Source organism: Streptomyces sp. CY-1 (genome assembly GCF_047218265.1).
GTDB classification, from domain to species: Bacteria; Actinomycetota; Actinomycetes; order Streptomycetales; family Streptomycetaceae; genus Streptomyces; species Streptomyces niphimycinicus.
In genome coordinates this window covers 1,030,673-1,088,343 of the sequence record NZ_CP178393.1, presented here as the reverse complement: position 1 = coordinate 1,088,343, position 57,671 = coordinate 1,030,673, and the positions used below count along the sequence as shown (strand labels likewise).

General features: G+C 71.1%; 33 protein-coding genes (2 of these 33 running past the window's edge). 18 read left to right on the top strand and 15 right to left on the bottom strand.

Annotated features, from left to right (window positions below; all coding sequences use genetic code 11):
• The 10 genes from ACK1X7_RS04635 to ACK1X7_RS04590 all read left to right on the top strand — a co-directional run.
• On the top strand, nt 1-1,277 hold the 3' end of the coding sequence (locus ACK1X7_RS04635) for a type I polyketide synthase (protein WP_413114669.1). Its footprint begins 15,136 nt before the window's first position; only the last 1,277 of its 16,413 coding nucleotides appear in the window; its start codon lies beyond the left edge, outside the window; it ends in the stop codon at nt 1,275-1,277.
• Between the two features lie 28 nt (nt 1,278-1,305).
• Nucleotides 1,306-7,929, top strand: coding sequence for a type I polyketide synthase (locus ACK1X7_RS04630; RefSeq protein WP_413114668.1), 6,624 nt, complete (start codon nt 1,306-1,308; stop codon nt 7,927-7,929).
• Between the two features lie 120 nt (nt 7,930-8,049).
• Nucleotides 8,050-13,548, top strand: a complete 5,499-nt coding sequence (locus ACK1X7_RS04625) for a type I polyketide synthase (RefSeq protein ID WP_413116844.1) — start codon at nt 8,050-8,052, stop codon at nt 13,546-13,548.
• Nucleotides 13,549-13,566: 18 nt separating this feature from the next.
• Nucleotides 13,567-20,094: an SDR family NAD(P)-dependent oxidoreductase gene (locus tag ACK1X7_RS04620; RefSeq protein WP_413114667.1), complete on the top strand. Its 6,528-nt coding sequence runs from the start codon at nt 13,567-13,569 to the stop codon at nt 20,092-20,094.
• Between the two features lie 26 nt (nt 20,095-20,120).
• Nucleotides 20,121-21,953, top strand: a complete 1,833-nt coding sequence (locus ACK1X7_RS04615) for a type I polyketide synthase (RefSeq protein WP_413114666.1) — start codon at nt 20,121-20,123, stop codon at nt 21,951-21,953.
• The gene (locus tag ACK1X7_RS04610) at nt 21,862-22,302 is read left to right on the top strand and encodes an acyltransferase domain-containing protein (protein WP_413114665.1); all 441 of its coding nucleotides are present in this window, start codon (nt 21,862-21,864) and stop codon (nt 22,300-22,302) included. Before ACK1X7_RS04615 ends, ACK1X7_RS04610 begins: the two co-directional genes overlap by 92 nt.
• Nucleotides 22,205-28,498, top strand: a complete 6,294-nt coding sequence (locus ACK1X7_RS04605) for an SDR family NAD(P)-dependent oxidoreductase (RefSeq protein ID WP_413114664.1) — start codon at nt 22,205-22,207, stop codon at nt 28,496-28,498. The genes ACK1X7_RS04610 and ACK1X7_RS04605 overlap by 98 nt, the downstream gene beginning before the upstream one ends.
• A 51-nt stretch (nt 28,499-28,549) precedes the next feature.
• The gene (locus ACK1X7_RS04600) at nt 28,550-29,305 is read left to right on the top strand and encodes an arylamine N-acetyltransferase family protein (RefSeq protein ID WP_385152143.1); all 756 of its coding nucleotides are present in this window, start codon (nt 28,550-28,552) and stop codon (nt 29,303-29,305) included.
• Between the two features lie 65 nt (nt 29,306-29,370).
• Complete coding sequence (locus ACK1X7_RS04595; protein WP_413114663.1) at nt 29,371-30,597, top strand: LLM class flavin-dependent oxidoreductase; 1,227 nt, start codon at nt 29,371-29,373, stop codon at nt 30,595-30,597.
• Between the two features lie 57 nt (nt 30,598-30,654).
• The gene (locus ACK1X7_RS04590; RefSeq protein ID WP_390795665.1) at nt 30,655-31,851 is read left to right on the top strand and encodes a cytochrome P450; all 1,197 of its coding nucleotides are present in this window, start codon (nt 30,655-30,657) and stop codon (nt 31,849-31,851) included.
• Here the strand turns inward: ACK1X7_RS04590 and ACK1X7_RS04585 are convergent.
• The 4 genes from ACK1X7_RS04585 to ACK1X7_RS04570 all read right to left on the bottom strand — a co-directional run bounded on the left by ACK1X7_RS04585 (nt 31,833) and on the right by ACK1X7_RS04570 (nt 36,767).
• A complete protein-coding gene (locus tag ACK1X7_RS04585; protein WP_385152153.1) occupies nt 31,833-32,525 on the bottom strand; it encodes an alpha-ketoglutarate-dependent dioxygenase AlkB family protein in 693 nt (230 codons plus the stop codon). The two genes, ACK1X7_RS04590 and ACK1X7_RS04585, sit on opposite strands and share 19 nt — an antisense overlap.
• A 59-nt stretch (nt 32,526-32,584) precedes the next feature.
• Nucleotides 32,585-33,313, bottom strand: a complete 729-nt coding sequence (locus ACK1X7_RS04580) for a 2OG-Fe(II) oxygenase (protein ID WP_385152156.1) — start codon at nt 33,311-33,313, stop codon at nt 32,585-32,587.
• A 121-nt stretch (nt 33,314-33,434) separates the two neighbouring features.
• Entirely contained in the window at nt 33,435-33,941 is a 507-nt protein-coding gene (locus tag ACK1X7_RS04575; protein WP_385152160.1) for a methylated-DNA--[protein]-cysteine S-methyltransferase, read from the bottom strand.
• A gap of 141 nt (nt 33,942-34,082) precedes the next feature.
• Nucleotides 34,083-36,767 (bottom strand): SpoIIE family protein phosphatase, encoded by a 2,685-nt coding sequence (locus ACK1X7_RS04570; protein ID WP_390795666.1) that lies wholly within the window; start codon nt 36,765-36,767, stop codon nt 34,083-34,085.
• 181 nt (nt 36,768-36,948) lie between these two features.
• Here ACK1X7_RS04570 and ACK1X7_RS04565 point away from each other — a divergent pair, with 181 nt between their 5' ends.
• Nucleotides 36,949-37,872: a S1 family peptidase gene (locus tag ACK1X7_RS04565; protein WP_385152167.1), complete on the top strand. Its 924-nt coding sequence runs from the start codon at nt 36,949-36,951 to the stop codon at nt 37,870-37,872.
• Between the two features lie 77 nt (nt 37,873-37,949).
• Here ACK1X7_RS04565 and ACK1X7_RS04560 read toward each other — a convergent pair whose 3' ends face one another.
• Both ACK1X7_RS04560 and ACK1X7_RS04555 read right to left on the bottom strand, forming a co-directional pair.
• Nucleotides 37,950-39,002 (bottom strand): NAD(P)/FAD-dependent oxidoreductase, encoded by a 1,053-nt coding sequence (locus tag ACK1X7_RS04560; protein ID WP_413114662.1) that lies wholly within the window; start codon nt 39,000-39,002, stop codon nt 37,950-37,952.
• 54 nt (nt 39,003-39,056) lie between these two features.
• Nucleotides 39,057-40,547, bottom strand: coding sequence for a PepSY-associated TM helix domain-containing protein (locus ACK1X7_RS04555; RefSeq protein ID WP_413114661.1), 1,491 nt, complete (start codon nt 40,545-40,547; stop codon nt 39,057-39,059).
• Between the two features lie 216 nt (nt 40,548-40,763).
• On the opposite strand from ACK1X7_RS04555, the gene ACK1X7_RS04550 reads away from it, so the two are divergent.
• Together ACK1X7_RS04550 and ACK1X7_RS04545 are read left to right on the top strand one after the other, a co-directional pair.
• A complete protein-coding gene (locus tag ACK1X7_RS04550; RefSeq protein WP_385152173.1) occupies nt 40,764-41,459 on the top strand; it encodes a hypothetical protein in 696 nt (231 codons plus the stop codon).
• 181 nt (nt 41,460-41,640) lie between these two features.
• Nucleotides 41,641-42,273, top strand: coding sequence for a sigma-70 family RNA polymerase sigma factor (locus ACK1X7_RS04545; protein ID WP_014058385.1), 633 nt, complete (start codon nt 41,641-41,643; stop codon nt 42,271-42,273).
• 414 nt (nt 42,274-42,687) lie between these two features.
• On the opposite strand, the gene ACK1X7_RS04540 is transcribed toward ACK1X7_RS04545, so the two are convergent.
• The 3 genes from ACK1X7_RS04540 to ACK1X7_RS04530 form a co-directional block, all read right to left on the bottom strand.
• Entirely contained in the window at nt 42,688-43,383 is a 696-nt protein-coding gene (locus tag ACK1X7_RS04540) for an HAD-IA family hydrolase (protein ID WP_385152177.1), read from the bottom strand.
• A 153-nt stretch (nt 43,384-43,536) separates the two neighbouring features.
• Nucleotides 43,537-44,661 (bottom strand): Gfo/Idh/MocA family protein, encoded by a 1,125-nt coding sequence (locus tag ACK1X7_RS04535; RefSeq protein WP_390795669.1) that lies wholly within the window; start codon nt 44,659-44,661, stop codon nt 43,537-43,539.
• Nucleotides 44,658-45,824 (bottom strand): DegT/DnrJ/EryC1/StrS family aminotransferase, encoded by a 1,167-nt coding sequence (locus ACK1X7_RS04530; protein WP_385156517.1) that lies wholly within the window; start codon nt 45,822-45,824, stop codon nt 44,658-44,660. Before ACK1X7_RS04530 ends, ACK1X7_RS04535 begins: the two co-directional genes overlap by 4 nt.
• 211 nt (nt 45,825-46,035) lie before the next feature.
• Between ACK1X7_RS04530 and ACK1X7_RS04525 the strand changes: the two genes are divergently transcribed.
• The gene (locus ACK1X7_RS04525; protein WP_014058381.1) at nt 46,036-46,485 is read left to right on the top strand and encodes a type II 3-dehydroquinate dehydratase; all 450 of its coding nucleotides are present in this window, start codon (nt 46,036-46,038) and stop codon (nt 46,483-46,485) included.
• Between the two features lie 37 nt (nt 46,486-46,522).
• Nucleotides 46,523-47,455, top strand: coding sequence for an ROK family protein (locus ACK1X7_RS04520; RefSeq protein WP_390795671.1), 933 nt, complete (start codon nt 46,523-46,525; stop codon nt 47,453-47,455).
• Nucleotides 47,456-47,468: 13 nt separating this feature from the next.
• On the opposite strand, the gene ACK1X7_RS04515 is transcribed toward ACK1X7_RS04520, so the two are convergent.
• Entirely contained in the window at nt 47,469-48,518 is a 1,050-nt protein-coding gene (locus ACK1X7_RS04515; protein ID WP_413114660.1) for a 3-dehydroquinate synthase family protein, read from the bottom strand.
• A gap of 111 nt (nt 48,519-48,629) precedes the next feature.
• Between ACK1X7_RS04515 and ACK1X7_RS04510 the strand changes: the two genes are divergently transcribed.
• The gene (locus tag ACK1X7_RS04510; RefSeq protein WP_385156525.1) at nt 48,630-49,454 is read left to right on the top strand and encodes a MerR family transcriptional regulator; all 825 of its coding nucleotides are present in this window, start codon (nt 48,630-48,632) and stop codon (nt 49,452-49,454) included.
• 80 nt (nt 49,455-49,534) lie between these two features.
• Here ACK1X7_RS04510 and ACK1X7_RS04505 read toward each other — a convergent pair whose 3' ends face one another.
• From ACK1X7_RS04505 to ACK1X7_RS04490, 4 genes are read right to left on the bottom strand one after another with little or no spacing between them, the layout of a single operon-like run.
• Entirely contained in the window at nt 49,535-50,950 is a 1,416-nt protein-coding gene (locus ACK1X7_RS04505; protein ID WP_385156528.1) for a hypothetical protein, read from the bottom strand.
• Nucleotides 50,951-50,996: 46 nt separating this feature from the next.
• Nucleotides 50,997-52,523, bottom strand: coding sequence for a hypothetical protein (locus ACK1X7_RS04500; RefSeq protein ID WP_390795673.1), 1,527 nt, complete (start codon nt 52,521-52,523; stop codon nt 50,997-50,999).
• Entirely contained in the window at nt 52,498-53,280 is a 783-nt protein-coding gene (locus ACK1X7_RS04495) for a hypothetical protein (RefSeq protein WP_413114659.1), read from the bottom strand. Before ACK1X7_RS04495 ends, ACK1X7_RS04500 begins: the two co-directional genes overlap by 26 nt.
• Nucleotides 53,277-53,960 (bottom strand): hypothetical protein, encoded by a 684-nt coding sequence (locus tag ACK1X7_RS04490; RefSeq protein ID WP_390795675.1) that lies wholly within the window; start codon nt 53,958-53,960, stop codon nt 53,277-53,279. Before ACK1X7_RS04490 ends, ACK1X7_RS04495 begins: the two co-directional genes overlap by 4 nt.
• A 322-nt stretch (nt 53,961-54,282) precedes the next feature.
• Here ACK1X7_RS04490 and ACK1X7_RS04485 point away from each other — a divergent pair, with 322 nt between their 5' ends.
• Complete coding sequence (locus ACK1X7_RS04485) at nt 54,283-54,990, top strand: 4Fe-4S single cluster domain-containing protein (RefSeq protein WP_385152435.1); 708 nt, start codon at nt 54,283-54,285, stop codon at nt 54,988-54,990.
• A gap of 184 nt (nt 54,991-55,174) precedes the next feature.
• Here ACK1X7_RS04485 and ACK1X7_RS04480 read toward each other — a convergent pair whose 3' ends face one another.
• Nucleotides 55,175-56,350 (bottom strand): Appr-1-p processing protein, encoded by a 1,176-nt coding sequence (locus tag ACK1X7_RS04480; RefSeq protein ID WP_390795677.1) that lies wholly within the window; start codon nt 56,348-56,350, stop codon nt 55,175-55,177.
• 222 nt (nt 56,351-56,572) lie between these two features.
• Here ACK1X7_RS04480 and ACK1X7_RS04475 point away from each other — a divergent pair, with 222 nt between their 5' ends.
• Nucleotides 56,573-57,671: the start of a protein kinase domain-containing protein gene (locus ACK1X7_RS04475; RefSeq protein ID WP_398161056.1), read on the top strand. It continues 1,541 nt past the right edge of the window; the window shows 1,099 of its 2,640 coding nt (coding positions 1-1,099); its start codon is at nt 56,573-56,575; its stop codon lies off the right edge, out of view.

Sequence of the window (57,671 nt, the reverse complement as noted above, 5' to 3'; positions counted from 1 at the left end):
TGGCCGGTGCCGGTGCCGAACACCTGGTGCTGACCGTCGGGACGGATCCGGGGGCGCCGGATCCGGAAGCGCCGGATGTGGTGGCCCTGCGGGACGAGCTGAGCGGTCAGGGCGCGAAGGTGACGGTGTGCCCGGCGGATCTCACCGACCGGGACGCGGTCGAGCGGCTGCTCACCGGCCCCGCGGCGTATCCCGAGCTCACCGGCGTCGTGCACACCGCCGACCTGGCACGGATCGCCCAGACCGATGCCACCAGCGCCGATGAACTGGCCCGGACGCTGGCGGCCAAGGTCGACGGTCTGCTCCATCTGGACACGCTCCTGGCCGATCGGGAGCTGGACCTGTTCGTGGTCTTCTCCTCGGTCGCCAGCGTCTGGGGCGGTGGCGGTCAGGGACTGATCGGCGCGGCCAACGCACAGCTCGACGCCCTGATCGAGCGTCGCCGCGCCAGGGGGTTGGCGGCCACCTCGGTGGCCTGGGGTGTGATCGACGGCTTCGGGGTGGCCGCCGACGCGACGGCCCAGGAACAGTTGCGCCGCCGTGGTGTGCTGCCCATGGCGCCCGAGGCGGCCATGGCGGCCCTGACACACGCCGCCCGCCATGACGACACGCTCGTGGCCGTGGCGGACATCGACTGGGCGGCGTTCGTCCCGGCGTTCACCTCGCTGCGGCCCAGCCCGTTGATCGGTGACCTGCCGGGCGTGCAGGAGATCGTCGACAGCCTTCGGCCGGACGAGGCCACCGACGAGTCCGCCTCGGAGTTCCTGCGCGAACTGGCCGCGGGCTCCGACGCCGAGCGGGAACGCGCGCTGATGAAGGTGGTGCGCGAGAACACGGCCATCGCGCTGGGACACAGCGGTGTCGAGGCCGTCAAACCGCAACGCGCCTTCCAGGAGATGGGGTTCGACTCCCTCGCGGCGGTGAACCTGCGCAACACCCTCGGCGCCGCTCTGGGCACCCGGCTGCCCGCCACCCTCGTCTTCGACTACCCAACGCCCACCGCGCTGGTGGAGTACCTGCGCACCGAACTCCTGGGAGATCGGGGCGACGACGAGGTCACCGAGGCCGATGAGGAGGAGATCCGCCGCGTCCTGGCCTCCGTACCGTTCAGCCGGTTCCGCGAGGCGGGAGTGCTGGCCGCGCTGCGGTCGCTGGCCAGGACGGATGCGACCGCGGGGAACGGGAGTCGGCCGTCCGCCGACGAAGAGCTCGACCTGATCGATGGAATGGATATCGCCGGACTGGTCCAACGGGCATTCGACGGAACCCAGTTGTGATCGCGCACTCGAAGCGGTGGGAGCAGCCATGAGCAGCAGCAGCCAGAGTGAACAGATCGTCGAAGCCCTGCGCGCCTCGCTGAAGGACAACGCCCGGCTGAAGCACGAGTACGACAAGGCGGTCGCGGCCACCTCCGCTCCCATCGCCATCGTCGGGATGGCCTGCCGGCTGCCGGGCGGGGTGAGCACACCGGAGGAGCTGTGGGAGCTGGTGTCCACCGGCGGTGACGGCATCTCCGGCTTTCCGGTGAACCGCGGCTGGGACCTGGACAACCTCTTCCACCCCGATCCGGACCACCCCGGCACCAGCTATGCCACGGAAGGGGGTTTCCTGCACGACGCCGGTGAGTTCGACGCGGGCTTCTTCGGCATCTCGCCCCGGGAGGCCGTGGCGATGGACCCCCAGCAGCGGATCATGCTGGAGCTGTCCTGGGAGGTGTTCGAGCGCGCCGGGATCGACCCGACCACCAAGCGGGGCGAGGACGTCGGTGTCTACTCCGGTATCGCCTTCCATGACTACGGCGCCGGTCTCGCCGAGGTCCCCGAAGGGCTGGAGGGCTTCATCCTCACCGGTGGCGCGGGAAGCGTGCTGTCCGGACGGGTCTCCTACGCACTCGGCCTCGAAGGCCCCGCCGTGACGATCGACACGGCGTGTTCGTCGTCGCTGGTGGCGTTGCACCTGGCGGCGCAGGCGCTGCGCGCGGGGGAGTGCTCGATGGCGCTGGCCGGTGGGGTCACCGTGATGGCGGCCTCCGACGCCTTCGTGGGCTTCTCCCGGCAGCGCGGACTGGCCCCCGATGGCCGGTGCAAGGCGTTCGCGGCGTCGGCGGACGGCACCGGGTTCTCCGAGGGCGCCGGTGTGCTGCTGCTGGAGCGCCTGTCCGACGCCGTCAGCGAGGGCCACCCGGTGCTGGCGGTGGTGCGCGGCTCGGCGGTGAACCAGGACGGTGCGTCCAACGGCCTCACGGCGCCCAACGGCCCGTCGCAACGGCGCGTCATCCGCCGGGCGCTGAGCAGCGCGCGGCTGTCGGCCGCCGAGGTGGACGTGGTGGAGGCACACGGCACGGGTACGGCGCTGGGCGACCCCATCGAGGCGCAGGCCCTGCTGGCCACGTACGGCCGGGACCGCGACCGCCCGCTGTGGCTGGGATCGGTGAAGTCGAACATCGGCCACACCCAGGCCGCCGCCGGGGCCGCGGGTGTGATCAAGATGGTGATGGCGATGCGGCACGGCCTGCTGCCGCGCACCCTGCATGTGGACGCTCCCACGCCGCAGGTGGACTGGTCGGCCGGCGCCGTGGAGCTGCTGACCAGCGAGCAGCCGTGGCCGGAGGCGGAACGGCCGCGCCGGGCCGCCGTATCGGGCTTCGGCATCAGCGGCACCAACGCCCATGTGATCCTCGAAGAGGCCCCGGCCGTCCAGTCCACCGAGCCCGGCTCGGCCGCCGAAAACGGTACGGCCACCGCCGCCACCGATCCGGCGCCGTCCTCGCCGACGCCACCGGTGTTCGACGATGGCCACGATGCCCCGGTCCCGCTTCTGGTGTCCGGGCGGGGCGAGTCGGGACTGCGCGCTCAGGCCCAGCGCCTGCTGTCGTTCCTGGACGAACGCCCCGCGGTGGCCCTGCCGGACCTCGGCTGGTCGCTGGCCTCCGGGCGGGCGGCCCTGGAGCAGCGTGGCGTGGTGCTGGCCGCCGACCGGGACGGTGCGCTGCGCGGCCTGACCGCACTGGCCCGGAACACCGCCGCACCCGAGGTGATCCGCGGCACCGGCCCGGCCACCGGCCATATCGCCTTCGTCTTCCCCGGCCAGGGCTCGCAGTGGCAGGGCATGGCGGCCGAACTGCTCTCCTCCTCACCGGCGTTCGCCACCCGGTTCGCCGAATGCGACGACGCGTTGGGACGCCACCTGGACTGGTCCGTCACCGATGTGATCCGGGGTGCCGACGGAGCGCCCTCCCTGGACCGGATCGAGATCCTGCAACCCGCGCTGTTCGCGGTGCATGTGTCCTTGGCGGCGGCGTGGGCGGCTGCCGGGGTCGAACCGGCGGCGGTGGTCGGCCACAGCCAAGGAGAGATCGCGGCGGCCTATGTGGCCGGGGTGCTGTCGCTGGAGGACGCGGCAAGGATCGTGGTCCTGCGCAGCGCCCTGTTCGCCGAGGAACTGGTGGGCAAGGGCGCGGTGGCCTCCGTGGCGCTGTCGGCCGACGCCGTGGAGAAGCGGCTGGCGGCCTGGGGCGAGCGGCTGGTGATCTCCGGACGCAACGGCCCCTCGGCGGTGACCGTCGCGGGCGAGGTGGCCGCGCTCGGGGAATTCGTGGCCGGCTGCAAGGCCGACGGGATCCGGGCGCAGGTCGTGGGCTCGACAGTGGCCTCGCACTGCGCCCAGGTCGACCCGTTGCGGGACCGCATCCTGGCCATGTTCGCCGACATCACCCCGCGCCGCGGACACATCCCGTTCTACTCGACGGTCACCGGCGGTGTGCTCGACACCGGCGAACTGGACGCCGAGTACTGGTTCCGCAACGCACGCCGGCCGGTGAACTTCGAGGGCGCCGTCCGCGAACTCCTCGCCGACGGATTCGGCTTCTTCGTCGAGTCCAGCGCCCATCCCGTGCTGGTGACGGCCCTCCAGCAGATGTTCGAGGACGCCGGGGCCGACGCGGTGGCCGTGGGCTCCCTGCGACGCGACGAGGGTGGTGCGCGGCGATTCCTCGCCTCCCTCGCCGAGGGCCATGTGGGCGGGCTGCCGGTGGACTGGTCGACGGTGTTCGCCGGTGCGGAGCCGCGCCGGGTCGAGCTGCCCACGTACGCCTTCCAACACCAGCACTACTGGCTGGAGTCGACCGAGACCTTCGGCGACGCGGCCGGGCTCGGCCTCGAACCGGCCCAGCACCCCCTGCTGGGCGCGGTCACCGAATTCCCCGAGTCCGGCGGTGTGCTGTTCACCTCCCGGCTGTCGCTGCGCACGCATCCATGGCTGGCCGACCACGCGGCGGCGGGCACGGTGCTGCTGCCCGGGGCGGCGTTCGTCGAGCTGGCGGTGCGCGCCGGTGACGAGGTCGGCTGTGGTGTGGTGGAAGAGCTCGTCATCGAGGCACCGCTCACCCTCGCCGAGGGCGACGGTGCCCGCCTTCAGGTGTTCGTGGGCGAGGCGGGCGACGCCGGGCGGCGCCCGCTCTCCGTACGCTCCCGCGCGGAGGGAAGTGGACCGGGGGCGGCCTGGACGCGGCACGCCACCGGTGTCCTGGCCCCGGCCGCCGCCACCACCCCGCCGGACACCGGCCTCACCCAGTGGCCACCTGCCGGGGCGGTCCCCGTGGACCCCGAACGGGTGTCGGAGGCGTACGAGGACATGGCCGCCGCCGGATACGGCTACGGACCGGCCTTCCGGGGACTGCGCGCGGTGTGGACCCGGGGCGAGGAGGTGTTCGCCGAGGTCGCACTCGCCGAGGACCAGGGGCTCTCGGCGGATGGCTTCGGCCTGCACCCGGTGCTGCTCGACTCCGCCATGCACGCCATCGCCTTCCGCGACCTCGGTGCCGAACAGGCCACGCTGGCGCTGCCGTTCGCCTACCGCGACGTCGCCCTGCACGCCGCCGGGGCGTCCGCCCTGCGCGTTCGCATCACGCCGAGCGGCCACGAGGAGGTGGCGCTTGAGCTGGCGGACACCGGCGGCGTGCCCGTTGCCGCCGTCGGATCGGTGGTGTCCCGGCCGGTGGCCACCGAACTGCTGGACACCGGCGCCTCCCCCGCCCGGGAGCGGATGTTCCGCGTCGGCTGGGACGAGCTTCCGGCGGCCGTGGCCGACACCACAGCGGACACACCGCACCCCGTACCGGTGGCGACCGCCGAGGACATCCGGGAACTGGCCGAGACCGCCGACCTGGGCGTTCCCGAGGCGCTGCTCCTGGACCTGACGCGCGAGACGCTGCTCCCGGACCTGCCGGGCGAGGCGCTGCTCCCGGACCTGGCCGGCGAGGACCAGGGGCCGAGCGCGAGTGGCGTACGGGAGGCCACCGGCCGGGTGCTGGAACTGCTTCAGACCTGGCTGGCCGCCTCCGAACTGGCGGATACCCGGCTGCTCGTGCTCACCCACGGCGCGGTGGCCGTGCACCACGACTGGGAGCTGACCGATCCCACCACCGCCGCCGTATGCGGTCTGCTGAGGTCAGCTCAGGCCGAGAACCCCGGGCGGATCACCCTGGTCGACACCGACCGGGCCCAGGCGTCCCTGGCCCTGCTGCCCAGCGTGTTCACCGTGGAAGAGCCGCAACTGGCCCTGCGCGACGGCATCCGCTACGCCCGTCGGCTGACCCGCGCGGACACCACCGGCGCGCTGGCCGTACCCGCGGGCGCGGCGGCCTGGCGGCTCGAGCCCGGCACCGACGGCACCCTCGAAGGTCTGGCCCTGCGCCCCGCGCCCGCCGCGCTGGAGCCGCTGTCAGCCGGTCAGGTCCGGATCGAGGTCCGGGCGGCGGGGCTGAACTTCCTGGACGTACTGGTCGCCCTCGACATGAACAGGGTCGATGCCACCATCGGCAACGAGGGCTCCGGAGTGGTCACCGAGATCGGCCCCGGAGTGGACGGGATCGGCGTCGGCGACCGGGTGATGGGGCTGTTCCCCGACGCCGTCGGCCCGCTGGCCGTGGCCGACCACCGCACCGTGGCCCGGATCCCGCACGGCTGGTCCTTCCAGCAGGCCGCCACCGTGCCGATGGCGTTCCTCACCGCCTACTACGGGCTCCGGGACCTCGCAGGTCTGCGAACCGGTGAGTCCGTACTGATCCACGCCGCCGCCGGCGGGGTCGGCATGGCAGCCGTACAGCTCGCCCGGCACTGGGGCGCCGAGGTGTTCACCACCGCCGCCCCCGCCAAATGGGACGCCGTACGCGCCACCGGAATCGGCGAACACCGGCTCGGCAACTCGCGCACGGTGGACTTCGAACCGCGCTTCCTGGACGCCACCCAGGGCCGGGGCGTCGATGTGGTGCTGGACAGCCTGGCCGGCGAGTTCGTGGACGCCTCGCTGCGGCTGCTGCCCCGAGGAGGCCGGTTCCTGGAGATGGGCAAGACCGACCTGCGGAGCCCCGAGGAGGTGGCAGCCACCCATCCCGGCGTCTCCTACCAGGCGTTCTCCCTCTACGAGGCGGGCAACGACCGCATCGGGGAGATGCTCCGCGAACTGGCCGAGCTGTTCGACCGGGGAGCGCTGCACCCGCTGCCGCTGAACACCTGGGACGTACGGCACGCCCCGGCCGCCTTCCGGTACATGAGCCAGGGGCGGCATATCGGCAAGAACGTGTTCACCCTGCCCCGCACCCCCGACGCCACCGGCACCGTCCTGGTCACCGGCGGCACCGGCTCCCTGGGCCGCCTGGTGGCCCGGCGCATGGTCACCGAGCACGGGATGCGCAACGTCGTCCTGGCCGGACGGCGCGGCAGGGCCGCCGAGGGGATGCCGGAGCTGGAGGAGGAACTCAACGCGCTGGGGGCCACCGTGCGCACGGTGGCCTGCGATCTCGCCGACCGGGAGGCGGTGGCCGCACTGCTCGGCTCGATCCCCGAGGACGCCCCGCTGACCGCCGTGGTGCACACCGCCGGTCTGCTAGACGACGGCGTCATCACCACCTTGACCCCGGAACGGCTGGACGCGGTGTTCCGCCCCAAGGTGGACGCGGTGCTCAACCTGCACGAACTGACCCGCGACCTCGACCTCGCCACGTTCCTCCTCTTCTCCTCCGGCGCGGGCACCTTCGACTCTCCCGGCCAGGGCAATTACTCCGCCGCCAACGCCTTCCTGGACGCACTCGCCCGTTACCGCCTCGCCAGGGGGCTGCCGGCCACCTCGCTCGCCTGGGGCCTGTGGGGGCAGGTCACCGACATGAGCGCACACCTGGACGACTCCGACCAGCGGCGCATGGCCAAGGGCGGCATGCTCGGCCTCTCCGTGCCCGAGGGCATGGAGCTGTTCGACACCGCGCTGCGCGGCCCCGACACCGTACTGGTCCCCGCCCATATGGACTTCGCCGCGCTGCGCGCCCTGGCCGGATCCGGCTCGCTGCCCGCACTGCTGCGCGCCCTCGTCCGGGCCCCGCGCCGGGCCGTCGACAACGCGGCGGCGGACACGGACGACCTGGTGAGCAGGCTGACCAGGGCAACCGCCGGCCAGCAGGAAAAGATCCTGCTCGACCTGGTCCAGCAGGAGGCCGCCGCCGTACTCGGTCACGCCTCGGCCGACCTGATCGAACCGAACCAGCCCTTCAAGGAGATCGGCTTCGACTCGCTCACCGCCGTGGAACTGCGCAACCGGCTCTCCCGCCGCGCCGGAGTACGGCTGCCCGCCACGCTCATCTTCGACCACCCCGCCCCCGCGTCACTCGCCCGCTATCTGCTGGCCGAACTGGGCCAGGAGGTCGACACCTCCGAGGTGCTGATGGCCGAGCTGGACACCGTGGCCGCGACCCTGGCCGAGGTGACCCCCGACGCCACGACCCACGCCACGGTGCTGGCCCGCCTCCAGCTCCTCGTAGAGCAGTGGGAGACCGCGGAAGGCGCCACAACCGCCGACGAGGACGAGGAGTTCGACGTGGACACCGCGACCGACGAAGCCATGTTCGAGCTCATCGACCGGGAATTCGGCACATCGTGACCGCCGTGCCCCGCGCGACCGACCACCGCACCCCGCCGACCCCCCAGCACACGCCACCGTTTCCTTCAGGAGCGAACACTCATGGCAGATGACGGGAAGCTGCGCGAATACCTCAAGCGCGTGCTGGCGGACGCCCGCCGTTCCCAGAAGCGGGTCCGCGAGCTGGAGGCCGAGAAAACGGAGCCGATCGCGATCGTCGCGATGGCCTGCCGGCTGCCGGGCGGAGTGTCCTCCCCGGAGCAGCTCTGGGACCTGGTGCTGCACGGGCGGGACGGCATCACCGGCTTCCCGGTGAACCGCGGCTGGGATCTGGCGCACCTGTTCCATCCGGACCCCGACCACCGGGGCACCAGCTACGTAAACGAGGGCGGCTTCCTGCACGACGCCGGGGAGTTCGACGCGAGCTTCTTCGGGATCTCCCCGCGCGAGGCGGTCACCATGGATCCGCAGCAGCGCATCATGCTCGAGCTCTCCTGGGAGGCGTTCGAACGGGCCGGAATCGACCCGAGCACGTGGCGCGGCAGGGACGTCGGTGTCTTCTCCGGGTTCGCGGGCAGCGACTACGGCGCCGGGCTGCCGGAGTTGCCGGAGGCCCTGGAGAGCTATCTGATGACCTCCGACGCCGGAAGTGTGCTGTCCGGCCGGATCTCCTACACCTTCGGGTTCGAGGGCCCCGCCGTCACGGTCGACACCGCGTGCTCCGCGTCCCTGGTGGCCCTCCACCTGGCGGCGCGGGCCCTGCGAGCGGGAGACTGCTCGATGGCGCTGGCCGGTGGCGTCACCGTCCTCGGCACCCCCCGGGCGTTCATCGGCTTCTCACGCCAGCGCGGACTCGCCGCCGACGCGCGCTGCAAGGCATTCGCCGCGGCGGCGGACGGCACCGGCTTCTCCGAGGGCGCCGGAGTGCTGCTGCTGGAGCGGCTGTCGGACGCGGAGCGGAACGGCCATCGGGTGCTGGCGGTGGTGCGGGGCAGTGCGGTGAACCAGGACGGCGCGTCAAATGGTCTGACGGCGCCGAACGGCCCCTCGCAGCAGCGTGTCATCCGGCAGGCGCTGGCCCATGCACGCCTCACCGCCACCGATGTGGACGCGGTGGAGGCCCATGGGACGGGCACGGCTCTGGGCGACCCGATCGAGGCACAGGCGCTGCTGGCCACATACGGCCAGGGGCGGCCGGAGGACCGTCCGCTGTGGCTCGGCTCGCTCAAGTCCAACATCGGTCATACCCAGGGAGCGGCGGGCGTGGCCGGTGTCATCAAGATGGTGATGGCCCTGCGGCATGGGGTGTTGCCGAGGACGTTGCATGTGGATGAGCCGTCGCCGCAGGTGGATTGGTCGGCGGGTGCGGTGGAGTTGTTGACCGAGGGGCGGGTGTGGCCGGAGGTGGGGCGTCCGCGTCGGGCCGGGGTGTCGGGATTCGGGGTGAGTGGGACGAACGCCCACGTGATTCTGGAGCAGGCTCCGGACGTGCCTGACCTTGCCCCCTCCGCACCACCGGAGCTGCCGGGTGGTCTGGCGCTTCTTCCGGTGTCCGCGCGGGGCGAGGGCGCGCTGCGTGCCCAGGCGCAGCGGTTGCTGTCCTTTCTGGATCAGCGGCCGGATCAGGATCTCGGTGAGTTCGCTGTTGCGTTGGGTTGTGGGCGGGCGGGGTTGTCGGATCGTGCGGTGGTGGTGGCGGGGGATCGGGGTGAGGCGTTGGCGGGGTTGGGTGCGGTGGTGCGGGGTGAGTCGGCTGTGGGGGTGGTGTCGGGTTCGGTGGTGCGTGGTCGGTTGGGGGTGTTGTTCGCTGGTCAGGGGTGTCAGCGGGTGGGGATGGGGCGTGGTCTGTACGAGGTGTTCCCGGTGTTCCGGGATGCCTTCGACGCGGTGTGTGATGCTCTGGATCGTGAGTTGGGTGTGGGTGGTGTGTCGGGTTCGGTGCGGGATGTGGTGTTCGGGGGTGGGGGGTTGTTGGGGCGGACGGTGTTTGCTCAGGCGGGGTTGTTCGCGGTGGAGGTGGGGTTGTTCCGGTTGGTGGAGTCGTGGGGTGTGGTGGTGGATGTGGTGGGTGGGCATTCGGTGGGTGAGGTGACGGCGGCGCATGTGGCGGGTGTGTTGTCGCTGGAGGATGCGGTGGTGTTGGTGGCGGCGCGGGGCCGGTTGATGGAGGCGTTGCCGGAGGGTGGGGTGATGGTGGCGGTGGGTGCGGGTGAGGGGGAGGTGCGGTCGTTGCTGGTGCCGGGGGTGGATATCGCCGCGGTGAACGGTCCTGCGGCGGTGGTGCTGTCCGGTGATGAGGAGCCGGTGTTGCGGGTGGCGCAGGAGCTTTCGGGGCGGGGGTGTCGGACGAGGCGGCTGGCGGTTTCGCATGCGTTCCACTCCGCGCGGATGGAGCCGATGTTGGCGGAGTTCCGGGAGGCGATCGCCGATGTGTCGTTCGCCGCGCCGGTGATTCCCCTGGTGTCGAATGTGACGGGGGCGTTGGCGGAGGCGGACATGGTGTGTGCGCCGGAGTACTGGGTGGAGCATGTGCGTTCGGCGGTGCGGTTCGCGGATGGTGTGGGGGCGCTGGCCGAGTATGGGGTGAGTACGTATCTGGAGCTGGGTCCCGATGGCACGCTGTCCGCGATGGGCCGCGAGTGCCTGGACGAGGGGCACGCCGCCTTCGTACCGGCCCTCCGTCGGGAGGGCGACGAGACCCGTGCCCTGGTCACGGCTCTGGCCACCTGCTACACGCGTGGTGTGCACCTGGACTGGGCGACCGTGCTGGGCGGACCGCGGACCGCTTCAGTTGACCTGCCGACGTATGCGTTTCAGCGGGAGCATTACTGGTTGGTGGGGGAGCGGCGGGGTGTGGGTGATGTGGCGTCCGCGGGGTTGCTGGGTGTGGGGCATCCGTTGTTGGGGGCGGTGACGGAGGTTCCGGGGTCGGGTGAGGTGTTGTTCGCCTCGCGGTTGTCGTTGGGGTCGCATGCGTGGCTGGCTGATCATGTGGCTGCGGGTGCGGTGTTGTTGCCGGGTGCGGCGTTTGTGGAGTTGGTGGTGCGGGCTGGGGATGAGGTGGGGTGCGGTGGGGTGGAGGAGTTGGTGATGGAGGCTCCGTTGGTGTTGGCGGAGGACGGGGCGGTGCAGGTGCGGGTGAGTGTGGGGGAGGCCGATGAGGGTGGTCGGCGTGGGGTGCGGGTGTATTCACGGGCAGAGGATGCCGGTGTGGGTGCTGCGTGGGTGCGGCATGCCACCGGGACGTTGCGTCCAGCGGAGGGGATCGCCGTCCCCGACGTGGGTTTGTCGGTGTGGCCTCCGGTGGGTGCGGTGGCGGTGGATCCGGTGGAAGTGGAGGGCTTGTACGAGGGTCTGGAGCGGGCTGGGTATCGGTATGGGCCGGTGTTTCAGGGGGTGCGGGCGGCGTGGCGGTCGGAGGGTGCGGTGTATGCGGAGGTGGCGCTGCCGGAGGAGCATCGGGTTCACGCGGCGGGGTTCGGACTGCACCCGGCACTCCTCGACGCGGCCATGCACGCGGCCGCTTTCCAGCACCGTGCGGAACGCGCCGATCAGCGGACAGCCCTTCCCTTCGTCTGGCGGGATGTGGCGCTGCACGCCACGGGTGCCACGGCCTTGCGGGTACGAGTGGTCCCCACCGGAGAGGACACCCTGACCCTGGACCTGGCCGATGAGTCCGGTGCCCCAGTTGCTTCCGTGGGCTCGATGGTGTCCCGCCCGGTCGAGTCCGAGCAGTTCAAGACCGCCGCGACACACGACCGTCTGCTCCGCCCGGCATGGGAGGAGACGGCGTTGACACCGGACGGCACCCCACTGAACACGGTGCGGGTGGCCACGGCCGAGGACGTACGCGCACTGGCCGAGCGAGGCGGGCCGTTCGACGCCGTGACGGTCGAGGTGACCGACACCGGGAGCGTGCGCGAGCTGACCAGTCGCGTACTGGAGGTCGTCCAGGCGTGGTCGACCGAACCCGCGCTGGACAGCACACGGATGGTCGTGCTGACCACAGGTGCGGTCGGCGTCGACCCGGGCGAGCGGGTCGACCCTGCCGTCGCCGCCGCCTGGGGGCTGGTCGGCACCGCGCAGTCGGAGAACACCGGGCGCATTCTGCTGGTGGACGTCGACAACGAGCCGTCCTCGTACGCGACGCTGAGCACCCTCGTCCCCGCTCTGTTCGCCGCCGATGAGACGCAGGCAGCGGTCCGGTCGGGAGCATGTTTCCTGCGACGGCTCACGCGTGTCGTGGAGGTGCCCGAGGCGGGGCCCGGGGGCGTGGGTTCTGGTGGGACGGTGTTGGTGACGGGTGGTACGGGGGCGTTGGGTGCGGTCGTGGCGCGGCATCTGGTGGCGGTGCATGGGGTGCGGAGCCTGGTGTTGGCGAGTCGGAACGGGCCTGAGGCCGCTGGCGCCGCCGAGTTGGAGGCGGAGCTGGTGAAGGCGGGGGCGCGCGTACGCATCGTGGCGTGTGATGTGTCGGATCGGGACGCGGTGGCCGGGCTGCTGGATGTGGTTCCAGTGGATGTTCCGTTGTCGGCGGTGGTGCATACGGCCGGTGTTCTGGACGACGGTGTGCTGACGGCGTTGACGCCGGAGCGTATGGATGCGGTGTTCCGGCCGAAGGTGGACGGGGCGTTCCATCTGCATGAGCTGACCCGGGACCTGGACCTGTCGGCCTTCGTCCTGTTCTCCTCAGCCGCCGGTACTTTCGGCAGTTCGGGGCAGGGCAACTACGCCGCCGCCAACGCCTACCTCGACGCGCTGGCACAGCACCGGGCCGCCCACGGGCTTCCCGCGATCTCCCTCGGCTGGGGTATGTGGGCCCAGGACGAGGGCATGACCGCCCAACTCGGCGACACCGACCACCGTCGGCTGGCACGCGACGGACTCGCCGCGCTGTCCCCGGCCGAGGGGATGGAACTCTTCGACACCGCGCTGCGTACGGCCGAACCCATGGTCCTCCCCATCAAGCTGGACCTCGGCGCACTGCGGGCCCAGGCCGTCACCGGGGCGGTGCCGCCGCTGCTGCGCGGGCTGGTCCCCCAGCCCCGGCGGATCCGGCAGAAGGCCCGGTCGGCGCATGCGCACGACGCCGACGCGCTCACCGTACGGCTGGCCGGGGCGGGCTCCACGGACCGGCAGGCGATCCTTCTCGACCTGGTCCGGCAGGAGGCGGCGTATGTGCTCGGCTACGCATCGGTCGGTCGTATCGGGCCGGATACCGCGTTCACCGACGTCGGCTTCGACTCGCTCACGGTGATAGAGCTACGGGACCGGCTCCTCGCCCGCACCGGGCTGCGACTCCCCGCCACGTTCGCCTTCGACTTCCCCACCCCGCTGACCCTGGCGGACCACCTGACCACTCACCTGAGCGCCGACACCACACAGGACCCGGTACTGGACGAAGTGGCGAGGCTCGAAGAACTGGTGGCCGCACGGCCACCGGACAGCGCCAAGGACACCGGCGCCGCCGCCCGGCTCCGGGCCCTGGCGGCCAAGCTCAGCACCGATGCCCCCGGGCCGCCCGGAGGCACCGATATCGAGGCGACGCTCGAAGCGGCGTCGGTCGACGACGTACTGGCCTTCATCGACGACGAGTTCGGAATCGTGGACCCGTCGGACTCCGACCGCGCCTACGAGTGAAAGGGAAGGTGACCTCCGGTGGACAACGACGACAAGTTGGTCCGGTACCTCAAGCGGGTGACCGCCGACCTGCACCAGGCGCGACAGCGGCTCACCGAGATCGAGGCCGGCCTGTCGGAGCCGATCGCGATCGTGGGGATGGCGTGCCGGTTGCCGGGCGGGGTGACCACGCCGGAGGAGCTGTGGGACCTGGTGGTGTCCGGCGGCGACGCGGTCGGTGGGTTTCCGGAGGACCGCGGCTGGGACCTGGAGAACCTCTTCGATCCGGATCCGGATCACCCGGGCACCAGCTATGTCCGCGAGGGTGGCTTTCTGCGCGACGCGGGGCAGTTCGACGCGGGCTTCTTCGGGATCTCGCCGCGTGAGGCGCTGGCGATGGATCCGCAGCAGCGGTTGCTGCTGGAGACGTCGTGGGAGGCGTTGGAGCGCGCCGGAATCGACCCAACGGGCCTGCGCGGTAAGGACGTCGGTGTCTACTTCGGCACCCTCAACCAGGACTACGCCACGGATGTGGACACGGTCCCCGAGGGGGTGGAGGGCTACCTGATGACGGGCAGCTCGGCGAGCGTACTCACCGGGCGGGTCGCCTATGAGCTGGGGTTCGAGGGCCCGGCGATGACCATCGACACGGCATGCTCATCCTCACTGGTGGGCTTGCATCTGGCCGCGCAGGCGCTGCGGTCGGGGGAATGCTCGATGGCGCTGGCCGGAGGCGCCACCGTCATGTCCACCCCCAGCGCCTTCGTCGGCTTCTCGCGGCAGCGCGGCATGGCCGAAGACGGCCGCTGCAAGTCGTTCGCGGCGTCGGCGGATGGTACGGGGTGGGCCGAGGGTGTGGGCGTACTGGTGCTGGAGCGGTTGTCGGACGCGGAGCGGCTTGGCCATCGGGTGTTGGCGGTGGTGCGGGGCAGTGCGGTGAATCAGGACGGTGCGTCCAACGGACTGACGGCGCCGAATGGTCCGTCGCAGCAGCGTGTCATCCGGCAGGCGTTGGCCGGGGCGGGGTTGGTGGCCACGGATGTGGATGCGGTCGAGGGACATGGCACGGGCACCACGCTGGGTGATCCGATCGAGGTTCAGGCATTGATGGCGACCTATGGGCAGGATCGGCCTGAGGGGCGTCCGCTGTGGTTGGGGTCGTTGAAGTCGAATATTGGTCATGCTCAGGCGGCTGCTGGTGTGGCTGGTGTGATCAAGATGGTGATGGCGTTGCGGTGTGGGGTGTTGCCGCGGACGTTGCATGTGGATGAGCCGTCGTCGCAGGTGGATTGGTCGGCGGGTGCGGTGGAGTTGTTGACCGAGGAGCGGGTGTGGCCGGAGGTGGGGCGTCCGCGTCGGGCCGGGGTGTCGGGGTTTGGGGTGAGTGGGACGAATGCGCATGTGATTTTGGAGCAGGCTCCGGACCGGTCGGGGGGTGGTGTCCCGAGGCCGGAGGTGCCTGGTGGTGTGGTGCCGTTGGTGGTGTCGGGGCGTGGCGATGCGGGGTTGCGGGCGCAGGCGCGGCGCTTGTTGGACGTCATCGAGCGAAGGCCGGATGTGGATCTGGACCATCTGGCACGGTCATTGGCGGCGTCGCGGGCGGCGTTGTCGGAACGCGCGGTGGTGCTGGCGGGCGACCGGAGTGAGGCCGTGGCGGGGTTGGAGGCCGTGGCGGGAGGTGAGGTGGCCGGTCGAGATGTAGTGGGAAGGGCGGACGCTCAGGGCCGGGTGGTGTTTGTTTTTCCTGGTCAGGGGGCGCAGTGGGTGGGTATGGGGGCTGAGTTGTTGGAGTCGTGTGGGGTGTTTGCGGAGGCTTTGGGGGAGTGTGCGGGGGTGTTGGATGCGTTGACGGGGTGGTCGTTGGTGGATGTGGTGCGGGGTGTTGAGGGTGGGGTGTTGTTGGATCGGGTGGATGTGGTGCAGCCGGTGTCGTTTGCGGTGATGGTGTCGTTGGCGCGGGTGTGGATGGCGGCGGGTGTGGTGCCGGGTGGGGTGGTGGGTCATTCGCAGGGGGAGATTGCGGCGGCGTGTGTGGCGGGTGGGTTGTCGTTGGAGGATGCGGCGCGGGTGGTGGTGTTGCGGAGTCGGGCGGTTGCGGCGGGGTTGTCGGGTCGTGGCGGGATGGTGTCGTTGGGTGTGGGTGTGGAGGAGGCTGGGCGGCTGGTTGTGGGGTGGTCGGGTCGGGTGGAGGTGGCGGCGGTGAATGGGCCGTCGTCGGTGGTGGTGGCTGGTGAGGTGGCGGCGCTGCGGGAGTTGGTGGAGGAGTGCGGGGGTGCGGGGGTGCGGGCGCGGTGGGTGGATGTGGATTACGCCTCGCATACGGCGCAGGTTGAGGCGGTGGAGGAGGAGCTTGCCGGGTCGTTGTCGCAGATCCGGCCGGTGTCGTCCCGTATCCCGTTTTTTTCGACGGTGGAGGCGGGGTGGGTGGACACGGCGGAGTTGGATGCGGGGTACTGGTACCGCAACCTGCGGAGCACCGTACGGTTCGCCCCGTCGATTGACCGGTTGATCGAGGAGGGCTTTGCCGCGTTTGTCGAGGTGAGTGCGCATCCGGTGCTGACGATGAGCATCGAGGCGGCGGTCGAGCAGGCGGACGACGCGGGACCGGTTGTGGTGACCGGGACACTCCGCCGGGACGAGGGCGGCATGCGCCGCGTGCTCACCTCCCTGGGCGAGGCGTACGTACGCGGTGTCCCCGTCGACTGGAGGGTGCTGCTCGGCGACATCCCGGCGCATGCCGCCCTGGACCTGCCGACCTACGCCTTCCAACACCAGCACTACTGGCTGGGACGGCGAGGTGAAACGGTGGACGCGGCCGCGCTGGGACTTGCCCGGGCCGACCACCCGCTGTTGGGCGCCGTCACCGAGCTGCCGGAGTCGGGGGGCCTGCTGTTCACCTCTCGACTGTCGCTGCGTACGCATCCATGGCTGGCCGATCACGCGGCGGCGGGCACCGTACTCCTGCCCGGGGCGGCGTTCGTGGAGCTGGCGGTGCGCGCCGGTGACGAGGTCGGCTGTGGTGCCGTGGAAGAGCTGGTCGTGGAAGCGCCGCTCACCCTGCCCGAGCGCGACGGTGTGCAGGTGCGGGTGAGCGTCGGCGCACCGGACGATTCCGGCCGTCGCCCGGTGGCGGTGCACTCACGTGACCAGGACGACGCCTCAGAGGCGCCCTGGACTCGCCACATCAGCGGCACGCTGGCCCGGGACACCCCCGATGAGCTGGACGCGGACCTGACGCAGTGGCCACCCACCGGGGCGGTGGCGGTCCCGGAGGAGCGGGTGCGCGGCGTGTATGAGGAGCTGGAGGCCGGCGGATACGGATACGGCCCGGCCTTCCGTGGTCTGCGGGCCGCGTGGACGCGGGGTGACGAGATCTTTGCCGAGGTCACCCTGCCCGAGGAACTGTCGGCCGACGCCACCGCGTTCGGGCTGCATCCCGCACTGCTCGACGCGGCCCTGCACGCCACCGCGTTCCGCGACCGTGCCGAGACCCAGACAGGGCCCACACTGCCGTTCGCCTATCGCGGAGTCTCCCTGCACGCCTCCGGCGCCTCGGCACTGCGCGTACGTATCACGCCCAATGGCAAGGACGGCGTGGGCCTTCGACTGGCCGATCCGAGCGGGGCGGCGGTCGCGGTGGTCGAGTCGTTGGTGTCACGGCCCATGCCGACGGCGCTGCTGGACGCGGCCACACGGAGGTCGACGGATCAGATGTTCCTCGTGGGGTGGGAGGAGCTGCGGGTCGCCGCCGCCGACGCGCCAGTGGACACCGTCTCCGTGCACACCGCGCAGGACGTACGGCAGTTGGCCTCGCGAGCCGTCGCACCGCCGATCCTGCTGTATGAGATCGGCCCCGGCGAGGCCGTACGTGACGACACCGGCGCGGCCCGCGCGCGTGAACTGACCGGCCAGGTGCTGGACGTGTTGCAGACGTGGCTGACCGAGCCCGCGCTGGAGGACTCTCGACTGGTGGTACTGACGCGCGGCGCCGCAGGGGTGCGGGACGCCGATCCGGTGGACCCCGCGGTCGCCGCCGCCTGGGGGCTGGTCGGCACCGCGCAGTCGGAGAACCCCGGGCGGATCCTGCTGCTCGACCTGGACGACGCACCGGCCTCCACCAAGGCCCTGCCCACACTGCTGCCAGCCCTGCTCGCCGGAGACGAACCACAGCTCGCGCTGCGCGGAGGCGTCTGCCATCTGCGCCGCCTGACCCGGGCGACGGCCGACGAGGCGCTCGTGGCGCCGGGGGGAGAGCCCGCGTGGCGGCTGGGCACACGTGGTCCGGGAACGCTGGAGGGCCTGGCGCTGCTGCCGTCACCGACGGCGCTGGCGCCACTTCCCCCGGGCCATGTCCGGGTCGAGACACGTGCCGCGGGGCTCAACTTCCGCGATGTGCTGATGGCGCTGGGCATGTACCCCGGCGAGATCAGCATCGGCAACGAGGGCGCCGGTGTGGTCACGGAGGTCGGCCCAGGTGTCACCCGCTTCGCACCGGGCGACCGGGTCATGGGGCTCTTCGAGGGTGCGGGCGGCCCCATCGCCGTCGCCGACTGCCTCACCCTCGTACACATCCCCGACGGGTGGTCCTTCGAGCAGGCGGCCGCGGTCCCCTGCGTGTTCCTCACCGCCTACTTCGGGCTGCGGGACCTGGCCCGGCTGGAGCCTGGGGAGTCGGTCCTGATCCATGCCGCCGCCGGTGGCGTAGGCATGGCCGCCGTGCAGTTGGCCCGGCACTGGGGCGCTGAGGTCTATGGCACGGCCGGGCCGGCCAAATGGGACGCGGCGCGCGCCGCCGGTGTCCCGGAGGGACGGCTGGCCAACTCCCGGACACTGGAGTTCGAGCAGCGCTTTCTCGAGATGACCGGGGGCCGTGGCTTCGATGTGGTGCTGGACGCCCTCGCCGGTGACTTCGTCGATGCCTCGCTCCGACTGCTGCCCAGGGGCGGCCGTTTCATCGAGATGGGCAAGAGCGATATCCGGGACGCCGAAGAGGTGGGCATTCAGCACCCCGGCGTGGCCTATCGGGCGTTCGACCTGGCCGAGGCGGGTGGCGAGCGCATCCAGCGGATGCTGACCGAGCTGGTCGACCTCTTCGAGAAGGGGGTGCTGACCCCGTCGCCGATGACCGTATGGGACATCCGGCGCGCTCCGGCCGCCTTCCGGTTCATGAGCCAGGCGCAGCACATCGGCAAGAACGTGTTCACCCTGCCGCGCCGACTGGATCCCGAGGGCACCGTACTCATCACGGGTGGCACCGGATCGCTGGGCAAGGTGGCCGCCCGGCGCCTGGTGACCGAGCACGGCGTGCGGAATCTGGTGCTGACCAGCCGGAGCGGACCCCAGGCCGCCGGCGCGGCCGAGCTGGAGCGGGAACTGACCTCACTCGGCGCACGGGTACGGATCGCCGCCTGCGATGTGGCAGACCGCGACGCCCTGGCCGAGCTGCTGTCCTCGCTGCTCGGCGACGCGCCGCTGACCGCCGTGGTGCACAGCGCCGGTGCGCTGGACGACGGTGTGATCACCGCATTGACCAGGCAGCGACTGGACACGGTCTTCGCCCCGAAGGCGGATGCCGCACTCCATCTGCATGAGCTGACCCGACACCTGGATCTGGCGTCCTTCGTGCTGTTCTCCTCGGCCGCGGGGACGCTGGGCAGCTCGGGGCAGGGCAGCTATGTGGCGGCCAACGCCTTCCTGGACGCGCTGGCACATCGACGCCGCGCCCAGGGCCTCCCGGCCATCTCCCTGGCCTGGGGGCTGTGGGCACAGGGCGCGGGAGTCGGGCTGACCGGCCACCTCACCGACGCCGACCAGCAACGCATGGTGCGCGGGGGAGTGGCCGGACTGTCGGAGACCGAAGGCGGGGAACTGTTCGACACCGCATTGCACATGCCCCAGCCGGTGGTGCTCCCCATGAAACTGGACCCAGGCGCACTGCGGGCCGAGGCCGCCACCGGACCGGTGCCACCATTGCTCCGTGGCCTCGTCCGGCAGACTCGGCGCACCGCTCGGACCGCCGCCGATATGGACGCCTTCACCCAGCGCCTGACCAGGGCCACGGCCGAGGAGCAGGAACAGATCCTGCTCGGCCTGGTCTGCCGGGAAGCCGCTCGGGTACTGGGCCACGCCTCCGCTCACGCCATCGGGCCGGACCTGGCGTTCAACGAAATCGGCTTCGACTCCCTCACGGCGGTGGAACTGCGCAACCGCCTGGCCAACCACACCGGGATACGCCTCCCGGCCACGCTGGTCTTCGACTATCCGACGCCCACCGCCCTGATGCGCCACCTGCGGATGAAACTCTGCCCGGACGCTCCGCCCGCGCAGAGCCACACCGGCAGCGAGGAGGGCCTGCGCCGCGCGCTGGCCAGGACACCGCTGAGCCGCTTCCAGGAGCTGGGCATCCTGGACACCCTCATGACGCTGGTCCGGGAACCGGAAGCGGAGCAGTCGGCGGACGGGCAACGGGGGGAAGAGCAACAGGCGGACGGGCGGTCGGCCGCCATGATCGCCGATATGGACGTCGCCAGTCTGGTGCAACGAGCCATGAACAAGGCCGGGAAGTAATGTCGGTTCGAAATGCGGAGGCCGGGATGACCACTCCCGAAGCGCAGGTCGTCGAAGCGCTGCGTGTCACGCTCATGGAGAACGAGCGGCTCGAGCGGGAGAACGCCGACATACGCCGTGGCTTGTCGGAGCCGATCGCGATCGTGGGGATGGCGTGCCGGTTGCCGGGCGGGGTGACCACGCCGGAGGAGCTGTGGGACCTGGTGGTGTCCGGCGGCGACGCGATTGGTGGGTTTCCGGAGGACCGTGGGTGGGATCTGGAGAACCTCTTCGACCCGGATCCGGATCACCCCGGCACCAGCTATGTCCGCGAGGGTGGCTTTCTCCATGACGCGGGGGAGTTCGACGCGGGCTTCTTCGGGATCTCGCCGCGTGAGGCGCTGGCGATGGATCCACAGCAGCGCATCATGCTCGAGACCTCCTGGGAGGCGTTCGAGCGCGCCGGGATCGACCCGACCGCACTGCGCGGCAAGGACATCGGCGTCTTCACCGGGGTGACGTACCACAGCTACGGCTCGGGAGCACGGGTCCCTGAGGAGCTCGAGGCGGTCATGGGCACGGGCACGTCGGCGAGCGTCCTGTCGGGGCGGGTGTCCTATGCGCTCGGCTTCGAGGGTCCTTCGGTCGCGGTGGACACGGCGTGCTCCTCGTCGCTGGTGGCCTTGCATCTGGCCGTACAGGCGCTGCGGTTGGGCGAGTGCTCGATGGCGCTGGCCGGAGGGGTGACCGTCATGGCCAACCCCGGTATCTTCGTCGGCTTCTCGCGTCAGCGTGGGATGTCCAAGGACGGCCGCTGCAGGGCGTTCGCGGAGGCGGCGGACGGCACCGGCTTCTCCGAGGGCGCGGGCGTGCTGCTGGTGGAGCGGTTGTCGGATGCTGAGCGTCTTGGGCATCGGGTGTTGGCGGTGGTGCGGGGTTCGGCGGTGAATCAGGATGGTGCGTCGAATGGGCTGACGGCGCCGAACGGTCCCTCGCAGCAGCGTGTCATCCGGCAGGCGTTGACCAGTGCCGGGCTGGTGGCGGCGGATGTGGATGTGGTGGAGGCCCATGGGACGGGCACTGCCCTGGGTGACCCCATCGAGGCGCAGGCTCTCTTGGACACATATGGGCAGGGTCGGCCTGAGGGGTGTCCGTTGTGGTTGGGGTCGTTGAAGTCGAATATTGGTCATGCTCAGGCGGCTGCTGGTGTGGCTGGTGTGATCAAGATGGTGTTGGCGTTGCGGTGTGGGGTGTTGCCGAGGACGTTGCATGTGGATGAGCCGTCGTCGCAGGTGGATTGGTCGGCGGGTGCGGTGGAGCTGCTGACCGAGGAGCGGGTGTGGCCGGAGGTGGGGCGTCCGCGTCGGGCCGGGGTGTCGGGGTTTGGTGTGAGTGGGACGAATGCGCATGTGATTTTGGAGCAGGCCCCGAAGGCGGCCAATGAGGCGGCGCCGGTAGTGAAGACTCCGGGTGGTGTGGTGCCGTTGGTGGTGTCGGGGCGTGGTGGTGCGGGGTTGCGGGGGCAGGCACGGCGGTTGCTGGAGTATGTGCAGGCCCATCCGCATTTGAGCGTTGGGGAGTTGAGCGCGGGGTTGGCGGCTGGCCGGGCGGCGTTGTCGGATCGTGCGGTGGTGGTGGCGGGGGATCGGGTTGAGGCGTTGGCGGGGCTGGCGGCGGTTGCGGAGGGTGGTGGGGCGGGAAGGGCGGATGTCCTGGGTCGGGTGGTGTTTGTTTTTCCTGGTCAGGGGGCGCAGTGGGTGGGTATGGGGGCTGAGTTGTTGGAGTCGTGTGGGGGTGTTTGCGGAGGCTTTGGGGGAGTGTGCGGGGGTGTTGGATGCGTTGACGGGGTGGTCGTTGGTGGATGTGGTGCGGGGTGTTGAGGGTGGGGTGTTGTTGGATCGGGTGGATGTGGTGCAGCCGGTGTCGTTTGCGGTGATGGTGTCGTTGGCGCGGGTGTGGATGGCGGCGGGTGTGGTGCCGGGTGGGGTGGTGGGTCATTCGCAGGGGGAGATTGCGGCGGCGTGTGTGGCGGGTGGGTTGTCGTTGGAGGATGCGGCGCGGGTGGTGGTGTTGCGGAGTCGGGCGGTTGCGGCGGGGTTGTCGGGTCGTGGCGGGATGGTGTCGTTGGGGTGTGGGTGTGGAGGAGGCCGAGGGGCTGGTTGTGGGGTGGTCGGGTCGGGTGGAGGTGGCGGCGGTGAATGGGCCGTCGTCGGTGGTGGTGGCTGGTGAGGTGGCGGCGCTGCGGGAGTTGGTGGAGGAGTGCGGGGGTGCGGGGGTGCGGGCGCGGTGGGTGGATGTGGATTACGCCTCGCATACGGCGCAGGTTGAGGCGGTGGAGGAGGAGCTTGCCGGGTCGTTGTCGCAGATCCGGCCGGGTGTCGTCCCGTATCCGTTTTTTTCGACGGTGGAGGCGGGGTGGGTGGACACGGCGGAGTTGGATGCGGGGTACTGGTACCGCAACCTGCGGAGCACCGTACGGTTCGCGCCGTCCGTCGAGCGTCTGCTGGAGGAGGACTTCCGGGCGTTTGTCGAGGTGAGTGCGCATCCGGTGCTGACGATGAGCATCGAGGCGTCGGTCGAGCAGGCGGACGACGCGGGACCGGTTGTGGTGACCGGGACACTCCGCCGGGACGAGGGCGGCATGCGCCGCGTGCTCACCTCCCTGGGCGAGGCGTACGTACGCGGTGTCCCCGTCGACTGGACCGCGCTGCTCGGCGACATCCCGGCGCATGCCGCCCTGGATCTGCCCACCTACGCCTTCCAACACCAGCACTACTGGCTCAAGAACGCCGCTCTCGCCGATACGGGATCCATCGACGTTCAGCTCCCGGGCGTGGCCGAACTGCCCGCTGAGACAGGCATATTGACCGCGCGCCTCCTCGGGGAGTCCGGGCCGGAACAGGAACGCATCCTGCTGGAGACCGTCCGCCAGGAGACCGCAAGCGTCTTGGGGCACCCCTCACTGGATGCCATTGAACCGGACATGGTGTTCAACCAGATCGGATTCGACTCGGCCACCGCCGTGCAGTTGCGAAACCGCCTGAACGCACTCACCGACCAGACCCTGCCGACCACCCTGCTCTTCGACTACCCCACGCCCGTGATCCTCGCCGCATTTCTCCGTGACGAGCTCATCGGGGACACGGCGGCCCCGGAGGAGGTACCGGGCCCGTCACCAGCGCTCGCGGCCGTGTCGACTGAGCCGGTGGCGATCGTGGGCATGGCGTGTCGGCTGCCGGGCGGAGTCTCCACTCCGGAAGAGCTATGGGACCTGGTGCTTCATGGGCGGGACGGAGTCAGCGACTTCCCGGTGAACCGTGGCTGGGATCTGGAGAATCTGTTCCACCCGGACCCGGACCACCCCGGCACCAGCTATGCGCACCAGGGCGGGTTTCTGCACGATGCCGGGGAATTCGATGCGGGCTTCTTCGGGATCTCGCCACGTGAGGCGCTGGCCGTGGACCCGCAGCAGCGTCTGATGCTGGAGACCTCGTGGGAAGCGCTGGAACGGGCCGGGATCGACCCGACCACCCTGCGGGGTAAGGACGTTGGTGTCTTCTCCGGTGTGACGTACCACAACTACGGGTCGGGCGTGGAGCCGGTGCCCGCCGAGTTGGAGGGCATGCTGGGCCTCGGTGCCTCGGCGAGCGTGCTGTCGGGGCGGGTGTCCTATGCGCTGGGCTTCGAGGGTCCGTCGGTGGCGGTGGACACGGCGTGCTCCTCATCCCTGGTGGCGTTGCATCTGGCGGCGCAGGCATTGCGGGCGGGCGAGTGCTCGATCGCGCTGGCCGGCGGCGTCACGGTGATGCCCACTCCCGGCATCTTCATCGCCTTCTCGCGGCAGCGTGGCATGTCGGTCGATGGCCGGTGCAAGTCCTTCGCCGCTTCGGCCGACGGTACGGGGTGGGCCGAGGGGGTGGGTGTGCTGGCGCTGGAGCGGTTGTCGGACGCTGAGCGGAACGGTCACCAGGTGCTGGCGGTGGTGCGGGGCAGTGCGGTGAACCAGGACGGTGCGTCGAACGGTCTGACGGCGCCGAACGGCCCCTCGCAGCAGCGTGTCATCCGGCAGGCGCTGGCCAGCGCGGGGGTGTCGGCCGCCGAGGTGGATGTGGTCGAGGCGCATGGGACGGGTACGCCGCTGGGTGATCCGATCGAGGCGCAGGCGGTGTTGGCCACGTATGGCCAGGATCGTGATCGGCCTTTGTTGATGGGGTCGTTGAAGTCGAATATCGGTCATGCGCAGGCGGCTGCGGGTGTGGCTGGTGTGATCAAGACGGTCATGGCGATGCGGCATGGTGTCGCCCCTCGGACGTTGCATGTGGATGAGCCGTCGCCGCAGGTGGACTGGTCGGCGGGTGCGGTGGAGTTGTTGACTGAGGAGCGGGTGTGGCCGGAGGTGGGGCGTCCGCGTCGGGCCGGGGTGTCGGCGTTCGGGGTCAGCGGTACCAACGCCCACGTCATCCTGGAACAGCCCTCGGACGTACCTGAGCCCGCCTCACCTGCTCCGCAGTTGCCGGGCGATCTGGCGCTTCTTCCGGTGTCCGCGCGGGGCGAGGGCGCGCTGCGTGCTCAGGCGCAGCGGCTGTTGTCCTTTCTGGATCAGCGGCCGGATCAGGATCTCGGTGAGTTCGCTGTTGCGTTGGGTTGTGGGCGGGCGGGGTTGTCGGATCGTGCGGTGGTGGTGGCGGGGGATCGGGGTGAGGCGTTGGCGGGGTTGGGTGCGGTGGTGCGGGGTGAGTCGGCTGTGGGGGTGGTGTCGGGTTCGGTGGTGCGTGGTCGGTTGGGGGTGTTGTTCGCTGGTCAGGGGTGTCAGCGGGTGGGGATGGGGCGTGGTCTGTACGAGGTGTTTCCCGTGTTCCGGGATGCCTTCGACGCGGTGTGTGATGCTCTGGATCGTGAGTTGGGTGTGGGTGGTGTGTCGGGTTCGGTGCGGGATGTGGTGTTCGGGGATGGGGGGTTGTTGGGGCGGACGGTGTTTGCTCAGGCGGGGTTGTTCGCGGTGGAGGTGGGGTTGTTCCGGTTGGTGGAGTCGTGGGGTGTGGTGGTGGATGTGGTGGGTGGGCATTCGGTGGGTGAGGTGACGGCGGCGCATGTGGCGGGTGTGTTGTCGCTGGAGGATGCGGTGGTGTTGGTGGCGGCGCGGGGCCGGTTGATGGAGGCGTTGCCGGAGGGTGGGGTGATGGTGGCGGTGGGTGCGGGTGAGGGGGAGGTGCGGTCGTTGCTGGTGCCGGGGGTGGATATCGCCGCGGTGAACGGTCCTGCGGCGGTGGTGCTGTCCGGTGATGAGGAGCCGGTGTTGCGGGTGGCGGAGGAGTTGTCGGGGCGGGGTTGTCGGACGAGGCGGCTGGCGGTTTCGCATGCGTTCCACTCCGCGCGGATGGAGCCGATGTTGGAGGAGTTCCGGGAGGCGATCGCCGATGTGTCGTTCGCCGCGCCGGTGATTCCCCTGGTGTCGAACGTAACCGGGGCGTTGGTGGACGCGGAGGTGGTGTGTGCGCCGGAGTACTGGGTGGAGCATGTGCGTTCGGCGGTGCGGTTCGCGGATGGTGTGGGGGCGCTTGCCGATTACGGTGTGAGCACCTACCTCGAGTTGGCGCCGGACGCGGTGTTGTCCGCGATGGTCGGTGACTGTCTGCCGGAGGAGTCGGCCGAAGAGTCCGTGGTGGTGCCGTCCCTGCGACGGGAGGGCGACGAGCCTCGCGCGCTGCTGTCCGCCGTGGCTCAACTGCATGTGGCAGGTGTACGCATCGACTTCGGCGCCCTGTTCGGTGCAACGGCTCTGCCCTCCCACATCTCGGATCTGCCGACGTATGCCTTCCAGCGGGAGCATTACTGGTTGGTCGGGGACGGCCGTGGCGTCGGTGATGTGGCGTCTGCCGGGTTGACGGGCGTCGGCCATCCACTATTGGGGGCGGTGACGGAGGTTCCGGGGTCGGGTGAGGTGTTGTTCGCTTCGCGGTTGTCGTTGGGGTCGCATGCGTGGCTGGCTGATCATGTGGCTGCGGGTGCGGTGTTGTTGCCGGGTGCGGCGTTTGTGGAGTTGGTGGTGCGGGCTGGGGATGAGGTGGGGTGCGGTGGGGTGGAGGAGTTGGTGATGGAGGCTCCGTTGGTGTTGGCGGAGGACGGGGCGGTGCAGGTGCGGGTGAGTGTGGGGGAGGCCGATGAGGGTGGTCGGCGTGGGGTGCGGGTGTATTCACGGGCAGAGGATGCCGGTGTGGGTGCTGCGTGGGTGCGGCATGCCACCGGGACGTTGCGTCCTGTGGAGGGGATCGCCGTCCCCGACGTGGGTTTGTCGGTGTGGCCTCCGGTGGGTGCGGTGGCGGTGGATCCGGTGGAAGTGGAGGGCTTGTACGAGGGTCTGGAGCGGGTCGGCTATCGGTATGGGCCGGTGTTTCAGGGGGTGCGGGCGGCGTGGCGGTCGGAGGGTGCGGTGTATGCGGAGGTGGCTCTGCCGGAGGAGCATCGGGTTCACGCGGCGGGGTTCGGACTGCACCCGGCACTCCTCGACGCGGCCATGCACACCATCGCCTTCCACGGCCGGGAGGAAGCCGATGCGGAGCTCGTGCTGCCCTTCGCCTATCGAGAGGTGGCGCTGCATGCCTCCGGGGCCTCAGCACTGCGGGTACGCGTGACACCGTCCGGCCCGAACACCATGACCCTCGAGCTGGCCGATGAGTCCGGTGCCCCGGTGGCTTCCGTGGGCTCGGTGGTGTCCCGTCCGGTCAGCCCCGAGCAGTTCGGCACGGCGGCGACGGCGGACCGGATGTTCCGCGTCGCCTGGGAGGAACTGCCGATTCGGCCGGACGGCACGACCGTGGAACCGCTACCGGTGGTCGACGCCGAGGACGTACACCGCCTGGCCACAACGCCGGAGGCTTCGCTCCCGGACGCGCTGTCGCTGGACCTCGGCGGTGGCGTCGGCAGTGGCACCGGCGACGGTACGGCCGATGTGCGGGAGCTGACCGGGCGGGCGCTGCGGGTCGTACAGGCGTGGCTGGCCGAGCCCTCGTTGGCGTCCAGCCGACTGCTCGTGGTGACGCGGGGTGCCGTCGCCGTCCGGGAGGCCGATCCGGTCGACCCGGCGGTGGCCGCCGTATGGGGCCTGATGGGGTCCGCACAAGCGGAGAACCCCGGGCGGATCCTCCTCCTCGACATCGATCAAGAGACGATCCCCACCGCGCTCCTGCCCGCGATGCTTGCCGGTGACCAGCGCCAACTGGCCGTACGCGACGCCACCTGCTTCACCCGGCACCTCACCCGTGTCGTGGAGGTGCCCGAGGCGGGGCCCGGGGGCGTGGGTTCTGGTGGGACGGTGTTGGTGACGGGTGGTACGGGGGCGCTGGGCGCGGTCGTGGCGCGGCATCTGGTGGCGGTGCATGGGGTGCGGAGTCTGGTGTTGGCGAGTCGGAACGGGCCTGAGGCCGCTGGTGCCGCCGAGTTGGAGGCGGAGCTGGTGAAGGCGGGGGCGCGCGTACGCATCGTGGCGTGTGATGTGTCGGATCGGGGCTCTGTCGCCCGGCTGCTGGATATGGCTCCGAAGGATGTTCCGTTGTCGGCGGTGGTGCACACGGCCGGTGTTCTGGACGACGGTGTGCTGACGGCGTTGACCCCGGAGCGTATGGACGCCGTGTTCCGGCCGAAGGTGGACGGGGCGTTCCATCTGCATGAGCTGACCCGGGACCTGGACCTGTCCGCCTTCGTCCTGTTCTCCTCCGCCGCCGGCACTCTGGGCAACGCGGGGCAGGGCAACTACGCCGCCGCCAACGCCTACCTCGACGCGCTCGCCCATCAGCGCCGGGCGCAGGGACTTCCCGCCGTTTCCCTCGCCTGGGGCATGTGGCAGCAGGCCGCGGGAACGGGCATGACCGGCCGCCTCGGTGATGCCGACCAGCGCCGGATGACACGCGGCGGTGTGGCCCCGTTGTCCCCGGCCGAGGGCATGGAACTGTTCGACGCCGCGCTGCGTACGGCCGAATCCACGGTCCTCCCCATCAAGCTGGACCTCGCCGCGCTCCGGGCCCAGGCCGCCGACGGGCCGGTGCCGCCCCTGCTGCACAAACTGGCGCCACCGGCCCGGCGGGCCGCTCGGGCCACCACGGATGAGGAACTGGTGACCGGCAGGCTGGCCGGTGCGCCCCCCGAGGAGCAGGAGCGGATTCTCCTCGACATGGTCCAGCAGGAGGCCGCCCGGGTCCTGGGCCACTCGGCGGCCGCCACGCTCGACCCCGATGTGCTGTTCACCGAGATCGGCCTGGACTCCCTGATGGCGGTGGAACTCCGGGATCGCCTGGCCAAGCGCACCGCGCTGAGGCTGCCTCCCAGCTTTGTCTTCGACCACCCGACTCTCCGGATGCTGGCCCGGCAACTGCGGGACGAGCTGGAGAAGGCCGATGCGGACGCTTCTCCCGGAGGCGCCCGGGAGTGAGTCCGACACACCCGCCCGGTTCAGCCGGACCCGCAGCGAAAGGGATCGCACATGTTCAGCACGGACACCTACCTGGCGCATCTGGGATTCTCCCAGCGGCCCGCCCCCACCCTGCCGAACCTGCGGCAGTTGCACCGCGGCCATCTGATGGCGGTCCCCTACGACACCAACCACACGCACCGCCTCAGCGCGGAGAACATGGCCGACATCGATATCGACAAGGCATTCGAGGCCATCGTGCCGACCGGCGCCGGTGGCATGTGCCTGGAGCTGAACACCCTGTTCGCCCGGCTGCTCCGCGAGCTGGGCTATGACCTGGACGTCATCAGTGGTGGCACCTATCTGCCCGGTGACATCTTCGCCCCCGACCCCGAGCACATGCTGATGCTCGTTCGTATCGAGGGGGAGGAGTGGCTGGCCGACGTGGGGCATGCCGGGCTCTGTTTCATCGAGCCGCTGCGCCTGTCCGAGGAGGTGCAGTGGCAGTACGGCTGCGCGTTCCGGCTGATCCGGCGGGACGGCTATCTCGTGCTCCAGGCCAAGACCCTGGAGCACGACTGGCGCACCACCTACCGCTTCACCACCGAGCCCAGGAGCTATGGCGCCTGGGCCGGGGTCGGTGACGGCGACGGCCCGGCCATCCTGGCGGCGATGCGCAGGCGCCGGCGCGTCATCGACAAGGGACAGGTCTTCCTCACCAACAACATGTTCACGATCGTGGAGGACGGCCATGAGAAGGTCACCCTCCTCGTCGATCCGGAACAGCACGCCCAGGTGCTCGACACGTACTGGGACGGTCGCGACTGACCGAGCCGGTGCCGCCATCCCGTCCCGGCCCGAGGCCGACGACCAGCAGATGAGAGTGATGCGCCATGAAATTCGGTTTGCTGTACGGGGCGCAGCTTCCCCGACCCTGGACCCAGGACTCCGAACACCGCCTGTTCAAAGACATGTTGGACGAGATCGAGCTGGCCGACCGGCTGGGCTTCGACCAGGTGTGGTGTCCTGAGCACCACTTCCTGGAGGAGTACTCGCACATGTCCGCGCCCGAGGTGTTCCTCGGCGCGGTCAGCCAGCGCACCAGCCGCATCCGTATCGGCCACGCGGTCGCCCTGATGCCTCCGGCCTTCAACCCGACGGCCCGGGTCGCCGAGCGGATCGCCACGCTGGACCTGCTCTCCGACGGGCGGGTGGATTTCGGCACGGGCGAGTCCACCACCCCCACCGAGCTGGGCGGGTTCGGCGTGGAGCGCTCCGACAAACGGGACCAGTGGGCGGAAGCGGTGGACGCCGTGGCCCGCATGTTCGTCGAGGAGCCCTTCGCCGGATCCGAGGGCAAGTACGTTTCCGCTCCGGTCCGCAATGTGCTGCCCAAGTCCCGGCAGAAGCCACATCCGCCGATGTGGATGGCCTGCGGAAACCGGGACGCGATCCGCATCGCGGCGGCCAAGGGGCTCGGTGCGCTGAACTTCTCCTTCTTCGGACCGGCCGAGACCAAGACGTGGGTCGACGCCTACTACTCGGGCATTGAGTCGGCGGACTGCGTACCCGCGGGGTTCGCGGTCAACGCGCAGATCGCCGCGACCATACCGATGTTCTGCCACCAAAACGAGACCACCGCGGTCGAACGCGCCGTCGACGGCGTCCAGTTCTTCAACTTCGGCCTCGGTTTCTACGCGGGCTTCGGCACCGCCGCACCGGGCCGCACCCGGCTGTGGGAGGAGTTCCAGCGCGACCGCGACAAGCACGGTATGGGCCGCTCCTCCTTCGGCAGGCCCGGTATGCCGCTGGGCAATCCGGCCCGGGGCGCGGTGGGCACTCCGCGCCAGATACGCGATTTTCTGCGGCTGCACGAGGAGGCCGGGCTGGACCAGGCGATCTTCCTCGTCCAGGGCGGTGGCACCCGGCACGAGCACATCTGCGAGTCGCTGGAGCTCTTCGCCAACGAGGTGATGCCCGAGTTCAAGGAGCGCGATGAGACCGCCGAACGGCTGAAGGCGGCCCGGCTCCGGCCCGCCATCGATGCCGCCATGGCCCGGCGCGAGCCGCCACGGACGGCCGACCCCGACTACATCATCCCCGCCCGTAGCCAGAGCTGACCCCCCACCCGCCCGTAGTCAGAGCTGACACCCACCGAAGGAGAACGCGATACCGCCATGGCTGACACCTCCGAAGAAGAACTTCGCATCCTCGACCCGAAGACCGTCGCGGACGAACTGCGCAAGCACGGCCCGCCGCGGCAGATCACGATGCACGGCACCACGGCATGGCTCGTCTCCCGATACGACGAGGTCAGGGACTGTCTCGGCCACCCCGGCATGAGCCCGGCCGCCGCCTACGCGGCCTCCCAGGGCCAGACCACTCCGGTGAGCGGCCTGTTCGAGGACACGCTGCCCGGCACCAATCCGCCCCAGCACACCCGGCTGCGCAGGCTGCTGGCCAAGGCGTTCACGACCCGCAGGGTGGAGAGCCTGCGGCCGCGGGTGCAGGAGATCACCGACACCCTGCTGGACCGGATCGCCGTCGAAGGCCGGGCCGATCTCGTCACCGCACTGGCCATCCCGCTGCCCATGCAGGTGATCTGTGAACTCCTCGGCGTGCCCATCGCCGACCGCACCGAATTCCACCAGTGGGCCGACCTGATGCTCACGCCCCCGTTGGACCCGGACACCGCCGCACGCTCCCAGGACGCGGCCACCAAGCTGTGGACGTATATGGAGGATCTCGCCGAGGCCAGGCGGAAGGCCCCGGAGGACGACCTGATCAGCGATCTGATGTCGGCACATGAGGACGACCGGCTCAGCCACCGCGAAGTGGTCGCCACCGCCCGGATGATGCTGATCGCCGGATACGAGCTGACCGGCAGCTTCATCAGCAACGCGGTCCTCTCCCTGCTGTCCCGGCCGGACCAGTTGGAGCTGCTGCGCAAGGACCCCGAACTGGCCGGGCGCGGCCTGGAGGAACTGCTCCGGCACGCCGGGCCGGGCATCCTCGTCGTCCGTTTCGCCAACGAGGACGTGGAGATCGGCCCCGTACGGATCCGCGCCGGCGAGCAGGTGCTTCTGGACATGGACGCCGCACACTCCGACCCGGCACACTTCACCGACGGCGAGCGGCTGGACCTGACGAGGGACTCCGGCATGCATCTCCAGTTCGGCCACGGCATTCACTACTGCATCGGTGCGCCACTGGCCAGGGTGGAGGGGCAGATCGCCCTGGAGAGCCTGGTCCGGCGGTTCCCCGGGCTTCGGTTGAGCGTTCCCGCCTCCGAGATCAGCCACAGCAAGAACCCGTTCATCCGCTCGCTGACCGCGCTCCCCGTCGAGTTCGAGGCTCAGCGGCCCGAGGGGTGATCGCTGGACGACGCCGGATCGGCCAGGCCGGTGACCCGCATCGTGATGTTCAGCCGTCCGGACTTCAGTCCGGTGGCCGGGTCACCGGTTCCGGGCAGGATCTTGGGGACGGCATGGTAGGCGTAGCGGGAGGGGCCTCCGAAGACGAACAGATCCCCGGAGCCGAGTTCGAGGTCGGTGTACGGCTTGGTACGGGTCTCGGTGTTGCCGAAACGGAAGACGCAGTTGTCGCCGATGGTGAGCGAGACCACCGGGGCGGATGACCGCTCGTCCTTGTCCTGGTGCATGCCGAGTTTCGCCTGGGCGTCGTAGAAGTTGATGAGCGCGGTGTCGGGGGTGTACCCCTCACCGGCCGTCTCGTCGTCGTAGGCGTCGGCCAGGGCGCGACGGCCCAACTCGACCATCCAGTGCGGGAATTCGGCGACCCGGGCGCCGTTCACATCGTCTGCGGTGCGGGTGTACGCATAGGGCTGCCAGTGCCAGCCGATGCACACCGTCCGCACCGACATGACGCCCCCGCGCGGCAGCTTCGTGTGCCGGATCGGGACCGGGCCGGTGGCCCAGCCCCGGCAGGCGATGACCAGCTCCCGCTGCTGTTCGAGGGTGAGCCAGCCCGGCACATGGACGGCGCCGGGGGCCACCTCAAGGCGTGGGCGGGGGATCAGGGCGTTCATACGGGGTTCTCCGCGGGCGGGTTGGCGATGTCGGCGGCGTCGGCGTTCCGGCCGTGGCGTCAGGCCGCGTCGTGGAAGACCAGGCCCAGTGCGTGGCGGCGCCCGGAGCGCACCGTGCTGACCCCGTGCCGCATGACACCGGCCGACCAGCCGCGCTTGGTGGCCACCGGGCGGTCACGGGTGGTGAAGATCAGCCCGTGTCCCTGCTGGAGTACGGCCGTGGTGCCCCGGGACTGGGCCCGTGGCCGCTGCTCGACCAGCAGGAACTCCCCGCCCGTGTAGTCGGTGCCGTACGCGTCCAGCCCGATCACCATCTGGAGCGGAAAGAGCATGTCGCCGAACACGTCCCGGTGCAGGGCGTTCCAGTCGCCGGGCCCGTATCGCAGCAGGATCTGCGCGGAGCGGTCCTGTCCGGCCTCATGGCACATGGTCAGCCACTTCTCCAGGCTGTCCGGCCAGGGCGCCGGACGGCCGAGCCGCTCCGCCCAGTCACGGGCGATGGTCAGCAGCCGCGGATAGAGCGCGGCGCGCAACTCGGCGACCGGTTCGGGCAGGTCATGGGTGAAGTAGCGGTACTGACCGGAGCCGAAGCGGTGGCGGGCCATGTCGATCGTGCTCCTGAACCGCTCGTCCCGCTCATAGAGCCCGGCGATACGGGCGCACTGCGCGGGGGTCAGCAGCCGTGGAGTGAGCGCGCACCCGTGGGTGTCCAGCTCTTCGGCCAGCTCTGTCCAGTCGGCCGCGGCCACGCGCTGGTGGAGGCGTGCGGTGTCGGTCGTGGTGCTCATCGGTGCTTCTCCGCGATCGTGCTCATCGGTGTTCTCCGGGATCCGGGAAGGGTGCGGCACGGGCCCCGACCGGTGGGTGCGAGGCCCGGTGGGTGTGCCCCGGTAGGTGCGGGGTCCGCGCTCAGGCGCTCTGGAGGGCGCCTTCGTGGACGAGGAGTCGCTGCTTGCGCTCCAGCCCGCCCGCGTAGCCGGTCAGTGCGCCGGTGGCGCCGATGACACGGTGGCAGGGCCGCACGACCAGCAGCGGATTGCGTCCGATCGCGGTGCCGACGGAGCGAACCGCGGTGCGCGGGGCGCCGATCTGCCGGGCGATGTCGCCGTAGCTGACCGTCGTGCCGTACGGAATGGTCTCCAGCGCCTGCCACACCCTGCGCTGGAAGTCCGTGCCGCCCTCGACGCACTGGATGTCGAACCGGACGCGCTCGCCGTCGAAGTACGCGCGCAACTGGGAGATGATCTCGGTGAATGCCTCGGCATCCTCGCTCCAGCCGTCCTGGACGACGGCCCCGCCCTTCTGGCCGGGCACGGACAGGGAAACCAGCGCGGTGCCCCCGGGCGCGGTGGCGGACCTCTCGCCCACCAGCAGCAGCTCGCCGAGCGGGCTGTCGATCGTCGTGTGGACCGTCATGGCTGTGGTCCCTCTCTTCTTCTCGCTGTTCTGTCGTGCGCTGCTCCCAGCATGCGTCTTTCGGAAGGGGAAAGCTGGCGGGATTCGGACATGGTGTTTCCGGCGCCCGGTGCCGGGCGCGTGGCGCGTGGCTTCCCGCCCTCAGCCGCCGTCCAGAGCCGTCTCGGCCCAGATGACCTTGCCGTAGGGGGTGTAGCGGGTGCCCCAGCGCCGGGCGAACTGGGCGACGAGGAAGAGTCCGCGTCCGCCCTCGTCGGTGGTCCTGGCCCGCCGCAGATGCGGCGAGGTGCTGCTGCCGTCGGAGACCTCGCAGATCAGGTCGCGGTCGCGCAGCAGCCGGATGCGCACGGGAGCTGTACCGTACCGCAGGGCATTGGTGATCAGTTCGCTGATGACCAGCTCGGCGGTGCACACGGCGTCCTCCAGGCCCCATGCCCGTAGTGTCCGGGCGCAGGCGGCGCGGGTCGGGGCGACCGCCGCCGGGTCGAACGGCACCTCCCACTCGGCCACGTTCTCCGGGTCCAGCAGCCGGGTGCGGGCCACCAGCAGTGCGACATCATCGCTCGGACGGTCCGGGAGGACGGTGTGGAACAGGCTGCGGCAGGTCTCGTTCGGGCCGAGGTCCGGCTCGGCCTTGAGGGTGTGGCGCAGCAGATCCAGGCCGGTGCCCGCGGTTCGGCCGTGGCCTTGGAGGAGACCGTTGGTGTACAGCACCAGGCGGCTCGCGGCGGGCAGCGAGAGGCTGACCGCCTCGAAGGGCTCCCCGCCCTGGCCCAGGGGCGGGGAGGCGGGCATCGCGGGGATGTCCACGGTGCCGTCCGGGCGGGTCAGGACGATGCCCGGATCGCCGGCCCGGGCCATGGTGCAACGGCCCGACACCGAGTCGTGGATCGCGTACAGGCACCCGGCGCCGGTGATCCGGCTGCCCTGCGAGTCGGCGTCATGCTCCAGGTCGAGACGGGTGACCAGCTCGTCCAGATGGGAGATGAGCTCGTCCGGAGGCAGGTCCAGGGCCGAGAAGTTCTGCACCGCGGTGCGCAGTCGGCCCATGGTGGCCGCCGCGTGCACACCCTGTCCGGGCACCTTCCCGACGACCAGCGCGATCCGGGCGCCGGGGAGGGGGATCACATCGAACCAGCTTCCGCCCACCGCGCCCTGCGCGGGCAGATAGCGGGACGCCACCTCCACGGCGTCCTGGTCGGGCAGACCGCTGGGCAGGAGGGTGCGCTGGAGGGCGGCGACCGTGGCGTGTTCGTGGGCGTAGCGGCGGGCGTTGTCGACGCACACGGCGGTGCGCACGGCCAGCTCCCCGGCGATCGCCAGATCCGCTTCGTCGAACGGCTCGCCGCGCCGTGTCCGCCAGAAGGTGGCCAGGCCCAGGGTGACGCCGCGGAAGCGCAGCGGGACGGCGATCAGCGAGTGGACCCCGCGGTCGAGGAGGTGCCGGGCCTCGGCACCGTATGCGGCCGGCGGCCACTCGGCGGTGCCGGTCGGATCGGTCTGGAGCACGGCGGCTCCGGCCTGCACGGCGCGGCTCTGCGGTGTGGCGGCCGCGTAGACGACCCGCTCGCCCACGCGGAAGACGGGGGCTTCGGGGGGAACCCCGCCCACGGCGGTCCGGTGCGGTGCCAGGGGCTCGTACGGCGGCTCGGGCTCCTCGCCGCGCAGAACGGGTTCCAGCAGCTCGACGGTGACGATGTCGGCGAACCGGGGGACGGCCACGTCCACCAGTTGCTCGGCGGTGCCCGTCAGGTCCAGGGAGGAGCTGATCCGCACTCCGGCGTCGGACAGCAGCTTCAGCCGCTCGCGGGCCTCCTCGGCCCGGCCGGACAGCACCCGCAGCGCGGTGGTGTCCCTCAGTGTCACCACGCTTCCGACGGGATCGCCCGCACGGTCCGTGGACCGCATATTGACCACCAGTAGCCGGTCCCCGCAGGGGTGCACCTCGTCCGTGACCCGCCGTTCCGACGTCAGCAGCTCCGTCAGACGCGGTTCCAGGCCGAGCTCGCCGATGTGCCGCCCCTCCGCGTCCGGAGCCAGCCGGAGCAGCCCCCGGGCCTCGTCATTGACCAGCAGCAGCTTCCCGTCCTCCGCCAGGACCAGCACCCCCTCGCGGACCGAGTGCAGCACCGCGTCATGGTGCTCGTACATCCGCCGCATTTCCACGGTGCCCAGGCCATGGGTCTGCCGCCGCACCCGCCCGCTCATCAGCGCCGTCCCGCTCGTGGCCAGGGCCAGCGCCCCGGCACCACTGCCGAGCAGCAGCGGCAGCCGGTGGTCCACCGCGCTGTTCACGCTCGCGACCTTGACCCCGACCGACACTCCGCCGATGAAGGTCCCATCGGCATTGGTGACGGGGACCGCCGAGACGACGGACGGGCCCTGGCTGGCCCGGAAGGTCTCCGTGATCGTCTTTCCGCTCAGCTCGTCCCGCACCAGCCCGGCCGGTCCGACGATCCGCTTGCCGATCAGGGGCGCCTCGGGGTGGGTGAGGCGGATGCCATGAGTGTCGAACAGCACGACGCTGTCGACGCCGGAGCCCTTCCGCGTCGCCTCCGCATGGGAGACGAGCTGCGCCGTCGGCTTGTCGTGGCTGATGGCCCGCGCTATTCCGGGGGAGTGCGCGAGTGTCTCGGCCACCGCGAGGGAGCGTCGGCGGGCATCGAGTGAGCTGTGTTTATGGGCATCCGCCGCTACGGCCACCACTGCGGCGGCCACCAGAACCAGCGTCAGCAGAAGCTGGAGGATGAACGCCTGCCCGGCGACGCTCCGCACCTTCGACCGGGGCCCCAGCCGACTCCGGGTCGCACGAGCGTATCGGCTCATATCGGCATTTATAACATCCTCCTCGGCGTAGGCGAGAAGGAGGGCGCGACATCGTTTTGATCGATCAATGCGCTGATCAAGGGCGGTTTTCGACGACCGGGGAAGGTGGGTTACGCGTCCGCCCGGACGCGGGCACAATGAGGCGGCTGGACCAACTGACGGCCTTTTCAAGGAGGTTCGGGTGAGAACAGCACGCCGTACCGGAAGACGTGGTCGGCTGATCGCCGCGATATCCGGTCTGTTCGCCACGGCAGCCCTCGCGACAGTCGGCACGAGTGCGGCCGCTTCCTCCGCGTCGACCACCCCGTCCCCGCCCCCACCCCCGTCCACTTCTGTGCCGATCACCGTGTCCGCTGCCGCCTCGGCCGTGGCATCCCTGGATGTCCCGGGCACGGCCTGGACCGTGGACGAGCGCACGGGAACGCTGCGTGTCCTCGTCGGCTCCACGGTCCGGGGAGCCGACCTGGCCAGACTCGACCGCACCGCCGAGCGCTTCCGCGGCGCCGTCACCGTCGAGCGGCTCGACGGGCCGCTGCGGATCCTCCTCTCGGGCGGCGACGGGATCTACTCCTCCATGGGGACGCGCTGCTCCACGGGGGTCAATGTGCAAAGTGGCGCCACGTATTACTTCATCACGGCCGGCCACTGCACCGATGGCAATCCCACCTGGTACGCCGACTCCGGTGCGACCACCCCGGTCGGCCCGACGACCGGCACCAGCTTCCCGGGCGATGACTACGGCGTCGTCCGGTACGCCAACACGGCCGTTCCGCACCCCGGGACCGTGGGAACGGTCGATGTCACCGGGACCGCCACCGCCCATGTCGGCCAGCAGGTCTGCCGCCGAGGGGCCACGACCGGTGTCCGCTGCGGTCAGGTCACCGCACTCAACGCGACCGTCAACTACGGCGGCGGCGACATCGTCTCCGGCCTGATCCAGACCAATATCTGCGCCGAGCCGGGCGACAGCGGCGGTCCGCTCTACGCGGGCGACAAGATCATCGGCATTCTCTCGGGCGGCTCAGGGGACTGTGCCTCCGGTGGCACCACCTTCTACCAGCCGATCCAGGAAGTGCTGAGCGCCTACGGCCTCACCGTCTACTGACACGCGTCCACTGGCCACCATCTACCAGCCTCCGTCTCCCGGCGACGGAGACAGCCGGTGGCCCAAGGGAGCCGCCGTCACAGACCGTGGCGGCGGTCGCCCAACACCGCTTCGCAGACCCGCGATTCCATCTCCGGAGAGAACGGTGCCTCGCCGCGCGCCCGGGCGGCGACGGCCTGCCGGGTCTCCTCGGCGATCAGATCCGCGTTGATCTGGGCCGCCGCGACCGCGCCCGCCGCCGCGGCGCCACCGACCTGGGCGGCCAGATCGGTGACATTGCCCGCGACCCACAGCCCGGGCACCTCGGTGCGGCCGGTCGCGTCGGACGGGATGTGCTCACCGGCGCCACTCGGGTGCTCCACCGCCCGCAGTCCGAGCGCCGAGATGAGGCCGGTGCGCGCCACCATCCGCGACGCGACGGCCAGTGCCTCGCGCTTGACCACGCTGCCGTCGGTCAGCCGCACGCCGACGAGCCGGTCATCGACGATCTCCAGGGACGCCACCTCACCGTCCACCACGCGGATGCCACGGGCGGCCAGTTGCTCCGCCTCCTCACCGGCCGGCGACGGCAGGGTGTGGGGGAAGAAGGTGACATCGTCGCTCCACTGGCGGAACAGCAGCGCCTGGTGCACCGAGAGCGGCCCACTCCCCAGGACGCCGATGGCCTGGTCACGGATCTCCCAGCCGTGGCAGTAGGGACAGTGCACCACGTCCCGACCCCACCGGGACCGCAGTCCCGGGACGTCCGGCAACTCGTCGACCAGCCCGGTGGCCAGCAGCAGTTGGCGCGCATGGACGCTCCGGCCGTCGGTCAGGGCCACCTGGAACCCGGTCTCCTCCCGGGCGACGGTGCCGACCTCGCCGGACACCACCTGACCGCCATAGCCGCGCACCTCGGCCCGGCCCCGCTCCACCAGCTCGGCCGGCCCGATCCCTTCCCGGGCCAGCAGTCCATGCACCCCCGAGGCCGGGGCGTTGCGCGGGGCGCCCGCGTCGATCACCACCACCGACCGCCGCGCCCGGGTCAGCATCAGCGCCCCGCTCAGCCCCGCGGCGCCACCGCCGATCACCACCACGTCATAGGTGTTCTTCAGCTCATCGGTCACGTCGACCACCTCCACGGCAACCATGCGAGCCCAGCCGCCATGGACGCAAACCTTGTTGCCGGGATGGCAAAGCGATGGTCAGGCAGCGGGCGTGGCGCGCCTGCGGGCGATCTGGCCCGCGACGATGTCGACGGCCAGGAAGGCGGCCAGCGGAATGCCGAGGAGGGGCAGGTAGTAGCCGATCATGGCGGTGGCCGCGGCCAGGGGGAGGAGGACATACAGCGGTACCCGCCGCCATGCGCCGCGGGGGATCGGGCGGCCGAAGGCGGAGGCGCGGCCGCGCTGCCACCACATGCGGTAGCCCCAGACGATCAGCAGGATCAGCGCGAGCGCGAGAGCGGCCAGGGCGATCTGATTGACGAGGCCGAAGAGGTTCCCGGTGTGGAGGTCGATGCCCCAGCGGGAGAGCTTGGCGAGCACCGGGTAGTCGGCGAACCGCTGGACATCGGTCACCTCGCCCGTGGCCGGGTCGATGGCCACCGAGTCCTGCTTCTCGGGCCAGCTCCGCTGGATCTGGCTGACGACATAGGCACTGCCCGGCTCGGCGGGCGGGACGATCTCGACGGGGTTGTCCAGGTCCTCGGCGCGGGCGGCCGTCAGCACGGTGTCCAGGCCCACATCGGCGGTGTGCCCTGCCGCCTCGCCCGTACCGCCCATGTCCATGCCCGGCATGGAGCCGGAGCCCATATGGTGTCCGGCGTGTTCGCCGCCGCCGACGGTGGCCGAGACGGTCGGGGTGGTCTGGCCGAGGGCGGCGCGCAGATCCTCCACGTTGGCCCCCGCGTAGGTGGACCAGGTCAGGCCGGTGGCGGACAGGAACAGCAGCCCCAGCGCCACCCACAGCCCGACCGCGCCATGGAAGGACATGGTGCGCCTGCGGCCGGTGGCGGTGCGGTCGGGCAGCGCGACCGCCCGCGGCGTGCGCTTCTTACGGCGACGGCTGAGCCAGAGCACCACACCGCCGAGGGCGATGACCCACAGCCAACTGGCGGCGAATTCGCTGTAGAGGCGGCCGGTCTGCCCGAGGTGCAGATCGCGGTGGAACTCATCGATCCAGGTACGCAGCGGGAGGGCGCCGGTGGAGCCGTACTGCTCCAGCGCCCCGCGCACCTTCCCGGTGTACGGGTCGACGAACACGGCCAATGTGTGGTCGGGATCGACGCCCTTGACGCCGGAGAGCAGCACCCGGGTGGTGGCGCCGTCCTCGGGGGAGGGCCGTACGGCGCTGATCTCCCCCTCGGGGTGGGCCTTGCGTGCGGCCGCCACCTGCTGGGAGATCGGCAGTTCGCGGTCGCCGACGGGGACGCGCAGCTCGTGGGCGTAGACCAGCTTCTCGGCCTGGAACGATCCGGCGTACAGCAGTCCGGTCATGGCCGCGACCAGCAGGAACGGCGCGACCAGCACCCCCGCGTAGAAGTGCAGCCGCAGTACGAGCGGCCGCAGGCCCGCCCATACGGACCCGCCGGACCCGGACCCGCCCGACTCGGCCTCGGCGGGGGAGTGTGGCTCCTTGTCGGCGGTGTCATCCGGGGAATCGCCCGTGGCCGGGGCGAGCGGTTCAGCGGACATGGACGACTCCTGGCTCGGGGCAACGGCGGGAGGCGGACGCGTATCGGGCCGCCGGTTGAGTTGTCGGCCGCGCACACGGCTGAGTTCCGGGCATTCTCTGTGAGCTGGCTCACATGGGTTCATTCAGGGGTGGCCCCACACGCCACGCTTGTCACCGGCGTGATGAAGATTGAGCCGTCGTCACGCACTCCGGCGACGGCTGGCACCATGTCTGCCATGTCCGCCGGGCCACCCTTCCGTCTCGCACGAGCCGCCGTGTTCGCGGCGGTGTGCGTCGTGGTGACCGCGCTCGGGCACACGTTGATGTCCAGCGACGCCCTGCCGGTGTGGGCCGTGGCCGCCGCGTTCGCCGGGACGACGGCCGCCGCGTGGTGGGTCGCCGGGCGCGAGCGCGGAGCGCTGGTCGTGACCGGTGCGACGGTGGTCGCCCAACTCGGCCTGCACATGGCGTTCCGGTTCGCGGAGACGACCGTCGCTCCCGCCGCGGGCAGCGTCATGGGCGACGGGATGCCCGGTACGCGGGACATGGGCGCCGCCCCGATGAGCGGCGGCGCCATGGGCCATATGCACCATGGCGGGGACGCGATGTCCGCCGCCGCGCCGTCGATGAGCCATCTGCCGTGGCCCTGGGCGGGCCCCGGCGGGGCGGGCATGGCCACGGCCCACCTGCTCGCCGCGCTGATCTGCGGACTATGGCTGTGGCGCGGCGAGCGGGCCGCCTTCCGGCTCGGCCGCGCCCTCGCGGTCCTGCTGTTCGTCCCGCTCGTCCTCGCCCTGCGCATCCTGGGCGCGGGCGCCACTCCGCTGCCCGCATGGCCGTCCGCGCCGGCCTTCGCCCGACGGCCGCGCGGAGTCCTGCTACGGCACGTCATTCTCCGCAGAGGGCCACCGAGGCGGCTCGCCGTCCGCTGAACCGCCCGTCCTTCCCCGCCCCGACCTGGGGTGAGTGCCGGTTGACGGGCGGAGTACCGGCGCCTGCCCGGCGTCGGCCCCATCCGTCGGCACCGCCGGCTCCTCGCCGTCCCGCCGCGCCCTCGCGCGGCCGGTGGCGCATGCCGGTGTGCCGTTCACCGCCACCGAAGGACGTGTGACGATGCCTTCCGCCACGTTGCCCGCCGCACCGATGAGAGCCGTGCACGGCTTCACCACCGCGGCGAACGACCGCCAGGTCACCGCATGGGCGCTGGCCGCCCGTGACGGCGACCGCGACGCGGTCGACCACTTCATCCGCGCCACCTACCGGGATGTGCGCCGCTTCGTACTCCATCTCAGCGCCGACCCCCACGGCTGTGAGGACCTCGCCCAGGAGACGTATCTGCGGGCGCTGACCGGACTCTCGCGCTTCGCCGGCCGCTCATCGGCCCGGACATGGCTGCTGTCGATCGCCCGCCGGGTGGTCGTCGACCGCTACCGCATGGCCGCCGCCCGCCCCCGCACCCTGGAGGCGGACGACTGGCAGGAGGTGGCCGAACGGGCGCAGCCCGTCGGGCTTCCCGGGTTCGACGAGGGGGTGGCGCTGATGGACCTGCTGGCGGCGCTCGCCCCGGCGCGGCGCGAGATGTTCCTCCTCACCACGGTGCTCGGCCTGCCGTACGCGGACGTCGCCACCGCGACCGGCTGCCCGATCGGCACCGTGCGCTCCCGTGTGGCCCGCGCCCGTGAGGAGATCACCGCACTGCTGGCCGCTGCCGAGAAGGCCGCGGAACCCGTGAGGTTGGCGGGCTGAACCCATCGACGATGCGGGACGCGGCGGGTGGCGGCCCATCGACGGCCGCCATCTGCTGCGTCCCGTACGCCACCACCGGCCCCCCGCCCGGCCGGTGACGTACGGGGGCGCGGGCCTCGATGAGTGGCCGACCGTGCCACCGGGGGACGGCGGGGAGGCGAACGCCGGCCGTGCGCACCGGCGGCAGGCGCGGGCCGAGGGCGCCACTACGGCGTGTGATACGGCGGCGAAGGCCCCGGCGAGACATGCCCTCCCGGCGATCCTGGCGGACGGGCCGATCGCGGTGGCCGCCTCGCTGTTCCCGCGCTGGTGTAGTTCCGGCAAGCAGCGGCCCGGGTCCCGCGCCCGGGTCCGGTGCGGACCCGGGCCCGGGACTTCGGGCGGAGGTGTCGGAAACGGACGTGGCGCGCGGCTCTACGGAGCCGTCACCTCCGGGCAGAGCGCCAGCAGTTCGGACGGCTTGTGCAGGATCACATCGGGCTCCGCCGCGAGCAGGGTCTTCTCGTCGGTCTCCCCCCACATCGCCGCCACGGCGGTGATCCCGGCCCCCCGCGCGCTGGCCAGATCGGTCACCGCGTCCCCGACCATCACGGTCCGGTCGGGGTCGGCGTCCATCAGGTCCATCGCCTTCAGCACGATGTCCGGCGCGGGCTTGGGCCGCGCCACCTCGTCCGAGCCGAGGACCACGTGGAACTGGCCACGGATGCCCAGCGTGTCGAGCAGTGAGCGCGCCCGGGGGCCGCTCTTCCCGGTGGCCACGGCGAGCCGCAGCCCGCGGTGGCGTAACTCCGACAGCAGCTCGGGCACACCGTCGAACATCTCCACCAGATGGGCGAGCCGGTAGCTCTCGCGGACGAACGGGGCCTCCATCTCCAGCGGAAGACCCATGATCCGCATGATGTCGGGGAAGTAGCGGCCCAGATGCCGGTTGTACTCCTCGAAGGGTGGCTCACCCTCGCCGACGACCTCGGCGTAGGCGAGGGTGAACGCCTCGCGCATCACCGCGAAGCTGTTGACGAGGACACCGTCGAGGTCGAAGACCACCGAGGTGATCGGGGCGGTACCCGCGCCGGAGAGCGGGTCGCCGTGACTGATCGAATGGCTGGTCATTGAAGACTCCCGTGGTGCGGGCCGGTTCGGCGGGACGCCCGTCCGGGTCTCGGGGGCGGTCCGGGTATCAGGGGCGGTTCGAGTCTCAGGGGCCGTTCGGAGAAGGGGATGGCGACGGCGCGCCGGGAGAAGCGGCGGGGCCGCCCGGTACGGTCACACCGGCGCCGACATCGACTCCCGGACCTCCTGCGGGATCCGGGCCGAGGTGTAGACCCGTTCGATGGCGCCGATGGTCCGGCGGACCTCCTCGATCACCCGGCCCCGCCCCGCCGGGTCGCGCAGCAGCGCGGGAACCATGTCGAGCTGCCGGTCGTACTCGGTGCCGATCGGTTCGGTGGGTACCGCCACCGGACGGGTCGTACCGTCGACGGTGCGGGTCAGGGTGGACTTCTCGAGGCGGTTCGGGCTGAACCCGAAGGTGCAGCGCAAGGTCGCGCTGCCCGCGCTGCCGTCGATCGTCACGCGCGTGGTGTCCAGCGCCTCGTGCGAGGCCCAACTCGCGTGCAGCACGACGGAACGGCCGTCGTCGGTGATGAGGAATCCGCGCGCGGTGTCCTCCACATCGGTGCCGCCCGAGAGCACCGGGCCGCCGTCGTCGCCTCGCCACGCGGCCCGCGAGGAGCGCTGGGTGATGAAGTCGGACGACACGGTGCCGATGGCATGCCGGAACGCGGCGGTGCCCAGCAGCGGAACCGCGATGTCGAACAGATGCCAGCCCAGGTCGACCAGCGCCCCGCCGCCCGCGAGCGACCGCTGGGTGAACCAGCCGCCCCGGTCGGGTACGCCGCGCGCCCGCACCCAGGCGAGTTCGACATGGCGGATACGGCCCAGCCGGGCGGCGATCCGGTACAGCCCGCGCACATCGGCGCGGTAGCGCGCCGCGCTCCCGGCCAGCAGCACCGCGCCACCGGAGCGCTCCGCGGCGGCCAGTCGCTCGGCCTCCTCGGAGGTCAGGCACACCGGCTTCTCCAGGAACACCGGAATGCCCTTGGCCAGCAGCTCGGTGGCGACCTCGCAGTGCAGATGGTTGGGCACCGCGACCACCGCCAGGTCCACCTCCGCGGGATCGAGGTCGTGGACCGCCGCCAGCACCGGCAGCCGGTCGGCGCCCTCCGTCTCGGCGACGGCCGCGCGGCCGCGCTCGTCGGGATCCACCGCGGCGATCACGGTGAAGGCGGGGTTGCCGCGGAGCCGGGGCAGCCAGATCGAGCGGGCCGCCCACCCCAGCCCCACCACGGCGGTCCGGATCGGCGTCCCGCCGACGGACGGGGCGCTCATGAGCCCGCGAGCACGTCGGCGACGACGGCGGCCACTTCGTGCATCTGCTCCTCGCTGCCCAGCAGCACCCGGTGGTGCAGCCATACGCAGTCGCGGGTGAGCGCCTCGGAGTGCGGGCAGCGGCGGGCGAGCTCGTCCACCGTCAGATCCGGCGCCGCGATCTCCCAGAAGGCGTCCGTACGGTAGACCGCGCGGAATGCGACGAACGCGGGCACCCCGCGCTCGATGAGCACGTCGACGATCTTCGCGCGGCGCTCCTCGGTGAGGCCGGGAACCCGGAACATCGCCATGTAGTGCGGGTTGCGGTCACCGCGGTCGTCACGCGACTGCGGTACGACACCGGGGATCTCGGCGAGCAGTCGGCTCAGCACCGGCCAGCGCTGCTCACGCGTGGTGATCTGGTCCTCCAGACGGCCGAGTTGGGCGCGCAGCACCGAGGCGGAGAACTCGTTCAGCCGGAAGTTGGAGCCCGAGGTGCGGTGGAAGTAGCCGCGGTCGGTCGGCGGACGTCCGCAGCTATGCCGGACGAAGCCCCGCTCGTACATCTCGGCGTCGGGGAAGAGCACGGCGCCGCCCTCACCGGCGGTCATCAGCTTCCCGTTCTGAAAACTGAACGCGGCGACCGAGCCCAGCTCACCGACCTTCTTGCCGCGCCACTGCGCGCCGTGGGCATGAGCCGCGTCCTGGATCAGCGGCACCCCCGAGTCGGCGGACAGCTTGCCCAGCGCGTCCATGTCGCACATCTGACCCGCCATATGCACCGGCATGATGGCGCGGGTCCGCGGGCCGATGGCCGCCTCGACCGCCGATGGATCGATGCAGTAGGTGTCCGGGTCGACGTCGACGGGAACGGCCACCGCGCCCAGCCGCTGCGCGGCCTGCGAGGACGAGATGAAGGTGAACGCGGGAACGATCACCTCGGTGCCGGCGCCGATGCCGAGCACCTCGAGGGCGAGCTCCAGCGCGTGCGTTCCGTTGGTGACCGCGAGGGCGTGCTCGCTGCCATGGGCCGCGGCGAACTCCGCCTCGAAGGCGTCGACCTCGCCGCCCCCGATACGCCACCACTGCCCCTGATCCAGGGCCCGAATGAGGCCCTCGCGCTCCTCGTCGCCATACTGCGGCCAGGCGGGCAGCTCGGATCCCAGGCGCACATCATTGCTCATGATTTCCCTACTCCCTTAATGCGTTATGGAGGCAGGTCCGCGGCGGACGCATTAGCACGCTAACCGGCCGACGGGGCAAACGTCATTCCCCCTCAGGGCCCCCCTACAGCCCCCTTAAATACGGAGTTGACCAAGCTCTCGGGCCCAGGCCAAGGGCGCCGTGCTATAAATACACTTCCGTGATGAGCCGCTGTAATTCAGCCGACCCCACATGGCGAGGTGCGCATTGAGCAGGCTGTTGTTGGTGAACGGACCGAATCTCGGCATACTCGGGAAGCGACAGCCCGAGATCTACGGCACGGATACGCTTCAGGACATCGAACGCTGGGTCGGAGAAGAGGTCGCGGAGCGCGGCTGGAAAGTGGATTCCTACCAGTTCGACGGCGAAGCGGAGATCATCCGCACCATTCAGGGGAACTACGACACGGTCGGCGCCATCATCAATCCGGCCGCGCTCATGATGGCCGGCTGGGGTCTTCGGGACGCACTGGCCAACTATCCGCGGCCCTGGATAGAAGTGCATCTGTCGAATGTCTGGGCCCGTGAGCAGTTCCGCCATGAGTCGGTGACGGGGCCGCTGGCCGCGGGCGTCATCTTCGGGCTCGGCGCCCTGGGATACCGGCTCGCCGCACGCGCCCTGCTCGAGAAGGTGCCGGACTGAGCGGCCACTCCACGGCCACTCCACACCGCCAAGGCCGATGAGCCGGGAGGCGATCATCAGTCATCTGGGAATCGACGTCGGCGGCACCAAAGTGGCGCTGCGCCTCGAACACGACGACCTGAGCATCAGCGAATCCTCCTTCCGCTGGGCCGAGCCGGACGGTGCGGACGCCATGACGTCCGTCGACCCCACCCGCGACCTGGATCTGCTGGCGCGACACGTCTCGGAGTTATGCGCCGGCGACCCCGAGCGGCTCACCGGCGTCGGGGTCGCGATGCCCGCCACCCTCGACGCCACCGGCACGGTCACCGCCTGGCCCGGCCGCCCCGGCTGGGCCGGAGTGGACCTGGGCGGCGCGCTGTCCGCGCTCTTCGGCGAAGCCGAGGTGCGCTGCGCCGACGACGGCGATCTGGCCGCCCTCGCCGAAGCACACGAGGCCGGCTGCCCCGATCTGCTCTACCTCGGCGTCGGCACGGGGATCGGCGGTGGCATCGTGCTGAACGGGAAGCCCGTCCCCGGCGTGGGCCGCGGCTCCTGCGAAGTCGGCCACCTGGTCGTGGACCGCGATGGACCGCTGTGTGACTGCGGCCGGCGCGGCTGCGTCCAGGCGGCGGCCTCGGGCCCGGCGACCCTGCGCCGGGCGGCACGGCGGCGGGGCGAGGAGGTGACCTTCGCCGCGCTGCGGCAGGGCGTGGCCGACGGGAAGCCATGGGCCGTGGCATCGCTGCGGGAGAGCGGCAGGGCCCTGGCCGCTGCCGTGACCGGCGTATGCGAACTGGTCCGTCCCGCGCTCGTGTTGATCGGCGGAGGGTTCGCCTCGGCGATGCCGGAGCTCGTGGCGATGGTGGCCGAGCGGACGGCGGCGCTGGGACGCCCGGGGCATCCGCCGCCACCGGTCCGGCCCGCGCGACTGGGCGGGCTGTCCTCGCTGCACGGCGCCGTTCTGCTGGCCAGAGGGCTGCCGGACTGAGCCGCGTCCGGTTCTAGGGGCGGTTGTACGGGTCGGCCCGGTCCATCCCGGCCAGCGCCGTGGCGACCGTCTCCTCCGCGAGGCCGGAGACCAGCTCGGGACCGCCGGGACCGTCCAGGACGAAGGTGAGCCCGTCCGTCGCCTTCTTGTCCAGCCGCATCACCTCGATCAGACGGCTCGGATCGGCATCGGCGGGCAGTGCGAACGGCAGCCCGTAACCCCGCACCACCTCCAGATGCTCCGCCGCCCGCGCCTCGTCGATCCGGCCCAGGGCCAGCGCCAGACGCCCGGCGAAAACCGTGCCGATCGCGACCCCCTCACCATGCCGCAGCCGGAAATCGGTCACGATTTCCAGCGCATGGCCCAGGGTGTGGCCGTAATTGAGCACATGACGCAGCCCGGAGTCCCGCTCATCCGCGGAGACCACCGACGCCTTCAGGGCCACGCTCGCCGCGATCTGCTCCGCCAGCGGCAGCCCGCGCAGATCACCGGCGCCGATGAAGTGGCAGCGGGCGATCTCCCCGTATCCATTGAGCATTTCCGCCGCGGGCAGCGTCTGAAGATGGTCGGTGTCGCACAGCACGGCGGAGGGCTGCCAGAAAGCACCCACCAGATTCTTCCCCTCGGGAAGATTCACCGCCGTCTTCCCGCCCACGCTGGCGTCCACCTGGGCCAGCAGCGAGGTCGGCAGATGCACCACGGGCACACCCCGGTGATACAACGCCGCCGCGAGACCCACGACATCGGTGGTGGTCCCGCCACCGCAGGAGACGACCGCATCAGACCGGGTCAGCCCGAAACGGACGAACTCCCGGCACAGCTCCTCCACCGTGGCCAGCGACTTGTCCGCCTCCCCGTCACGGGCCCGCAACACCACCGACGGCACGCCCGGATCCGGCAGCCAGCCGTCCGGCCGGGCGGAGACCATCGCCACCCGCTGAGCACCCAGCCCCGCGATGACCCCCGACAGCGCGTGCCGGACACCCGGCCCGATGTCCACGGGATAGGAACGGTCGCCGAGTTCCACCATGACGCGGGTATGCGGATGAGCCGACGCCGTCATGCGCTGTCCGTCCTTCCATGGGCGATGACCGGGAATTCTCTCTTGTTGAATGTAGTGCCTGAAGCGAGGGTTGACCCTCACACCGTGTGAGGCGCTGGACTCGGAGACATCATGTTCACCATCGGAGACTTCGCCCGGCACGGCCGCGTATCGGTCCGGATGCTGCGCCACTACGACGCCACCGGACTGCTGCGCCCGGCCCATGTCGACCCCGCCACCGGCTACCGCTACTACTCCGCGGCCCAGCTCAGCCGCCTGAACCGGGTCATCGCGCTCAAAGAGCTCGGCTTCACCCTCCAGCAGGTGCGGGACATCGTGGACGAGAAGGTCGGCACCGAGGAGCTGCGCGGCATGCTGCGCTTGCGGCGGGCCGAGCTGGAAGCCACCGTGGCCGCCGTGGCGGCACGGCTGGTGCAGGTCGAGGCGAGGCTCCGGTCGATCGAAAGCGAAGGACACATGCCCACGAACGACGTCGTCATCAAGGAGATCCCGGCAGTGCGGGTGGCGGAGCTCACCGCGACCGCCACCGGCTTCGACCCCCGGGACATCGGCCCGGTCATCGCACCCCTCTACGACGAGCTGTTCCGGCGCCTCGACGCGGCGGGTATCACGCCGACGGGCCCCGGTGTGGCGTACTACGAGGACGCCCCGGAAGGCGGCGGCGCCATCACCGTCCACGCCGCCGTCCAGGTCACCGCCCCGCTCCGGGACGGTGAGGACCTCCGGATCCTCGATCTGCCGCCCGTCGACCGGGCCGCGACCATCGTCCACCGCGGCCCGATGGACGCCGTGGTGCCCACGTCCCAGGCCCTGGCCCATTGGATCGACGGCAACGGCTACCGGTCGTCCGGCTATCCCCGGGAGGTCAACCTGGAGTGCCCGGAGAACCGCGAGGAGTGGGTCACGGAACTCCAGACACCGGTGGTCGAGGTCTGACGGCCGGGCCGTAGCGGGACGGCGGGGCCCCGCGCGCGGCAGGCGGCAATCCCTGGTGCGCTTTGGGTAGCACCAGGCGCTCAGGGAGCCTGCACGCGGTTTCTCCTACGGGAGCGGCCGGGCCCGGGTGGTTCGGCGCGCGGGGTCACCCCCAGTTGTTTGAGCTGTTCGAAGTCGGCTGTGTCGATCTTCTCCAGGATCTCCAACTGCCGTGCCAGTGCGTCGGATTGCCCGTCGACATCCTCATGCCGCCGGAGCGAGGTCGCCGTGGTGATGTGGAACCGGGCCAGCGCCATCTTCAGACTGCGGCTCTCCAGGATCATCCGGTAGGTGGTCTCCTCCGCCAGCGCGTCCTGCACGGATCTGACCGGCCGGGTGAAGAACAGCGTGACGATCTGCCCCACACCGAGTGCGCCGAGCACGGCGGGGCTCTGCCACTCGATACGGCCCGGGAGGAAGGCACCGACGAGCGAGAGCACCAGCGCGGTGAGCAGCAGACAGGTGCCCAGCCCCAGCAGGAACTTGCTGGCGAAGCCGACCGTGTGCTGCGCCCGCCGCAGGCGTTCGGAGGTCTGGATGCGGTAGTCCCGCAACCGGGCGTCCTCGTACGACAGGATGCCCTGCTTGTCCTGGATGTACGAGGAGTAGCCCGCGAACTCCGCGTCCCCGCCACGGGACAGCCGCCGGTCGTCGTCCGGCCGGGAGCCCAGGAAGCGGGCCAGCTCCGCCAGACCGGTCATCACCTCGGTGCGCAGCACGCGCTGACAGAAGTCCAGCGCCGTCAGATGGCGCTCCAGCGTCCTGCTGGCGGTGAGCGCGTCGGAGACCACGAGCTGCCGCACGTCATAGCGGGAGCGGATACCGGTCAGCAGCAACTGGACCTTGATGTCGGTGAGGACACCGATCACCACGACATGTGCCGTCTCCTGACGTCCGTCGCCCAGCAGACCGTCCAGCAGCGTCGTCAGCGGCGCCGGTTCGCCGAGGTCGGGACGTCCGCCGGAGCTGTGCTGGAAGTCGAAGAGGGTGTTGGACCGCACATGGTGGACGCGGAGTCTCCCGCCCCAGCCGCCCTCGCTGTCCGCCGGTGCGCACCGATCCGGGGCCAGCAGATCCGTGAGCCCGTCGACGTACGCCGCTCCCCAGGTGCCGGCCTCGCAGTGTGCCCCGTACTGCCTGCGCTCCAGGTCGTACGCCTCTCCCGGGACATGCCAGTCACGGATGTTGATCAGATGCAGGGTCCCGTCCCCGTGTCCGCGCGTCCGGGAGCCGACGGTGGCGTCCAGGAAACGGGCCAGCGGCGAACGGTGCAGCTCCGCCTCGGACAGGACCCTGCGGTGGCCCTCCGTGCGGAGGGCAGCACCGCTCTCGCTGTCCAGCAGCAGCTTGGAGACCGCGCTGTCCGGCAGGGACAACTGGCAGTCCAGGTTGAGGAAGAAGTCGTTCTGTAGACACTGCGTGATGAGTATGTACTGCGCCGGTGCTGTTGGATCCATCGCCACCCCCGTGGGTTTCCCTCTGCCTTCGGTGTGCCGCACGCGCTCAGTGCGGCAGCAGCGGCCACTGCCGGGACAGCCGCATGGCGGCCTCGGTCACCGCCGGATCACCGGACTCCATGGCCACCCCGTCCAGATAGGCGTGCGCGGCGGCTTCGTACAGGTCGTCGACCGCGTACAGCCGCGCCTCATGGGCCGCGCGGCGGGCGCCCCCGCGGGCGCCCATGGTGGCCTCGGCCTCCTTGGCGCGCTCGGAGCCGGCCAGATCCGTCTCGATCTCCTGCTCCAGCTCCCGCAGCCGCTCGGCCGTGGTCCGGTACGCCGCGAGATACGGGTGCTCCTCGCCCAGCCCGATCAGGAAGGCGATACCGCCGGAGAGCAGCAGCAGCGCGACGAACATCCAGGTCACGCTCTGCGGGTCCAGATGCAGCGACTCGATGAGGCTCGGCGGATTGCGCACGCTGTCCCCCACGTCCGCGGCCACATCGGGCGGCAGATCCAGCGGAGGCTCCTCCCGGAACGCCACCTTGGCCCGCAGATCGCCCAGCGCCCAGGCGCCGTACGCCCACACGCCCAGCAGGGCCAGGGCGGGCACGGCCGACAGCCGGACCGCACCGGTGGCGGAGCGCCGCCGCAGTATCCAGCCCGCGATATGCGGGGCGAGGATCATCGCCACCGCCACGGCCACCATGAGGCTGTAGGAGAGCAGATCGGCGAAGCGCCCGACACCGTGCAGATTCTCGAACACCGAGTAGTAGACGGGCAGTTCCACCACGATCAGCGCGGCCAGCACCCCGAGCTTCATCCAGCGCGGCATACCCGGTCGCGCCGCGGCGCCCTCCCACGCCGCCCTGGTGGACAGTGCCCGGTCGGCCGCGTCGGCCTCCGCCACCGGATCGTGCTCGGACACCGCCTGCCAGCCGGCGTGGCCACCGGCGGTCTCCGGCTCGTCCTCGCGCCGCGTGGCGCCCGGCCGTCCGGGGTCGGCGCCGTCGTTCCAGCCGGCGGGCATACGGGCGCGCAGCCACCGGCGCTCGAAACCGCCCCGTACGGTGTCGCGGAAGGTCTGCCACCGGTCGGCCCGCCGCGCCAGCCGGTCCAACTGTGCGGTGGTGACCATCTGCTGCTGCTCCAGGACGGCCCGCCGGCGGCCCGCCCGCTCCAGCCGCTCACCGGCGGCGGTGGCGGCCGCCCTGACCCGGCTCGCCTCCAGCGCGCCGTCCTCCTCGGCCCGCGCCTGCTCCTCGGCGAGCCGGTGCCTGACCCGGTCGCGCAGGCTGGCCAGCTCGGCGAAGTAGGGCACCCGGTCGGAGGTGGCCAGGACCCAGGGGTCGAAGACCTTCCGGCCGGCCGCCGAGGCGCCCTGCTTGCGCGCCCGGTCCAGCAGCCAGGCGCTGTCCCCGGCCCGGATGAGATCCGATGCGACGGGGTCGGGCTGGGGCAGCGCGCCGTCGGGGAACCGCCGTGCGGCCGCCCGCCCTCCCCGGCGCCCGCGGTCGGCGTCGGCCCTGCGGCGGCGCAGCCTCAGCCGGCGCGGCGCCTGGTCGTCACCGGCGGTAGGTGGTGTCGACATGTGCCTTCACCCTCCCTTCCAGAAGCTCCGTCCAGAAGGCGTTGAACTGCTCGTAGTGGGAGGTGTCGGTGTGGTACTTCATGCCGTAGCCCACCGGGTAGATGTCCGCGCCGGACAGCTTCGGCGCGCCGTGCGACTTGAGGAAACCGTCGATGACGGTCCGGCGGCTCGCGGCGGTGGACAGGTTCTGCCGCCCCAGCCGGAAGTCGGTGTCGCCCTGGTCGAAGTCGCTCACCACGAGAACGTCGAACGACGCGTCGTCGCCGGACGGCTTGGACAGGGCGATGCGCGACAGCCCCCCGAGCACATCGGAGCCGGGCTCCTCCTTCTGGGCGCAGCGCAGCAGCTTCAGGGCGTTGGAGAGGGCGACCGCGCGCATGGTGGTGCGGGCCCGCTCACGGTCGGCGGTCTTCGAGCTGTCCGGATCCAGGTCGAGCGGGCTGACCTGGCACTTGGACGCCTCGGAAACCTTGGTGATGGGGGCGAAGGACGTCTTGCGGCACTTGTGGTCCGACAGGAATTTCTGGAGGGTCGCCCTGAGCTTGGCCTCCGCGTCGAAGCCGGTCCGGGAGGCGGCGGCCGAGCCCGAGCCGTCGACCACGACGCCGCACGTCCGGGAGTAGTGTGACGGCTCGTCGGAGCCGCAGGCCGTGATGGCGGCCGCCAGGGCGAGCACCAGCATGGCGGGCAGCGCGCGCCGCGGGTTCCGGCGCCGCCGGGCGCCCGGGTGCTCCGGAGCGGGACTGTGGACGGTCATCGCGCGGTCCTCCCGTCGACGCGGTCGGTGTTCTGCCGTTCGAGTATCTGTAGCGCCCGGGAGGTGGCCGTGCGGGCGCTGTCGTCGTCGGCCAGCAGCCAGACGTCGGGCTGCTGCCAGGACCGGTCCAGCTCCACCCGGCCCGGCAGCCAGTCCCCGGGCGGGCGCCGGGGGAGGCGGGAGAGCTGGGGGTGGGTCTCGCGCACCGCGTCCCAGTAGCAGGCGAGCCGCTGATTGGCCTGGTCGACGACGGCCTGGGCCTGCGACCGGCAGCGGTCCACGCTGGTGCGCCACTGGCCCACCCAGTGGCCGTACCGCGCGAGCGCGGCGGGCCGGGGATCCTCGCGGACGTCGTACTGGGTGACGACGCGCACCGACTCGGCGCGCACCCGGCTGAGCAGGGCGTGCTCCCGCCCGATGAGGGCGGAGCGCATCTGCTCGGTGGCCCGGCGGACGCCGGTCCGCACCTCCATCACATACGGGGTGATGAGCAGCTCGGGAGCCGGTGGCTCGATGGGCGGCGGTATCTTGCCCCGCTGCTTCTCGGGCGGCTCCGGGAGCGGGACGCGCGGGACGCCGCGCGCGCCGTCGCGCTTGCCCCGCCAACGGGCCGCGAAGCGGGCGGTACTGCCGAGCCGTCCCCGGCGCACCACCCCGTTGACACTGTCAGATGTGATCATGGAAATGGATCCCCCGTTTTCCCCGGTGCGCAATTCCCGCACCGGACAGCCGCATTGCGGACAGTGGAATTCCGCTTTCTCCCGCAAACGGCTCGCAGTCGTTGCCGATGACGTTGTCGATTCGATTCCTTCTCAGACCGTATCGGTGAGGTCGTACCCGGGAATGCTCCCCATAGGGCCCGCTCCCGAAAACGCCCGGAAGTCGACCGGAGAACGCCCTCGTCGATCCCTGACGCCGGGTCATACTGGAACGGTTCCGGGGTCACACCTTTTTGATCATGGACCTCGGAAAGACGGCCTCGGGGGAATAGGAGACGGGTCGGTGGAGAACGTCCCAGAGTGCGAGGAGCCCACGCTCCGGACCAGTCAGACCCACTTCCCGGTGGAGACCCTGGGCCCGGGACGGCGCCTGGGTATCTGGACCCAGGGCTGCGGGCTGGCCTGCGCCGGCTGTATGTCACGGCACACCTGGGATCCGCTCGGCGGTGCCTCCCGTACGGTGCCGTCCCTGCTCGGGCTGTGGCGCGAGGCGTTGGCACGGGGCGCCGACGGGCTGACGGTCAGCGGCGGCGAGCCGCTCGACCAGCCCGCCGCTCTTGAGTCCCTGCTGGCCGGGGCGGTGCGGGCCCGGGCGGAGGCGACGGCACCGGGTGGCCCGGCGGCGGGCCGCGAGATCGACATCCTCCTCTACACGGGATACGAGCAGGAGGAAGTGGGGCGCGACGCGGCGCGCTCCGCCGCTGTCCGCCACGCCGATGTGCTGGTCACCGGGCGCTTCCGGGCGGCCGAGCCCACCGCCCTGGTGTGGCGCGGCTCGGCGAACCAGCGCATGTGGCCGCGTACGGCGCGGGGGTGGGCGCGCTATCAGGAACATCTGGCCCGGACGGAGAGCGGGCCGCGTCTGCAAATGGTCGAGGGGGAGGGCGATGTGCGGCTCTACGGAGTGCCGGGGCGGGGCGAACTGGCCGCGCTGGAGCGTCGGTTGCGGCGGGCGGGGATCGCCCTCACCGATGCGAGCTGGCGCCCCTGAGCGGGCGCGCCCGCCCGGACGGCCCGGCGCGCGGCGGCCCCGGCGGGCGTGGTCACAGACGGCCCGCGGCCTCGGGCGGTGGTGGTCACCGAGGGCCGACGGTCTCGGGCGGCGGTGGCCACGGCGCGCGGATGGTCTTGGGCGGCGGTGGCCACAGTGCGCGGATGGTCTCGGGCGGCGGTGGTCACAGCGCCCCGACGGCCTCGGCTATCTCCCGGCTGCGGACCACGAGGTGCACCCGCCAGCGGGAGTCCCGGGCGAGTTCGTCGCGGATGGCCCAGCGCAGCCAGGTCGCGCTGACCGCCGGTGCCAGACCGCCCCGGCCCGCGCCGAGCAGCGGAAAGCAGATGGAGGACAGGGCGGGCTCGTACCGGTCGCGCTCCGCCCGGGCGAGCGCGAAGCACGCGCCGACCGCGCGGGCGATGCTCTCGGGGCGGACCTCGTACGTATCGTCGCGCGGGGTGGCGACAGCGGCGTGGTAGATCCGCCGGACGCCGCGCGCGGCGAGCGCTCCCGGCGCGGTGGGCACCACCGTGCCCGGCCGGATCGGCAGCCCCGGGCGGCCGTGGGCGCGCAGCCAGCCGGCCAGTTCACGGGCCAGCACATCGTCGACGATCTCCCCGGCGGGGTCGCGTACGGCGGCGGCCAGGCGCAGCGCGCCGGAGACGGTGGGGCGGAAGGTCTTGGACATCTCCAGGTAGACGTTCTCCGAGGAGACCAGCACCTCGATGTCCCGCAGCAGTTCGATGGGCGAGACATGCAGCGTGAAGGTGCTCCGCGCGTCCACCGGCACGCTGTCGACCCGCAGCGGAGGCTCCTGGCCGGTCCGGCCGGTCCGGCCGCTTCGCGCGATGGTGCTCTGCCCGGTCGCGCTCGGTCCGCCGGAGGTCTGTGGCCCGGCGCTCGGGCCGGGGGCCTGTCCCGCCGAGCCCGGTTTCCCGGGGAAGGGCGGCGGCTCCCGCAGGATGGTCAGCACGGCCTCGGCGAGCTGCTGGACGACCTGCGGTTCCTGCTGCTTGCGGAACCGCTCGGGGGTGACTCCGTACACGGCGGCGGCCATCTTACGGCGGTCATGGGCGGGTGCGCCCCGGCGGTCGGGGAGCAGCCCGAAGGTGTGGGCCGCGGCCTGGCCGAGCAGATCCCGCTCGCCGAGCCGCCGTACCGCCTCCCTGAGCAGCGCCTCGATACCGGCCGGGGCGTCGTCGGAGCCGTCGCAGAAGCCGCCCGCCACGGCCGCGGCGCGCAGCGCCGGCCGATCGGTCCTGCGCAGATCCGGCAGTCCGGGTCTGCGTATGCCTTTCAGTTCTTCCAGGAGTTGATCGTATGTGGGCGAATTTGACGCAAATGGCTCCTGACTCATGGTCACCAGGCTAGCGACCGGCCGGGAAAGAGGAAATCGTTCTCTCGGTGGCTGTGCCATGCCTGCCGTGCCGGGCTTTGTGCCGCCGGTAATTCACGCCGTGCTGGAACAGATTTCCGATTTTCAAGGTTCCGCTTTCTTGATCCACGGCAGGCGGTCACCGGCCGCCGCTGTCGCCGCCAATGAATCCGAGACCGCCCACCCGTTCACGAGGTGACCTTTGTGACCCATCCGCACGAGCAACCGCCCCCCACGGAATCCGAGGACGACGAGGACTACGGGGCTTATGGGGCTAACCGGGACGACGGGCAATACGCGGCCCACCAGGACCACGGATACCAGCGGGACCAAGGGGAGCCCGAAGAGCAGCGCGCGCACGACGCCGGGCCGCCGCCCACCGAATACGAGGAGCCACCTCCGTCGGCGGCGGCCACGACGGCCGGGCTCACGGAACACGAGGAGCCGCCCCCATCGGGCGACGCCTCGGCGGCCGGGCTCACCGAGCACGAGGAGCCGCTCCCGTCGGCAGCCGCCACGATGGCCGGGCCCACCGAGGACGAGTTCCCCTCGGCGGCGCCCGCGCAGGTCGCGCACGGGGGTCGCGATCTGCGCGGGGACACCGGAGCGCTGCCGGTCTCGCTGCGCGGCCGGTTCCGCCTCAGGGCCGTGCTGCGCCGCCCCGACCATCCGCACCAGGCGGCCGTCTACCGCGTCGAGGACGAGCGCGGCAGCCACATCCTCAAGTGGTACCACCTCGGCCACGCCCCGGACCGCCGGGTGTGGGAGCTGCTGCGGGACCGGCCGCGCCGGCACCTCACCCACTTCACCGAGACCGGCGACACCGGGGCCGACGGCCATCCGTACGATCTGGCGCCCTCCCACGGCGAGACCGACCTGGCCGGATATCTGAGGGACAACCCCGGTCCGGCCGACCCCGTGCTCATCCACAGCGTCGTACGGCAGTTGCACGAGGCCCTCACCACCCTGCATGAGCTGAACATCGTCCACCGGGACATCAGCCCGGCCAACATCGTGCTCGGCAGCCTCGACCCGGCCGCCCCGGACCTCGTCCTCGTCGACTTCGCCGTCTCCGCCCACGAACCCGCCGAGCGCTACACCCGCGACGAGCGCTGGGTCGGCACCGCCCTCTACATGTCCCCGCAGGCGTCGCTGCGCCACCAGTTGATCCACCCGCCCGCCGACTGGTGGTCGCTCGGCATGATCGTCGCCGAGATGGCCGGTGGGCGCCACCCCGTCCGGTTCACCGACAACGACTTCGTCCGCGAGGAGATCAGCTCCCGCGCCCCCGATCTGTCCCTGG

Excerpts from the sequence above, each read along its gene's own strand:
- ACK1X7_RS04630 (WP_413114668.1), top strand. The coding sequence starts at position 1,306 with ATGAGCAGCAGCAGCCAGAGTGAACAGATCGTCGAAGCCCTGCGCGCC.
- ACK1X7_RS04615 (WP_413114666.1), top strand. The coding sequence starts at position 20,121 with ATGACCACTCCCGAAGCGCAGGTCGTCGAAGCGCTGCGTGTCACGCTC.
- ACK1X7_RS04600 (WP_385152143.1), top strand. The coding sequence starts at position 28,550 with ATGTTCAGCACGGACACCTACCTGGCGCATCTGGGATTCTCCCAGCGG.
- ACK1X7_RS04595 (WP_413114663.1), top strand. The coding sequence starts at position 29,371 with ATGAAATTCGGTTTGCTGTACGGGGCGCAGCTTCCCCGACCCTGGACC.
- ACK1X7_RS04590 (WP_390795665.1), top strand. The coding sequence starts at position 30,655 with ATGGCTGACACCTCCGAAGAAGAACTTCGCATCCTCGACCCGAAGACC.
- ACK1X7_RS04585 (WP_385152153.1), bottom strand. The coding sequence starts at position 32,525 with ATGAACGCCCTGATCCCCCGCCCACGCCTTGAGGTGGCCCCCGGCGCC.
- ACK1X7_RS04580 (WP_385152156.1), bottom strand. The coding sequence starts at position 33,313 with ATGAGCACCACGACCGACACCGCACGCCTCCACCAGCGCGTGGCCGCG.
- ACK1X7_RS04575 (WP_385152160.1), bottom strand. The coding sequence starts at position 33,941 with ATGACGGTCCACACGACGATCGACAGCCCGCTCGGCGAGCTGCTGCTG.
- ACK1X7_RS04570 (WP_390795666.1), bottom strand. The coding sequence starts at position 36,767 with ATGAGCCGATACGCTCGTGCGACCCGGAGTCGGCTGGGGCCCCGGTCG.
- ACK1X7_RS04560 (WP_413114662.1), bottom strand. The coding sequence starts at position 39,002 with ATGGTTGCCGTGGAGGTGGTCGACGTGACCGATGAGCTGAAGAACACC.
- ACK1X7_RS04555 (WP_413114661.1), bottom strand. The coding sequence starts at position 40,547 with ATGTCCGCTGAACCGCTCGCCCCGGCCACGGGCGATTCCCCGGATGAC.
- ACK1X7_RS04550 (WP_385152173.1), top strand. The coding sequence starts at position 40,764 with ATGTCCGCCGGGCCACCCTTCCGTCTCGCACGAGCCGCCGTGTTCGCG.
- ACK1X7_RS04545 (WP_014058385.1), top strand. The coding sequence starts at position 41,641 with ATGCCTTCCGCCACGTTGCCCGCCGCACCGATGAGAGCCGTGCACGGC.
- ACK1X7_RS04540 (WP_385152177.1), bottom strand. The coding sequence starts at position 43,383 with ATGACCAGCCATTCGATCAGTCACGGCGACCCGCTCTCCGGCGCGGGT.
- ACK1X7_RS04535 (WP_390795669.1), bottom strand. The coding sequence starts at position 44,661 with ATGAGCGCCCCGTCCGTCGGCGGGACGCCGATCCGGACCGCCGTGGTG.
- ACK1X7_RS04530 (WP_385156517.1), bottom strand. The coding sequence starts at position 45,824 with ATGAGCAATGATGTGCGCCTGGGATCCGAGCTGCCCGCCTGGCCGCAG.
- ACK1X7_RS04525 (WP_014058381.1), top strand. The coding sequence starts at position 46,036 with ATGGCGAGGTGCGCATTGAGCAGGCTGTTGTTGGTGAACGGACCGAAT.
- ACK1X7_RS04520 (WP_390795671.1), top strand. The coding sequence starts at position 46,523 with ATGAGCCGGGAGGCGATCATCAGTCATCTGGGAATCGACGTCGGCGGC.
- ACK1X7_RS04515 (WP_413114660.1), bottom strand. The coding sequence starts at position 48,518 with ATGACGGCGTCGGCTCATCCGCATACCCGCGTCATGGTGGAACTCGGC.
- ACK1X7_RS04510 (WP_385156525.1), top strand. The coding sequence starts at position 48,630 with ATGTTCACCATCGGAGACTTCGCCCGGCACGGCCGCGTATCGGTCCGG.
- ACK1X7_RS04505 (WP_385156528.1), bottom strand. The coding sequence starts at position 50,950 with ATGGATCCAACAGCACCGGCGCAGTACATACTCATCACGCAGTGTCTA.
- ACK1X7_RS04500 (WP_390795673.1), bottom strand. The coding sequence starts at position 52,523 with ATGTCGACACCACCTACCGCCGGTGACGACCAGGCGCCGCGCCGGCTG.
- ACK1X7_RS04495 (WP_413114659.1), bottom strand. The coding sequence starts at position 53,280 with ATGACCGTCCACAGTCCCGCTCCGGAGCACCCGGGCGCCCGGCGGCGC.
- ACK1X7_RS04490 (WP_390795675.1), bottom strand. The coding sequence starts at position 53,960 with ATGATCACATCTGACAGTGTCAACGGGGTGGTGCGCCGGGGACGGCTC.
- ACK1X7_RS04480 (WP_390795677.1), bottom strand. The coding sequence starts at position 56,350 with ATGAGTCAGGAGCCATTTGCGTCAAATTCGCCCACATACGATCAACTC.